The following is a 57671-nucleotide window of genomic DNA, read 5'->3' as shown; positions in this document are numbered from 1 at the left end:
CTTCCTATTTCTGGAAACGGATGATTTCGAACGGGATTACGACCGCTACCTCGCTGCAGGCGTCGAATTCCGCGAACAGCCCCGAAAAGAGCCTTACGGCCGTGTCGCGGTTTTCGCGGACCTCTATGGAAACTTGTGGGACCTTATCGAACCCGGAGCGCCGGGGCCGGATACGCTGGCCCGCTGCACCCATCCGCTCAGGCGCTGTCGATCGCCAGGCAATCCGCGGGTGTCCGGGCGTTGATATGCTTGCTGTCGGTATGGCCGTGCATGGCGATGAGCGCGAGGTCGTCGCCTGCCCGGATCGGCCGCGTCCACCACCCGTCCTTGAGCATCCAGCCGGATGCCATGACGGCCTCGACATCACGGCTATCGGGCCGCAGCTGTGCGCTTTCGTGAACGATCTGCGCTTCCGGTGAGCGTCTCGCCAATTGCGCCCGCCCTTCGGCCAGCGCCAGTTCCTTGTCGCCAGCCATGATCAGCCGGTGGTAATAATGCCGTGTCCGGCGATATCGAGTGAGGTAAGCAATACGGATCTGATACGCGGGCATGGCGGCCTTCCCCTTACGCTGCCGAAAAATGAATCCAATGCCGTTTCAACAAAACTATGCGCTGTGTGACGAAATTGCCGCAAGAGAAAAATAAATAGATTCACAAGTTCAATAGAAATATTACGATATTTTTAAGATTTAATACTTGTCAGTATTCTGTAATCCGAACCGTTCAGCGATGCGACGTTTCAGTTGCTCGCGCACATCACGGTAAGCATCGAGTATTTGCTCGCGCGTGCCCTGCACAAGCGTCGGGTCCGGCATCGGCCAATATTCCACGTCAACGGAAAAGCCGCGCATCCGTTCCAGAACGGTATGATGGGCGAGCGGGGTGAGCGTAATCACAAGGTCGAAATAGCCATCGCCCAGCTCTTCCAGTTCCCTGGGGCGGCGCTCATCGAGCGAAAGCCCTTCCTCCGCCAGCACCGCAGCGACGAACAAGTCAGGCTCGCCGCGATTGACGCCCGCCGAAGCGAGATAGACATTCGGGCCCAGCATATGCCGGGCGAGACACTCGGCCATAGGCGAGCGGATCGCATTCATTCCGCAGACGAACAGGATGGAGGATGGCATGCGCTTCGCCGGCACTATACCGGGCGGCGTATCATCCGCTTTTTCCCCCTCAGCCGCCAAGCTCACCCCCGCCAATGCAGCACGCAGACCAGCGTGAACAGGCGGCGCGCCGTGTCGAAATCCACTTCGATCTTGCCGCGCAGTCGCTCCTTCAGCGTTTGCGACCCTTCATTGTGAAGCGCTCGTCGCCCCATGTCGATGGCTTCGATCCGGCTCGGCGTCGCAGAGCGGATCGCCTCGTAATAGCTCTCGCAGACCAGGAAATAGTCCTTCACCACGCGGCGGAAAGGCGCGAGCGCCAGGATATGCGTCGCAACCTCCTCGCCGGTTTCGCGCAGGATCGCGAAGATCAGCCGCGATTCGAGCAGCGAGAGTTTCAGCCGGTAAGGCCCGCCGATGGGATCGCCAATAGGATAGAAGCTGTTTTCCTCGATGAGATCGAAGATGGCAACGGCGCGCTCATGCTCGACATCAGGGGTGGAACGTCCGATGGATTCGTCCAGCTCGACGTCGATCAGTCTTGCTTGTCTGCCGCCGCCGGATGTCATGCCTGCCCTATAGGTTCAACCTGATCGCCACCGACCGGCCATGAGCGCCGAGCCCCTCGGCACGCGCCAGCTCGATGGCCGCCGGCCCGAGTGCGCGCAGTTGCTCCGGTCCGAGCTTCAAGAGCGAGGTACGCTTCATATAGTCGAGCACCGACAGGCCGGAAGAGAAACGCGCCGAACGCGCGGTCGGAAGCACATGGTTCGACCCGCCGACATAGTCGCCGATGACTTCGGGCGTGTATTTGCCCAGAAAAATCGCGCCTGCATTGCTGATGCCGGGCAGAAGCGCTTCCGGATCGGCCACCGCTAGTTCCAAATGCTCCGCCGCGATGCGGTTGATGAGCGGCAGCGCCGTCTCGAAATCATCGACCAACAGCACCGCGCCGAAATCGCGCCAGCTGGCCGAGGCCGTTTCAGCTCGCGGCAGCGTCTTTAGCTGCCGCTCGACGGCTTCCTCCACGGCGTGCGCGAAGGCGTCATCATTAGTCATCAGGATCGACTGGGCGGCGGCGTCGTGTTCCGCCTGCGCCAGAAGATCCGCGGCGATCCAGTCCGGGTCATTGTCGCCATCCGCCACCACCAGCACCTCAGAGGGACCGGCGATCATGTCGATACCGACCGTGCCGAAGACCAGCCGCTTCGCCGCGGCGACATAGGCATTGCCAGGGCCGACGATCTTGACGACGGGCGCAATCGTTTCCGTGCCATAGGCCAGCGCTGCAATCGCCTGCGCCCCGCCGATCCGGTAAATCTCGGAAACGCCCGCCAGCCGCGCTGCGACCAGCACCAGCGGGTTCAGCACGCCATCGGGCGCGGGCACGACCATGACGATGCGCTCTACCCCCGCGACCTTCGCCGGCACCGCGTTCATCAGCACCGAGCTTGGATAGCTGGCCGTGCCGCCCGGCACGTAAAGACCAACGGATTCCACCGCCGTCCAGCGCGAGCCGAGCTCTACGCCGAGCGGGTCGGTGTAGCGGTCATCCGCAGGCAATTGGCGGCTGTGATGGGCACGGATACGGTCGCGCGCCAATTCCAGCGCCTCGACGGTCTCGCGCGGCGCGCCGGCAATGGCCGCGTCGATCTCGGCTTCGGTGACGGCGATGCCGGTCTTTTCCAGATCGATCCGGTCGAAGCGGCGCGAATAGTCGATCAGCGCCTTGTCGCCGTCACGGCGGACTGCGGCGATGATTTCGCGGGCCGCGCGGTCGACATCCTCAGAAGCCTCGCGCTTGCCAGCTAGAAAGGCGGCAAACTTCGGCTCGAAATCGGAATCACTTTGTCTGAGCGTCAATACCACGCGTCAATCCTCAATATGCCTGTTCACGCCTAAAGCGCGTTGCGTTTAATCGCATTCCGTGCAACGCGCTTTAGGCTTTTGTTTTTTAGCATGTCTTTGCCCAAAACCGGTTCCCACTTTTGGGAGACATGCTTTAATGCTCCGGCTTGGCGCGGGTTTCCCATGCGGGGCCGAGATCGGTAAGCTTGGCCTCCACGCATTCCACATCCAGCCGGATGGCGGCATTGCCCGAGAAGATGAACTCCACGACGCCCTCCGGCGCTTCGCCGGGCAGGAAGCGGACCGCCAGCAGGGAAAGCACGTCATCCTTGCGGCTGCGGTCGATGCCGTTCGCCTTGACGGCCGTGACGCAGCCGAAATGCAGCACGGCCCGGCGCCGCTCGAAAGTGCGCTTGCCGAAAAGGCCCGATGCGGCGCGCTCCCAGACGAAGCGGTTGGCCGCCACGACGAAGCACTTTTCCTGCGGCAGATAGTCGAGATCGCCCACCTTCAGCACGGCATCCTGCAGATGGGCCGAGATAATCTGCAGATCCTGATCGTCGAGCGCCACGAGCTTGAGCATTTCCATCGGCGTTTCCATGCGAATAGCTGACGTCCCCGGCGCAGGATGCCATCTGATGGACACCCCGCTCTAAGTGTTTGTTTTAGCGCATGATCCCGAAAAGTCTGCAAACTTTTCAGGATCACGCCCTAATTAAGACGTCCGTGGGTTTGGCGCAACAGGAAGAAGGATGGTCAGGCGCTGATGCGCTCGACGATTGCGCCGCAGCCGGAGAGCTTCTCTTCCAGCCGCTCGAAACCGCGGTCGAGGTGATAGACGCGGTTGACATAGGTTTCCCCTTCCGCCGCAAGGCCAGCGATGACCAGCGACACGGAAGCGCGCAGATCGGTCGCCATCACTTGCGCGCCCTGCAGCCGCTCGACGCCCTCGACGGTCGCCACCTGGCCGGAGAGCGAAATCTTCGCACCGAGGCGCGCCAGTTCCTGCACATGCATGAAGCGGTTTTCGAAGATCGTCTCGGTGATGCGCGAGGTGCCCTTGGCCTTGGTCATCAGCCCCATGAACTGGGCCTGAAGGTCGGTCGGGAAACCGGGGAACGGGTCGGTCGTCACATCCACGGGATGGATGCCATGGCCATTGCGCGCTACGCGAATGCCCGTATTGGTCTCGGTGATCTCGGCACCCGCCTGACGGAGCGTCTCGAGCGCGGAGGTGAGCAGATTCGCCTGCGCGCCTTCCAGAAACACGTTGCCGCCCGCCATCGCAACGGCCATGGCATAGGTGCCGGTCTCGATACGGTCGGGAATCACGCGGACGCGCGCGCCGGAGAGGCTGTCGACGCCCTCGATGCGAATCGTGCTGGTGCCCGCGCCGGTGACATTGGCGCCCATGGCATTGAGGCAATCGGCGAGGTTGACGACCTCAGGCTCGCGCGCGGCGTTGGAAATGACGGTTTCGCCCTTTGCGAGGGTCGCCGCCATCATCAGCACATGGGTCGCGCCGACGGAAATCTTGGGAAAGGTGTAATGCGTGCCGGTGAGGCCCTTCTTTGCGGTCGCCTTGACATAGCCGTTCTCAATGTCGATTTCCGCACCGAGCGCGGCGAGGCTTTCGAGGAAGAGGTCCACGGGACGGGTGCCGATGGCGCAGCCCCCCGGCAGCGAGACATTGGCCGTGCCCATGCGCGCCAGAAGCGGCCCGATCACCCAGAAGCTCGCCCGCATCTTGGAGACCAGCTCATAGGGCGCGGTGGTATCGACGATGTTGCGCGCGGTAAAATGGATCGTGCGGGAATAGGCGCCGTCCTGGCGCTCGCGGCGGCCGTTGACGGAATAGTCCACGCCATGATTGCCGAGGATGCGGATCAATTGCTCGACATCGGCCAGATGGGGCACGTTTTCGAGCGTCAGCGTATCGTCGGTAAGAAGCGATGCGATCATCAGGGGGAGCGCGGCGTTCTTGGCGCCGGAGATGGGAATGACACCATTGAGCTGGTTGCCGCCGACGATTTTGATGCGATCCATGTCTGTCCACTTTCACGGGGATCAAGAGCCCCGTTTATCCAGGTTGTTTTTCCGCACACGACCCAGCCGCAAAGCCTGGCGGCCTTCCGGGTTGTGGCACCGGATGAGCAGCGCCGGGGAAAGCCCCGAACGCTATTCATTGCACACACATTACTGACGCGTGTGCATTATCCCACATCGGTCCTTGACGGTTTATTGACGGAATCCGAAACAATCTCGATGCCTTCATTCCTGTCATCCGCATCGCCGGCGCGGCGTGCGCGCGCCTGCGCCTTGCGGCGTGCGAGATTCGCCCGCAATTGCTCGGAAAGCCGCTGCTTGCGGTCTCCGCCCTTGCGGCCCCCGGAATCAGGATCGGACTGTCTGGAACTCTCCGTCATTCCGCTAGCTATTACTATAGGATTGGCCAGAGGGAAAGCGGCCCCGGCGCTGCCTGTGGAGAAGTTGCGCGCGACACGAAAATAATCTCGATTGCTTGCTTGCGGTTTGCGGAATGTTGTGGCAAAAGCCGCCGCATTCGCTGTGAGTTTTATCTCACGCAAGCCCGGACGGAGCGGAGCGGGAATAACAATCAGTCCAGTGGACTGATTGCCCCACTGAGGCGCTTCGTTTTTCCCGGACTTGCCCAGATGCTGCGGTAGCTCAGTGGTAGAGCACTCCCTTGGTAAGGGAGAGGTCGAGAGTTCAATCCTCTCTCGCAGCACCAGTTTTCTCTATAAACTCAATTGTTTGTCGCCACTCGCTCCAGTTGGGATTTGCAGGTTGCTCTATGCACTTTCTGCATAATGGCTCAATTCCAGTCCGTTACGCCATCATAGAATCACTGAATTTCCATCGTTCGGACTGCTTTGAGGGGGAAGTTAACGACCGCCCCCTCTGGTAGGGATGGCAATGGAGGAAAAAATGATCTCATCAACATTCAACAAGCACTTGGCAGAAAACATCGTTGGCCGTCGCCTGCGTCTTGCGAGAACGAAGACTGCTGACACAATAGGAACGGCTTGCGAGACGTACCGAGGATGTATGAACGAATTCCCTGTCTAGGGCGAAGTATGCATCCATCTACCCATCCTCATTAGGTCAGCATGGATTGCTGGTCCCAGCCTGTATGCATCCTTGCTGACCATTTTTTTAGAGAAATTCTATACTTAGCGTCCTATATTCAAGCAGCGAATGAACGAGCCCATTGCGCAGGCAAGTCTGGGGGATATTTGCCGAATCGACTGATACGCGGCTAGAATGCGGGCCCATCTATAGAGACGAGCCCCTCCCATGACGACGACGCCCGAAGAGATACGCACGACGCTTGCCATGCAGCCGCATCCGGAAGGCGGGTGGTTTGTGGAGACTTTCCGCGACAACGCCGCCACCGGCGGGCGCGGCCATTCGACCGCCATCTATTTCCTGCTCGAGGCCGGGCAGGTTTCCGCCTGGCACCGGGTGAAGGACGCGGCGGAGGTTTGGCATTGGTATGGCGGCAGTCCGCTCGAACTGACGATATCGGATGGCAGCGACAGGCAGACGCTCCATCTTGGCCTCGACCTTAAAAAAGGCGAGCGCCCGCAGGGCGTGGTTCCGGCGGGCTGGTGGCAGACAGCCAGAAGCCTTGGCGCGTGGACGCTCGTCGGCTGCACCGTCGCTCCCGGCTTCGATTTCGCCCAGTTCGAGATGAGCGAACCGAGGCCCGCATAAAATATGCCGTTCTACATCTGAACCAGATGGCCGCCGGTTACTTCCGCATATTGCCTGACAGGAGCGACAAAGTCGGGCGGGCGCACCGGGCTTTTGATTTCGTCATTGGAGACCGGGCGCTTCAAGCCGCGGCGGGAAGGGTCGGGCACTGGAACCGCGGACAGCAGCTTCTTCGTATAGGGATGTTGCGGATTCTCGAAGATCGCCGCGCGCGGCCCGATTTCGACGATCTCGCCCAGATACATGACCGCAACCCGGTGGCTGACCCGCTCCACCACGGCAATATCATGCGAAATGAAGAGATAGGCGAGGTTGAGGCTTGCCTGCAGGTCGAGCAGCAGGTTGATGACCTGCGCCTTGATCGACACATCGAGCGCGGAAACCGATTCGTCCGCCACGATGATTTTCGGATCGAGCGCCAGCGCCCGCGCGATGCAGATGCGCTGGCGCTGTCCGCCGGAGAATTCATGCGGATAGCGGCTGGCCATATCCGCCGTGAGCCCGACGCGCTCCAGAAGCTCGGCGACACGCGAGCTCGCCTGAGCGCGGGTGCCCAGCTTATGTTCGAGATAGGGCTCTGCAATCGCCGCGCCAACCGTCATGCGCGGATTGAGACTGGCGAACGGGTCCTGAAAGATCATCTGCATGGTGCGACGCATGTCGCGCAGCTCATGCTTGTCCATGGCCAGCACGTTCCGGCCATTCAGCAGAACCTCGCCCTGCTGCGCCTTGACCAGCCCCATGATGGAGCGTCCGGTCGTGGATTTGCCGCAGCCGGATTCGCCGACGAGCGACAGGGTCTCGCCCGGCTGGAGGGTGAAGGAGAGGTTTTCGACCGCGTGGACGCGCCCCTCAAGCTGGCCGAACATTCCTGAATGTATATCGAAGCGCGTGGTGAGATTGCGCACTTCGAGGAGCGGCCGTTTGTCCGTCTGCACTGTATCGGCAGCTTCCTTGGGCGTGTCTGATGTGCCCGTGGCACGGTCGACAACCGGAAAGCGCAGGGGCCGCGCATGGCCCTGCATCGAGCCCAGTACCGGAACGGCTGATAGCAGGGAGCGGGTATAGGGGTGGCGCGGCCGCGCGAAGATATCTTCCGTCGCGCCGGTCTCCACCGCCTCGCCATTATACATCACCACCGTCCGGTCGGCGATTTCGGCGACGACGCCCATGTCATGGGTGATAAAGAGAACGGATGTCCCCTCTTCCTCCTGAAGAACCTTGATGAGATCGAGGATCTGGCCCTGGATGGTCACATCGAGCGCAGTTGTCGGCTCGTCGGCGATCAGCAGCTTCGGCTTGCTCGCCAGCGCCATCGCGATCATCACCCGCTGGCGCATGCCGCCTGAAAAGCGGTGCGGATATTCATCGAACCGCGCTCTGGCTTCCGGAATGCGCACCTTTTCCAGAAGCCGGATGGTTTCGGCCCTCGCCTCCGCCCGCGAAATAGTCTGGTGACACAGTAGCGCCTCGCTGATCTGCTGCCCCACGGTGAACAGCGGGTTGAGGCTGGTTATCGGCTCCTGGAAGATCATGGCGACATCATTGCCGCGCACATGGCGCATCTGCCTGTCCGGCAGGGCGAGAATATCCTTGCCATCAAGCATGATCCTGCCCTCGATGCGGCTCTTATCTCTAGGCAAAAGCCGCATGATCGAGAGCGAGGTCACGCTCTTGCCGGACCCGGATTCACCGACAACAGCCACGGTTTCGCCGGGTCCGACGTCGAACGAGACATTGCGCACGACCGGCCGCCACCGCCCATCGGCGAGGAAGGATGTGGTCAGGTTCGAAACCGACAGGACAGGAGCGGCGGCCTTTTCCATTGATCTCTCCTCAATCCGGCCAGCGCATCAGGCCGGCGATGCGGCGCGCATAGCGTTCCTCGAGTGGCGAGGCGATGATCTCGTTGGAGGCGCGGGCCTTGGAGAGCTCTTCCTCAAGGCGGCGCGCCACGATTCTCTCCTCACCCGGATGCAGATTGCAGGGGTCCATGTAGAAATAGCCATGTTCCGCCTCGTGGTCGCGCACGATGACCGGCGGCACGCCCCGCGCCAGCGCATCGGCGAGGTCCCATGCGGTAATGTGAGCCTCCTGCGGGTTTATCGTCACCCTCAGGCGATCGAGGGGATTGTGAGTGGGGTCCGGCTCGATCTGGACGGTGACACCCGGTCTATCCGCCAGCGTCTCTTTCCATAGATTGAGGTAGCCGGTTTCCTTCTCGCGAATGGCGGCATGGTCGCGTTTTTCCCAGGCTTCCAGCGCCGCGATGGTGCCGAGGATGCTTTCCTTGCCGACCTTCATGCCGCGGCCAATGCCCATATTCTGCAGGAAAGCGCTGCGAACCAGATCCTTGCGCCCGGCAACGATGCCCCCGGTCGGGCCGCCGAGGAATTTGTGCGACGAATAGAGCGCAAGGTCGGCGCCGTCAGCGAGGAAGGTCTTCAGGTCATATTCCGACGCAGCATCGACGATGACAGGCACGCCCCGCGCATGGCAGATTTCGGCAAATGCCTTCAGCGCAATGAGGCCATACTGCACCGTATGGTGCGAGACAACGAAGACCGCCGCCGCCGTCCGCTCATTGATCGCCCCGTCGAGATGATAGGGATAGCAGGAGGTGGCCTGGCCGATAAGCACCGCCTTGGCGCCCGCCAGACGGATCGCCTGATCCACCGGCGCGCCATAACTGACGACATGGCCGGTCTGGACGATGACTTCGTTCTTCAGCCCCGTCGCATCCGGCAGCCGTTCGATGGCGAAGAGATCGTCGCCTGTCATCGTCCCCGCGACGGCAAGCGTGATGCCCGCCGAGCAGGAGGCGGTAACGAAACCCGCCTCGCCGCCGGTCAGTCTCGCGATGACCGGGCTTGCCTTCTTGTGCAGATCGTTGATCTCCACGAATTGCGGCAGAATGGCGCTCATGGCGGCGATAGCCTCCGGCACCACGATGGATGCGCCGAGCGCGGTCATCGTGCCCGATACGTTGATGACGGGCCGCAGGCCGCGCTCTGCGCGTATGTCGAAAGGGGGAAGTGAATCGGCCATGTTATTCTCCTCGTGAGGTTCCAGTTTATTGGCCTATGTGCCATTATAATGTAATAGGGAATCGAAAGACCTTACCGGCATTGCAGGAGCCCGAAAGTGGACGCGAAGACATCGGACATGGATCAGCCACGCGCGGCGATTGCGAAACGCTCGCGCGTCAGCGGCATGGACCGCGCCCTTCAGGTGCTCGACTATCTCTATGAAACGGGAAATCCCGCTGGCGCCTATGCCATCGCCAAGGCGATCGAAGCGCCGCTTTCCACCGTCTATGTGATTATCGACGATCTCGTGGAGAAGAACCTTCTGTCGCGCAACAATAGCGACGGCACGGTCTGGCTCGGCGCCCGGCTTTATCACTATGGCCTTGCCTATGCCCGCTCGCTGGACTTTCTCAACGTCGCCACGCATGAGATGCATAATCTCAGCCGCATTTCGGGCGAGACGGTGCAGGTGTGCGGGCGCGAGGGCGACCATATGATCGTGCTCGCCATGGCCGATGGTCCCGGTCATTTCCAGGTGACATCGCGCGTCGGCACGCGCGTTCCCCTCAACTGGACGGCGTCGGGACGCCTTCTCGCCGGTCATCTGCCGGAGCATGAAAGGCTGGCCCTGTTCGAGCATTGCGCCAGATCCTCGCCGACCGGCCGGGCGGTGGTCGATCCGGCCGCCCTCTCCGCCTCGGCGAAAGAAGCGCTCGAGGCGCGCATTTCCATCCAGGCCGGCGAATCCGATTATGCCGTTGCCTGTGTCGCCTCGCCCATTTGCGACGACAAGGGCGCGTGCATCGCCACGATCTCCATCGTCCTTCCGGAGCAGAAGATCACAGACAATCCCGGCCGCTATGCGGATGAGGTCAAAGCCGCCGCGGAGCGGATCGAAACCGTGATGGGCTGGCGCGGCCATTCCTGATCTCAATCCTTCACTGCGATGATCGCTTCGATTTCGACGGTGATGTTGCCCGGCAGCGAACCGAAACCGACGGCGGAGCGGGCGTGGTTGCCGATTTCGCCGAACACGTCGATGAGCAGGTCGGAGCAGCCGTTGATGACCTGCGGATGGTCGGTGAAGTCAGGCACGGCATTGACCATGCCGAGGAGCTTTACCACCCGTTTCACCCTTCTCAGATCACCCAAAGCGGCCTGCATCACCGCAAGCAGATTGATGCCGGTGAGACGAGCGTGCCTATAAGCATCTTCGACGCTGACGGCGCCGCCGACCTTGCCGGTATGCATGAAGCCGTCGTCCTCGCGTGGCCCCTGCCCTGACAAATAGAGCATTTTGCCTTCCTGTATATGGGTCACGAAATTGGCGATCGGGCTCGGTGCGGGCGGCAGGACGATGTTCAGCGCCTTGAGGCGGTCATAGGGAGAAGAAGCGGCTTCGAGCGCCGGGCTTGAAAGATGGCTCAAGGCTTGGTCCTCAGCGATAGGAATAAGACGCGATGGCGCCTGAGGTTTCGGGCTTTTCCGGCTGGTAGCGGCTGGCGGCGACGGGTTCGTTGCCGAGGATCGCCCAGCGCGGCTCGAACAATTTGTCGAGCGTCGCCTCGTAGCCCATGGAGTCGATAACCTTGAGATCGGCATCGCCAAGCTCGAAAATGGTGAAGTCAGCGCGCGTCCCAACGGCGAGCAGATTGTCCGTGGGCAGGCCGATGGCCGAGGCGGGAGAGAGCGTCACCGCTTCCACCACTTTCTCAAACGGCATGCCGACGCTCAGCAGCTTCGACATGGTTGTGGCGAGGTCCCAGACGGCGAAGTTCAGGCTGCGCAGATGAATGTCCGTCGAGATCGAAAAGGGCAGCAGGCCCCGCGCGATCGCCACTTCCGCGACGCGGAAGGAGAATGACGCGCCGCCATGGCCGATATCGAGCCGTATCCCCTCGCCCGCGCAGCGCGCGGCCAGTTCGAAGAGATCGTCATCCTCGATGATGCTGCTGCCGGTCTTGCCATTGAAACAGTGAGTGATGATGTCGCCGGGGCCGAGGATTTCCAGCACCTCGTCATAGAGCGCCGGCGGCTCGCCGACATGAACCATCATCGGTATCTTCAGGATCTTGGCGATCTTCTTGCCGACCTTGACGGGCGTGACGCCCCAGGATCCCGTGATGACGTGGCTTGCCCGCACTTTGAGTCCGACGATATGGTCGCGGTTCTCATTGACGCAGGCGACGGTGCGGTCGATGTCGATGGAGCGGATGTCGCTGAGTTCACTGACGCGGTTGCAGGCGACAAGACCGATGGAGCCCAGATTGAGAAACGCCTTGATGCGTTCACGCGCGGGGTCGATGATATATTCGCGAAAGCCGTGGAAATTGGCTTCGCCGGCGGAACCTGCATCGACAATGGTGGTCACGCCGCGTTCCGCCCCGCACATTTGCGGGCGCACCGAGATGTCCGTGCCGCCATGCCAGATATGGGTGTGCAGATCGACCCAGCCGGGCGAAATCCACGCGCCCTTGCCGTCGACCCTGATGATATCCCCTTCCACATGGAGCGACGGCCCGAAATCCGCGATGTTGCCGTCGGCATCGATGAGGATATCGATAGCGGATTCAGGGGTGCCGGGGCCGAACGAAACCGGCTTGACGTTGGTGATGAGCAAGCGCCCTTGGGAGGAGGCAGGCATGATCAAAGGTCCTTTCTGAGGCGGGGATCGAGAAGGTCGCGGAAACCGTCGCCGACCATCTGCAGGGAAAGCACGGCAAGCACGATGGCGATGCCGGGAAAGAGGGTCATCCAGTCAGCCGTACCGATATATTGGCGGCCGGAGGCAATCATCGTTCCCCAGGTCGGCACTTCAGGGCTGACGCCGAGGCCGAGGAAGGACAGTCCCGCTTCCGCCAGCATGGCATTGGCGAAAAGGAACGTTCCCTGCACCAGGATGGGCGAGAGCAGATTGCGCAATATGTGCCTGGTGATGATGTGCGGCGTGGAGATGCCGAGCGAGGTCGCGGCCTCAACATAGGGAAGCTCGCGGACGACGAGCGTCGAGGCGCGAACGACACGTGCGAGCCTGGGTGCATAGACGATGCTGAGCGCGACGATGACCGTGGTGAGCGAAGGACCGAGCGCCGCAACGAGCGCGATGGCGAGCAGGATATCGGGAAAGGCCATCATCGCGTCGATGAGCCGGGTTATCGGCGCATCGAGCTTCTGGAAAAAGCCGGCGAGGATGCCGAGCGTCACGCCAATCACCGACGCAAGCACCACGACCGCGAAGCCGACAAGCAGCGACAGGCGCGCCGCATAGATGGTGCGCGAGAACACATCGCGCCCGAATTCGTCCGTGCCGAAGAACCATGTTATGCCGGGCGGCTTCAGCCGGTTGACGACCGAGAGCTTGCCCGGCGCATAAGGCGTGATCAGGGGCGCCAAGACAGCAAGGGCAATAAAGACTGTGAGCACGATGAGTCCGAACAGCACGGTCTTGCGCCGGATCAGCACGCGCAGGAATTTGGAACGCTCGCTGATCGGTGCGGGAATATTGGCCGTAACTTCGGTCATCAGTAACGCACCCTTGGATCTACGGCGAGATAAAGCATGTCGATGGCGAAATTGATGAGCACGTAGAGCGCCGCGATGATGAGCAGCGCGCCCTGGATAACGGGATAATCGCGCCGCAACACCGCCGAGACGACAAGGCTCCCGACGCCGGGAAGGCCAAACACCGTCTCGGTCACGACAGCGCCGGAGATGAGCACCGCCGCCGTCAGGCCGAGCACGGTGAGGATCGGGATCAGCGCATTCTTGAAGGCGTGTTTCAGGACGACGCGGCGCTCATCGACGCCCTTTGCCCGGGCGGTGCGGACGTAATCGTCGCCGAGCACATCCAGCATCGAGGCGCGGGTAAACCGCATGATCAGCGCCGAGGAGACGATGCCGAGCGCGAAGGCGGGCAGGACCAGATAGCCGAGACGCTCCATCAGTGACGTGCCCGGCCCGCCATAGCCGGAGACGGGGAACAGTCCGAACCGCACGGCGAAGATCTGCATGAGGATCAGGCCGAGCCAGAAACTCGGAATGCTCGCCGCCAGCATCGCCACCGCCGTTGCCGCCTGATCAAAGACCGACCCGCGCCGATACGCGGCATAGACGCCGATGGGGATAGCAATGACGCTGGCGATGAGGAGCGAGAAAATCGTGAGGAAGAAGGTCGGTTCCGCGCGCTGCGCCAGCGCCTCAAGGACCGGCTGGTTCAGAAAGATGGACTGTCCCAGATCGCCCCGCAGCAGGTTGCCGATGTAGTAGACATATTGCAGCAGGATGGACTGATCGAGCCCCAGCTGTGCGCGCAGGGCCGCGATATCCGCAGCGGTCGCCTCCGGCCCGAGCATCACCGCTGCCGGATCGCCCGGCGTGACGCGGACGATGACGAACACGATCGTCACCACCAGGAACATCACGACGATCATGCCAATGAAACGTTGAAGGATATAGCGGAGCATCTAAATGGAATCGTTCCGGTTATCGGGAAATGGACGCGGACAAAAATCCGCCCGCGTCCGAACGGTCCAGACCATCACTGTTTCAGCGATACGTTCCAGAAATAGGGCCACGGCGCGGGCGTGAACCCTTCGAGCTTCGGCGACTTGGCCGAGAGCGCGTTGAAGTCGCCGATCTTGATGATGGGAACTTCGGCGTACATGACCTTCTGCACCTCGGCCCAAAGGGCGACGCGTTTCTTCGGGTCCACTTCGGCGTTGAAGGCGTCGACTGCCGCCTTGCGGGCAGGCGTGTCCCAATTGCCGGGAGCGCTCGTCGACATCGCGCCGATCAGCGCGGGCTCCGGCAGGAAGGGGCTGTGGCTGATATAGATATCCCACAGCTTCGGGTCGGCGCGGCGCTGGGTGAGCGTTGCCCAGTCCACCACCTGCATATCCACCTTGAAGCCCGCGGCCTTCAGATATTCCGCCGCAACTTGTGCCATTTTGTAGTGGAATTCGTATTGGCGGCTGGTGAGGATGCGGATCGGCTCGCCATTGTAGCCGGCTTTCTTTGCCCGCTCGGCGGCTTTTTCGGGGTCCGCGACATTATAGGCGCCTTCGGTGCCTGCGTCCGTCTTCCAGATATAGCCGTCAGGATACATCGACGGGTCGAGCGAATAGAAATCCGGACTGCCGAATGCCGCCGCCATCATGTCTTCCATGCTGAGCGCATCGCGGATCGCCAGCCGGATCTCCTGGTTCCCGGTGATCCCCATGGCCATGTTCATCACGAAGACCGGCCAGCCGAACGGCTTCAGCATGACCGGCTCTGTCGCCTTCTGGTCTTTCAACCGCCCAAGCGCTTCCACCGGCAGGCTGTCCACATAATCGAACTGGCCTGAAATGGCGCCCTCGACGCGGGTGTTGGGATCGGGCACTGGGACGAAACGGATTTCGTCCAGATATTGGTGCCGCGCCCCGCCATAACCGTTCTCCTTGCCCTCGGGCGATTTGTAGCCATCGTAGCGCACCAGCTGGATATATTGATCCGCCTTGCGCTCCTTCAGCTTATAGGGGCCGGTGCCGACCGGCTCGGTCATCGGATTCTGCTGCTTCTCGCTTGGCAGGATGATCGCGGCGGCATTGTTGAAGGCGAGCAGCGAAACGAGCGGCGCGTAGGGCGCGTTGAGCGTGATCTTGACCGTCGCCGGATCGACCGCTTCGATGGAGGTAATCATCGACGCCGTCTGCTTGCCGCGCGAGGCGACCTCCGTCCAGCGCTTCAGCGAAGCCACCACATCGGCGGCATCCATATCCGTTCCGTCATGGAATTTGACGCCGGTGCGCAGCTTGATCGTGTAGGTTTTTCCGTCAGGCGTGATTTCCGGCAGGCTGGCGGCGAGCAGCGGCGTTACATTCCAGCTCTTGTCGAACGTATAGAGCGTCTCGAAAATATGCTGCGAGACGATACCGACCAGATCGGCCGTCGAAGCCATGGCGTCGAGCGTCGGCGGCTCGCCGATCGTCGCGACATTGATGACCCCGCCTTTCGTTTGGGCGAAGGCAGTGGGACTTAAGGCAACCAATGCAGAACCGAGAAGCAGCGCGACCTTCAGTGATTTCATGACAGTTCCCCTTTTATTACATAATAACGGAATATTATGTTTTATAGTGGAATAAGAACAAATGCCGGGGAGCCTGTCAATTCCAAAAACGCCCAAGCGCGAAAGACCCGGCGCCTAATGGCGCCAGGAGGCGGCGTTATCGGAAACGACGAAGCAGGCAGTCGGCGGGCGTTGGCCCTCTCAGGCTTTCACCGCGCCGGCGGTCAGGCCCGCGATGATGTGCTTCTGGGCGATGAAGAAGACGATGACGGTCGGCAGGATCGTCAGCGTGATGAAGGCAAGGACGAGCTGCCACTGCGTACCGAACTCGCCGCGATAGACCATGATGCCGAGCGGCCAGGGATATTTCGACTCCGAGTTCAGCATGATCAGCGGCACGATGTAGCTGTTCCAGCTGTTGACGAAGGAAATGATGCCGACCGTGGCGATGATCGGACGCGAAAGCGGCAGCGAGACGTGCCAGAAAAAGCGGATATAGCCGCAGCCGTCGACGAAAGCCGCTTCGAACAATTCTCCCGGCAGATTGCGGAAATAATTGCGGAAAAGCAGGATGCTCATGCCGAGACCGAAGGCGACCTGCGGCAGGATCACGCCCCAATAGGTATCGAGAAGGCCAAGGTCGCGGATACGGATGAAGAGCGGCAGAATGGCTGTCGCCGCTGGAAACATCAGCCCGATCAGAAAATAATTGAGCAGAAAATTGGCCCCGAAGAACCGCACATGCGCCAGGGTGAAGGCGGTCATGGATGAGACCACGACGGTCAGGAACACGGTCATGACCGCGATGAACAGCGAGTTGACCATCTGCCGCCAGTAGCGGTCGCCGAACAATATATCGAGATAGTTCGACCAGATCCATTCCCGCGGCAGGCCGAAGGGATTGACGCGCAGTTCCCCCAGCGACTTGAACCCGCCGAGCGCGGTGGAGATGAGGGGAACGAGCACCAGCGCGGCGACCAGCGACAGCGAGACATAAAGATAAAGGCGTGTGGCCGCACTCATGCGGAGCGATGTGCTTTCATCAGTCATGGCGCATGAAAACCCGTTTGTAGCCGAAGGCGAGCGTGACGCAGATGACGAAAAGGACGACGCCGACCGCACTGCCCAGCCCCACCTGCATGCGCATCACGCCATAAGTGTAGAGGAAGGTGACCATGGTCTGCGTCGCATCGAGCGGGCCGCCGCCGGTCAGCGGCATGACGAGGTCGAATAGCTGGAGGGAGCCGATGATGGCGAAGAAGACCGAAATCCGCACTGTGGACCCCAGCATCGGCAGCGTCACATAGCGGAACTTCTGCCAGCCCGTCGCCCCGTCGATTTCAGCAGCCTCCAGCACGCTCCTGTCCACCGACTGCAGCCCGGCGATGAAAAGCATCATGTGGAAGCCGAAATATTTCCAGATCACCACCGCGAGCACCGCATAGATCGCGAGGTCCTTGTCGGCGAGCACATAGGGGGTAGCGACTCCGAAAAATCCCGCGATGGCAGCGAAGAGACCGTAATCCCCGTCATAGACGAAGCGCCAGATAAGCCCCGCGGCAACATCCGCCAGCACATAGGGCAGGAAGAAAATGAGCCGGAAGGTGACGACGCCCTTGATCCTGTGTGCCAGCATCATGGCAAGCCAGATCGCCAGCGGTATCTGCAATAGCAGCGAGGCGAGGATGATGAGGCCGTTATTGATCAGCGCGCGGGAAAACGCCGCATTGTTGAACAGCACTTCGAAATTGCGCAAGCCGATGAATTGCTGCGGCGAGCCATAGCCGTTCCAGCGGTAAAGACTATACCATGCCGCCTCCCCCATCGGCAGGATGACGAAGAGCGTGAACAGCAGCAATGCCGGCGGCAGGAAGAGAATCAGCACCGGCAGGCGCCCCTGCACCATGGGGTTCTTGTGGTGCGTTCGTCCCGTGGCCGGGGTGGCTGATGCCCTCATCGTGGCGGTTGCGTCGGTCATGTGGGGCGTCTCCTTTGCGGGCGCCCTCCTTCCGCCTTGCGGGGAAGGTGCCCGCGTTAGCGGGCGGATGGGGGTGGTGACGCTTTGCCACTGCTGGCGACCTCGCGCAAACGCCACCACCCCCACCCGACCCTATCGGGCCACCCTCCCCGCAAGGGGGAGGGAGGGCGTTGCGACTACTCCAACTCCACCGCGTCCTGGATCATCTTCGCGCCCTCTTCCGGCGACATCTGTCCGGTGAGGATCGCCACGGAGACGTCGTTGACGACACGTCCCACCGCAGGCCCCAGATCCTGGTCGAAGAAGTTCTGGTGCCAGGTCGAGGCGGCGAGCTGGTCTGCCGATGCGCGCATCAGCGGGTTGGTGATTGCGTCCTCCGCGCCCTTGGCCACGGGAATGATCTGGCCCGCCGCCGCCTGAAGCCGCTCATTTTCCTCATTCGTCAGGAAACGAAGAAAATCAACCGCTTGCGGCGGCGCTTTCTTGGTGACGGCCCAGCCATTGAGGCCGCCCAGCGTGTCGGTCGCCTTGCCCTTGCCGCCCTCGACAACAGGAAAAGCGAAGCGGCCGAGATTTTCCGGCGCGAGCCCCTTGCCATCGCCGGCTTGCGCCCGCTGGTCGCCCTCGGTTTGCTCAAATGCCAGGATCATTGCCGCCTTGCCGTCGCCGAAAACCCCCAGGGTCTGCGGCCATGTCGCCCCGAGATATCCGCCTTGGAAGGGCTCCAGCTTGCCAAGCTCCGTAAGCTGCTCGCCAGCCTTGATGATGGCGGGATCGAGGAAGCCCTCGCCCTCTTTGTTCTTGGCCGCCTCGAACACCTGCTGCCCGCCATTCCTCATGACGAGATAGCTCCAGTAGAAATGCAGCGGCCACTTGTCGCCGCCGCCGCCGGCAATCGGCGTGATCCCCGCCGCCTTCAGCTTCTTCACGGCATCGAGGAAATTATCCCAGGTCTTGATATCCTCGGCTTTCACCCCCGCTTTTTCGAAAAGCGCCTTGTTATAGAAAAAGCTGACCGTTCCCATTTTGAAGGGAACTGCATAAATTCTGTTGTCGAAGGTAAAGCCCTTCACCGCGGCGGGATTGTAGCTGTTCACCCAGGCGCCATTGTCGGCGTTCATCGCGTCCGTCAGGTCCATCAGCGCCCCGGTCTGGGACTGCTGTTTCAGGACGCCTCCGCCCCAGGAATAAAAGAAATCCGGCGCATCATTGGATTGCAGCAGGGTCGGCAGCTTGGCCTTGAAGGCCTCGTTTTCAAGAAATTGCAGCTGGATATCTACGTCCGGGTGCGCTGCTTCGTATTTCTTTGCGATCTCCTCCCACATCTGGACCCGCGCTGGCACGACTTCGAGATGCAGCCATTTGACCACCGTCTGCGCCGCGCTGGCGCTGGCAATCGAGAAGAGAAAAGCCATGCCGGTCGCACCGGCAAGGCCACACCAATTCCTGGCGCGAAGGGGCGCCTCCCCATTTCCATGGTTCATTGCGATTTCCTCCCAGGGGGAAATTCCTCAACCAATTTTTCCCCACTGCGGATTAATTCACCTGACAGTTTCGCAAGAGTCAACGGTACTTTCCGAAATTCTCGCCAATCCGCTTGACAGAAGAGCATTCTTATCGGCTATTTAATTCGCACCCCTGCTTAAAAAGGGAGTAGGGCAGTAAGGGAATAAGGGAGTAAATCATCCCTACTCACTTACTCCCCTATTTCCCCCACTCCCTTAATCAGCCGATGAAGACAGCCGACCCCGAACTCATGCGCGCGATCAATCGCTTCAACGTGCTGGATACGATCCGCCGGCACGGGCCGATCTCGCGTGTCGAGATCAGCGAGCGCTCGGAGCTTTCCACGACGACGGTTTCAGCGATAACGGGCGCGCTGCTCGACGACGGGTTGATCCTGACGCGGCATGAGGGCGATTTACGCAATGCGGCGGCGCGCGGACGCCCGCGTGTGATGCTGGAACTGAACCCGGATGCCGCGCGCGTGGTGGGCGCCAAGATCGCTGCCCATTCCATGGTTTTCGTCGTCACCGATTTTTGCGGCGAAGTGCTGTCGCAGCTGACGCTGCCCATCCGCGTCGTCAGGCAGTCGATTTCCGTCATCGCCGACCTCATCGAGGATGGCGTGAGGCGTTGCGTCGTCGATGCCGGGCTCGCGCTCGGCAACATCGATTCCATCTGCATCGGCCTGCCGGGCGTCATCGAGCACCGCTCCGGAATTGTCCGTTCCAGCCCGATCTTCCGTGAGGCCGATGTGGATTTCGCCTGGGAGATGACGAGCCGCCTGAACGTGCCCACTATTGTGGAAAGCGACGCCCACGCCATTGCGCTGGCGCACCATTGGTTCGGCAAGGCGCGCGACCTCGATGACATGGTGCTGGTCTCGCTGGAGCAGACGCTGGGCCTCGGCGTCCTCCATCACGGCCAGCTTTTCCGCGGCGCGGAGGGGCTCAGCCACAATCTCGGGGATCTCGTGCTGGGGATAGGCCCTGAGGATATCGTGCGGCTCTCGGAACTTGCGGGCGAAAGCGCCATTCTCTGCAACCAGCCGGACAGTGGCGGCCGCTTGGCCGAAGCGATGCGGCTGGGGCGCGGCATGGCGATGGCGCAGACATTGATCGCGGCGGATGACAACACGCTCATAACAGCCGCCACCCGCGCGGGCGAGGCGGTGGGGCTGGCGGTCGCCAATATCGTCACGCTGTTCGGGCCGCCGCGCGTCATCCTCGTCGGGTCCAGCCTGTCGCTGGGGCAAGTGTTTCTCGATAGCCTGCGTGACGCCTACCGCCGCGCGATTCCCCCATCGATCCGGACGGTCGCCGAGCTCGTCTTCGATGAATCCGCCGATGAGACATGGGCGCAAGGCGCGGCAGTGGTGGCGCTCTGCGAACTCTATGAGTCACCCTGGGGCACGACCGGGCCGGCCCCGGCGATTTGAGCAGAGATGAATGAAACCGTTGGTTCTAGGTCCCGCCGGCGCTTCTATTTTAAACTTCCCAGTGGAGGAGACTGATGGAAAAACTAGGCATAGGCATTATCGGCTGCGGCAATATCTCGTCGGCCTATCTGAAGGCGATGGGGTCCTTTCCCATTCTGGATATCAGGGGCATCGCAGATCTGAACCGTAGCCTGGCTGAACAGCGTGCGGCGGAGTTCAACGTGCCCGCCCGCGAGGTGAGCGAGCTTCTCGCCGATCCTGAAATCGAACTCATCGTCAATCTGACCGTGCCGAAGGCCCATGTGGCGGTGGCGATGCAGGCGCTGGAGGCAGGCAAGCATACCTATTCGGAAAAGCCGCTCGGCATTAATTTCGCGGAAGGCAAGAAGCTCGCCGATTTCGCCGCCGCGCGCAATTTGCGCATCGGCGCGGCGCCCGACACCTTCCTCGGCGGCTCGCATCAGACCGCGCGCGCCATCGTCGATTCCGGCGCGCTGGGCATTCCCGTGGGTGGCACCGCCACCTTCATGTGCCCCGGACACGAGCGCTGGCACCCGAACCCGGATTTCTACTACGAAATCGGCGGCGGTCCGATGCTCGACATGGGGCCTTATTACATCACCGATCTCGTCAACCTGCTGGGACCTGTCGCGCAGGTCGCAGGCTTTGCGACCACGCCGCGCCAGGAGCGCGTCATCACCAGCCAGCCCCGCAATGGCGAGCGCATCCCTGTGCATGTGCCGACCCACGTGGCAGGTGTCATGGCGTTCCAGAACGGCGCGGTGGTGCAGATCGGGATGAGCTTCGACGTGGCGGGCCACAAGCATGTGCCCCTTGAAATCTACGGCACCGAGGGAACGTTGATCGTTCCGGACCCGAACTATTTCGGCGGTGAAATCCAATTGCTCAAGAAAGGCGGCGCATTCGAGCCGCAGGAGACGAGCGAGCCCTATGCCGACGGCAATTACCGCTCGCTCGGCGTCGCCGACATGGCCCATGCCATCCGCGCGGGCCGTCCGCATCGGGCAAATGGCAGCCTTGCCCTGCATGTGCTGGAGGTGATGGAAGCGTTTCACAAGGCGGCGGAGGCGGGAACAACGATCCGTATCACCACCGAAACGGAACGACCGGCGCCGCTGGCGGAGTCGCTGGTCGATGGCCGCATCGGTCGTTAATTCAGGAGGAGGGAAACCATGCGTGAAGCACTTATCGTCTGGGGCGGCTGGAGCGGGCACGAGCCGCAGGAATGCGCCCACATCATCCGCGACATGCTCGAAGAGGATGGCTTCAAGGTCTATCTCGAGCACTCGACCGAGGCCTTCGCCGACCCGTCGATCCATGATCTCTCGCTCATCGTGCCGATCATGACCATGTCGAAGATCGAGAAGGAGGAGGTGAAAAACCTCTCCGAGGCCGTGCAAAACGGCGTCGGCATCGCCGGCTATCACGGCGGCGCGGGCGACGCGTTCCGCGAGAGCGTGGAGTATCAGTTTATCATCGGCGGCCAATGGGTCGCCCATCCCGGCAACATCATCGACTATACGGTCAATATCACGAAGCCTGACGATCCGCTGATGGCGGGGATCACCGATTTCTCCTACCATTCGGAGCAATATTACATGCATGTCGACCCGTCGAACGAGGTGCTGGCAACCACCACCTTCAACGGCGATCATGCCTGGTGGATCGACGGCGTGACGATGCCTGTCGTCTGGAAGCGGAAGCACGGCAAGGGCCGCGTCTTCTATTCCTCGCTCGGTCATGTGGCGAGCGAGTTCGATGTGCCGCAGATGCGCACCATCTTCCGCCGCGGGGCCAACTGGGCGGCGCGGTAAGGCGTATTCTGGACGGCCGGCTTTCCGCGCCAGGCCGTCCGGAGCGAAACGGTCAGTAATTCATTCGGCATACAAGCATTCGTCAGAATTATAAATTCGGAAGTTCATTAACTATATTGTTTTAGAAGTAATAAACTATAAAATAGCCGAATTTACTTCTTGTAAACTATTTTCAAATGTGTTTACTTAAAATTGTTTCAATTCGGGAATGGGGACATCATGTCTGGAGAAGAAAGACTGAAACGCAGGCGCGGGCGTCCGTCCAACGCTTCCATCAGGATGAAGAATCTGAATGCCGAGCAGCAGAATACACTGCGGCTCGAGCAGCAAGCGCTCGATACACTGGAGAGTATGGCAGTGGCGATTGCCGTGATCGATTATAACCTCAAGAATCTGGTGAAAAACCTTACGAAGAATCAGGCTTCTTCGTAAGAACCACAATAATCCTGTCTGGATGGCGGCATCGCGGGCGCGGGAATTTTTGTCCGTGCCGAGAATGTCCATGTCGACAAACTGCCCACAATTATCTATCCACCTGTGACATCAGCGCCGAGCGCGCCGCAGGAGGATCAGATGACCGTTACCCCGCCCCGCATTACCGATGAGGAAAGACTCGAACGGCTTTCGCGCCTGCGGGCCATGATCGATGCAGCGGGCCTCGGCGGGGTGCTGCTGGGCTCCACGGAATCCTTGCGCTATTTCACCGGCCTCGTCTGGCATCAAAGCGAGCGCCTGCTCGGGGCCTTGGTGACCCCGACGGCGCTCTATTACATCGTGCCGGGCTTCGAGCGCACCCGCGTCGAGACGCTGCCGCATCTGCCGGGCGAAATCCGCGTCTGGCAGGAGGAAGAGGACGGCGCCGCGCTCGTCGCATCGCTGCTCGGCCCGAACGGGCGGCTTGCCGTCGATGATGGCGTTGCGCTCTTCGTCTACCATGCGCTTGCCCGCGTGCTGGGGCCGGAGTGGCTTGCCGATGGCGGGCCGATCATCCGGCGGCTTCGCCTGCAAAAATCGCCCGCCGAAATCGCCATCATCAAATATGCGATGGCTGAGACGCTGGAGGTGCATAAGCTTGTCCATGGCATGATCGAGCCGGGCATCCGCGCTTCCGAAGTGGTGCGCTTCATCGATGACGAGCACCGGGCGCGCGGCGGCGCGTCCACCTTCTGCATCGTCTCCTTCGGTGAGGCGACCTCCCTTCCCCATGGCGCGGATGGCGATCAAACCTATAAACCCGGCGATGTGGTGCTGGTCGATACCGGCTTCCGCGTCGACGGCTATCATTCCGACCTGACGCGCACCTATGTGCTGGACGAGCCGACGCCGGAATTCGCCCGTATCTGGGCGATCGAGCGCGAGGCGCAGCAGGCGGTCTTCGACGCGGCTGAGATCGGCGTTCCCTGCGAGGCGCTAGACGATGCCGCTCGGGCGGTTCTGGTGCGCCACGGCCTCGGGCCCGACTATAAACTTCCGGGCCTGCCGCACCGCGCCGGCCATGGCCTCGGCCTCGAAATCCACGAGGAGCCCTATATCGTCCGCGGCAACAAGACGCCGCTCGCCGAGGGCATGTGCTTCTCCAACGAGCCGATGATCGTCGTGCCCGGCCAATTCGGCATCCGGCTGGAAGACCACATTTACATGACTGCTTCCGGCCCGCAGTGGTTCACCAAACCGGCGAAGGGGCCTACGGAGCCGTTCGGCGAATAGCCGGCCTGCGATTATCCTTGGGAAGAAACTTATCCGCCATTGAGAAGCCTGAATTATTCTCATGGCTTGAGTTGTCGCCGTTTGCCCATTCCTGAAGGACAATCCCGCCATGAAAAATCTCCGCTCCGTGATCTTCGGCTTCGTCGCCGCCGCATCCTTGTTCTCAGGCGCATATGCCCATGCCGCCGATAATGACAGCGCGCTTCGCCAGGCCGTTGACGAAGCGATAAAGCCGGTGATGGAAAAGAACGATGTGCCTGGTATGGCTGTGGCGGTGACGGTAGACGGCAAGCATTATTTCTTCAATTACGGCCTTGCCTCGAAGAAAGACGGCCGGAAAGTCACCGAAAACACGATTTTCGAGATCGGCTCGATCAGCAAAACGTTCAACGCCACGCTCGGTGGCTATGCAGAGGCGGAAGGAAAGATTTCCCTCTCCGACAAGGCGAGCCAATATTGGCCGGCGCTGAAGGGCACGAGCTTCGACAAGATCAGCCTGCTCGAGCTTGCCACCTATACGGCGGGCGGCCTGCCATTGCAGTTTCCGGACGGTGTGACGACCGACGCTAAGATGGAAGCCTATTACAAGAACTGGAAGCCCGCCTATGCGCCCGGCACCCACCGCCAATATTCGAACCCGAGCATCGGCCTCTTCGGCGATCTGACCGCGCGCGGCCTGGGCGGCGTTTATGACAGCCTCCTGCAAAAGAACGTCCTCGCCCCGCTCGGCCTCACCAATACCTTTACGAAAGTACCCGAAGCCCGCATGGGCGACTATGCCTATGGCTATTCGAAGGCGGGCAAGCCGATCCGCGTCAATCCGGGCCTGTTCGATTCGGCCATGTACGGCGTGAAGACCACCTCCTCCGACCTCATCAAATTCGTCGATGCCAATATCGACCCTTCGAAACTCGACCCCGCCTTGCAGAAAGCAATCGCCGCCACCCATACCGGCTATTTCAAGATCGGCCCGATGACGCAGGGGCTCGGCTGGGAGCTCTATCCCTACCCCGTCACGCTCGACCGGCTTCTCGACGGCAATTCCAACGACATGGCGCGCAAAGCCAACAAGGCGGAGCGTCTTAACCCGCCGCAGGAACCAACGAAGGATCTCTTCATCAACAAGACTGGCTCCACCAACGGCTTCGGCGCCTACGCTGCCTTCGTTCCGGCAAAGCGCATCGGCGTCGTCATCCTCGCGAACAAGGCCTATCCCAATGCGGACCGTGTGAAGGCCGGATACCGGATATTGCAGGCGGCCGAGAACCAGAGATAGCTCCGGCACCGGTCGCGGGCATCGACCCGCGACCGTCATTCTTGTCGGTCAATGTGCAGCCTGGTACTGGATGAGCCCATTATTGAGGAAACACATCTTGTCGAACAGCTTCACATCCAGCGGGTTCGGCAACCGGATATCCTCGGCATCGGGACATGGCTTCTTTGACGGATCATATGACCGGTCGATCTGGGAGATGAAAACGAGGATCAGCCCTCGCCTGCGCGCAAACGACCGCAGCGCCTGCACCTGATCCGGCAATGGCGGATTTTCCCGTCTCTGATCGAGCAATTGCAGATAGTCGATGACGACAAGCGTTCCGCGCGGGACCGATGTCAGCTTGCCGATGATGTAATCCGCATGGATGGCATCGGAGCAATCGGCTTCGAACAATCCGGCAAATCGCGCCCAGTCCACGCCGATGGCGCGGAAACGGTCCAGAACGTCCTTTTCAGTATATTCCAGCGTGAAGAACACGCCCCGATGGCCGGATTTCATGGCTTCCACCGCAAGCTCAAGGCTCATCAGGGTTTTGCCGTGCCCCGGCCGCGCGCCCAGCAATATCAGATCGCCCTGGTTTAACAGGGAGAACAATTGACCGGCGGCCGGGAGCGCGGATGCCTGGCTCACAAGCAGGCTCCATCCGCGGTACCCTTCCTGAAGGGCGATGCGGTCGAGCGCTTCATGCAGGGGAATGCCGGACTGGCGGGATAATTGCCTGGCCTTGCGCTTTAATTGGTAAATAGGCGCGGACAGCTTCATCGATAAACCTCCTATTGCGAGCAGGTTCCGCAATCCCTCCTTATGCTGGCGCTCGAACAGTCGGTTCGATGATCGGATAGCCCGGCATGTCATATGCTTCCCCGGACGGAGGGAGGAGGCGTGGGCTGCGCCTGAATCACAGAATAGCGCAATTTTGCCCGAACAGAAAAGCGTCAACGCGCACTCCCTCCCGGAAATGCGCGTTGATTAGAGGCAGCGGCCTATAGAAAATTGTGTTTTGACGGAAACGCTGTTCACCCCCCTCTGCCCTGCCGGGCATCTCCCCCTCAAGGGGGGAGATTACGCCTTCATCGACGTTCGGCACCAATCGCAGGCGTCGCAGAATGGAAAGCGGAGGATAGCGTCAGCCAATCTCCCCCCTTGAGGGGGAGATGCCCGGCAGGGCAGAGGGGGGTACTGTCCCGCCGATGCTTCCGTTTAAACAAATGCTCCAGATATTTAATCTGGCAGCGCGTAGGCGACGACCTGATCGCTGACGCGGGGCGTCAGGATGGAATTGCCGCCGGCGACGAAGACCACATATTGCTTGCCTTTATACATATAGACGGCAGGCAAGGCGACCGCGGGTGCGTCAACCATGTCCTTCCACAAAACGTCGCCGGTCTTGACATCGATGGCCCGGACCTTGTGATCCATGGAGGCGCCGATGAAAACCAGGCCGCCCTTGGTGATGACAGGCCCGCCCAATGTCACCGAGCCCCAGGAGTCAGGCATATAGAAGCCCCATTGCTGGACGGCGCCAAAGGGCTTGCGCCATAGGAGATCGCCGGTTTTCAGATCATAGGCAGACATTTGGCCATAGGGCGGTTTCCAGCAGGGCATTCCCAGCGGATTGAGGAAAAAGTTCAGACGAAGCCCATAAGGACTGCCCCGCTGGGGAAAATAACCGCCTGCGGCTTCCGATCCGGGGGCAGCCGTGAGCTTCTCATATTCGGCGCGCGGAACGAGCTGGTTGATCGACACCACCTGGGAATGGTTGACGATGAGGGTCTGGCTTTCGGGGTCCACCGCGCCGCCACCCCATTCCACCCCGCTGACAGTGGTCGGCGACGTAATCGTTCCCTTGAGGCTGGGAGGCGTGAAGCGGCCCTCGTCGCGCAATTCCTTGGCCATCCGGCTGCAATAACCGAAGCTCAGCGCGTCGGCGAGCCAGAACACGCCAGGCCATCTGTCTCCTATGACGGGCTCGGGCCGCGCCACATAGGGCTGCGTGGGAGACGCCTTTTCACCCGGCACATCGGAGGCCGGGACCGGGCGCTCTTCTATCGGATAGACCGGCTCGCCCGTATAGCGATTGAGCACATAGAGGAAGCCCTGTTTGGAGGTCTGGACGAGCGCGGGGATCTTTTTCCCATCCTTCTCGATATCGATCAGCGTCGGCGCCGAGTTGGTGTCGTAATCCCAGATATCGTGATGGACGAGCTGCCGGCTCCAGATGACCTTGCCGCTGTCGGCATCGACCGCCGTCACGGATGTGGCAAGCGGGATAGGATCGAGCCGATCCCCGCCATAGAAATTCGGGCTGGGCGAGGAGACCGGCAGATAGACGATGTTCAGGTCCGGATCAACAGACATACTGGCCCAGACATTGGATGTACCGGTCTTGGACTGCATATTTTTCGGGATTGGATCGAAGCTCCATATGAGCTTGCCTGTCCTGGCATCGAGGGCGAAGACCACGCCCGGAGGATCGACGCTGTCCGACCAGTCACGGCCGGCCCAGCCGAGGAAGAGCTTATCCTTATAGACCGTGGGCGGCTGGAACAGCGAAAACGGGAATATGGCGTTGACGGTATTCCATTTATTGACATCGAGAATGCCGTTGTCGCCGAAGTCAGCGCATAGCTTGCCCGTGTCGGCATCCACCGCATGGAGCTTGGCGTCCATCGTGCCGATATAGATGCGCTTTTGGCAGGGCTGGCCGGCAACGGGATTATCCGCCTCCCAATAGGCGACGCCACGGCCCTTCATGTCGGACTGGGTAAGCGCCTTCAGGGGCGCTTTGCTCTCATATTTCCATTTCACTTTGCCCGTGTCGGGCTCGATGGCAAAGATGTTATAGAAGGGCGTTCCGACATAGACCGTGTCGTTGACGAAGAGAGGCGTCGCCGACCAGACCGACATGGGGATATTACCGCTGCCATCAGACACGTCGCCGGTGTGGACTTCCCAAACCTTCCGCAACTTGGCTACATTCTCGGGCGTGATCTGGTCCGCGGGGGAATATTTCTGCGCCTTCAGATCGCCGTTGAAGGTGGACCAGGTGGTGTCCTGCGCCATGGCGGGAGCGAAACCGAGAGCGGCGGCAAGGGCGATGCCTGAGCAGAGGGAAAGAGTGCGCTTCATCGGGATGCCTTCCTTTTCGCCGTCGTCTTTGTCTTTGTTCTGGTCGTGTTGCTGGTGACCCTGGCGGCTGCTGTTCTATGCGTGACGCGCGTGGGACGGGACGGCGTGTTGCGCCTGATAGTGGTGGCGATGAGCCAGCCGATGAGGCTGAGCGCCATGGCAAGCACGAGCGGAAGACTGTCGAGCATGTAACCGGCAAAAGCCGTGCCCAGAATTCCGAGGATCAGCAGGAAATACAGCAGCCCCGTCCACCAGCTCCGCCGCGTCGCCCAGATGGTCAGCGCCAGGGCGGCCAGCAGGATCGCCGTGCATGAAAGAATGACCAGGAGCGCGCCCCCGGAGCCGTCGATTCCGCTGGATCGGGACGTATAGGCCATAAGGGATATGATCAGGCCCGCCGCACCCCCAAGGGCGATCAGGCCGGTAGCGCTTGTTGCCCGCCTCATATGTCGTCACTCCATTGTCTTTGGAAGTTCAAGAATTCACCGCCCGGCATGGTTTTCTCTTCAATTTCTGACAACGCGCGGCGCGCGCCTGCGTCGGCCCCGCCAATCAATATCTGACCGTATAGTAAAGGGAGATCATGAAGAAATACTTATGTCAATACTAGAATGTTAACCATGATCTCCATGATTATACTAAATATAATATATCTGCGGGCTGTATTAAAAATATACCGATTTCTGCCGCGGTGTGGCCCATGCACCCTCCCCTCGGCTGACCGGAACTCGCATTCTGATCGACCAAGGTGTGCAAGAATTGATTCGAAAAAACGGGCGTTTTTCTTCATTAATTCGAATGTTTTCGGAATATTTTTTGAAAGCGATTTCACAAATTTACATGCGCTATCGCTATTACAAAATGTCATAATCTGCTGTTAGGGTTGAACGCTGCGGGATTCAATGAAATGCTGGCAGACGGCGATTCAATAAGCGCCGTTTGCCGGACCATGTTTTCCAAGCTTTCTTGAATGTAGGATATACATGGTGTATGGCGCAGGCCACCGTGTTGTCCATTGCGGCAAACAGGCTGGAGCCGGGGGAGCGGGAGGCGATCGTGCTGCAATGTCCATTCGCGTAATCTGTATTGGGGCCGGTGGCCATGCCGCCGTCGTGGTCGACTTGTTGCAGCGGCTTTCCGAGCGAAGCGAGATAAGCTTGGCCGGCCTGGTGACACCAGATGGTTCAGGCGCGCCGGTGCTGGGTGTTGACGTCATCGGCGCCGATGGCGATCTGGGCCGCCTGATTGCGCAACATGATCTCACGCATTTTATCGTCGCGGTGGGAAGCACGCGCGGCGGACAAAATATACGAGCGAGTCTTTATCGCCTGGCTGCAGAAAAAGGCCTCGCGCCACTGACTGCGGTTCACCCGGATGCCGTGGTTGCGCCGTCAGCCCGCCTGGGCGAAGGAACCGTGATCATGGCCGGGGCCGTCGTGCAGGCGCGAACCGTTATCGGCAACAACGTGATTATCAATACGAGGGCGAGCATCGATCACGACTGTGAGGTGGGCGCCAATGTTCACATCGCGCCGGGCGCCGTTCTGAGCGGGGGCGTTCGTCTGGGCGACGATGTGCATATCGGCACCGGGGCGGTCATTATCGAAAATGTGCGAGTAGGCGCCGGCACCACCGTTGCAGCCGGCGCTACCGTCGTTAGGAATTGCGGGGAACGGCAGCTACTGGTCGGCACACCGGCCCGGGTTATATGATTTGACGGCTCCCCGATGTGGCAAGTGTAGAGATTAAACCCATGATTACAAACCATCAATTGGCCAAGATATCCTTATCTCCTGACCGCCCTTTGGCGGATGCAATTGCCTGTATAGATGCCAGCGGCGGCCAGATAGCGCTTGTCGTGGACGAGCGTGGCGTGCTGATCGGCACGATCACCGACGGCGATGTGCGCCGGGCGATATTGCGCGGCGCCACTCTGGATTCAACCGCCGGGGAGGTCATGCACAAGACCCCCCGCACGGTTCCGATAGGAACCTCCCTGGAGGAAATCGCAGCCACACTGCGCAGCCACCAAATCGCGCAAATGCCCGTGGTCGACTCCGAGGGCAGAGTGGTCTCGCTTCACCTCGCCGAGGACACACGCATGCCGGATCCGGCATCGCATCGTGTGGTGATCATGGTGGGTGGATTGGGAACAAGGCTGCGTCCCATCACCGAAACAGTCCCCAAGCCGATGATCGAGATCGGAGGCAAGCCGATCCTGGAGAGAATTCTGGAGCGCTTCCGCACCCAGGGATTCCGGCGCATCACCCTCTGCGTCAATCATCTGGCGGAGATTATCGAGCAGCATTTCGCAGATGGCGCGAAATTCGGGCTGGAAATCGATTATGTGCGGGAAACCAAGCGCATGGGAACCGCGGGTGCCCTTTCGCTCCTGCAAGAACGCCCCGAATATCCGTTGATCGTGATGAATGGCGACGTTCTGACTTCGGTCAACTTCCTGCAGCTGATTGCCTTCCACTATGAGAACGACGCCATCGCGACCATGGGATTGAATCGATATCAATACCAGATCCCGTATGGGGTCGTTGAGGTGGTGAACCAGCATATCGCAGGGTTTTCAGAGAAGCCCGTGTTCGATTTTCTCGTGAATGCAGGCATTTATGTCATCAGCCCGGCTGCGCTTGATTTGATTCCGCAGAACCATTTCTTCGATATGCCCGCGCTGTTCGAGCGTATCCGTCCGGAGAAGCGCGCCGCCTTCCCCTTGCATGAATACTGGCTGGACGTCGGCCGGCCAGACGATCTCGAAAAAGCGATGGATGAATTGCGCCAGGGCGAGCTCGTCAATTCCTGACGTTTGCCTGGATATTCAGCTTGCACGCGGTGCGGACCGGCCGGCCAGGGCATCGTCGATGAGCTGTTTCATCGTGGCGATGAATTTGCCGCGCGAAAAATCCTTGGCGCGTGCCTCGCATGCATAGCGCATCGCCTCGGCTTTGGCAGGTGTCATCGACCGGACTGCCGCGATGAGATCGGCTTGCGTGAATTGCGGCGGCAGCAGGACGCCGGTTTCGTCAGGCAGAACCGTTTCCAGCAATCCGCCCTCGGCGACGCCGATCACCGGCTTGCCCGCGGCCATGGATTCGACTGGAGACATGCCGAAATCCTCATCGACAGGCAGATAGATCGTGGCGATGGCGTTGCCGACGAGGTCGAGAAGTTCGGTATCGTTCACCCAGCCGCGAAATTCGATGTTGGGCGCATTGGCGGCAAGCCGCTTGAGGCGCTCCAATTCCTCTCCGCCCGACGTGACGATCAGACGTTTGTCCGGCATGGCGAGAAATGCCTCGACGATGCGGTCGACCCGCTTCAAGGGCGTCAACCTCGCGGTCGACAGATAATAATCGCCCTGTCCGCGCCAGGAAAAACGATCCGTTTCGACAGGCGGGTGGACGACGATGCTCTCGCGCCCGAGATAATGGCGGATACGCGCGCGCGTGTTTTGCGAATTGGTGACGATAATGTCCATGCGCGCGACAGCGCGGCGGTACTGGCATTCGAAGGCATAGGCGGCGAGCCGCTTCAGCACCGATTTGCCGCGGAGATAATAGGCTGCCTGATCGTAGAGAAAGCGCGGGGGCGTATGACAATAAAAGACATTGATGCCCCGCTTGCTCTTTCGCGGCGCAGCAAAGAGGCCGGCAACGCCGGAAAAAAGGCGCACGGCATATCGCCGCGCATCGTATCTCTGCAAGGTAAAGACCGCCGCCAACGACAAGGGGCGCAGGCCCGGCCGGCGCAGCAGCGAAGGAAAATTCAGGCTCCGCGTCCGCTTGGGAAAATCCGCTTCATCATATGTCTCATGCGTTCGATAGCCATGAACGAGCGTTGCGTCGAGCGCATGCGCCAGCGTCAAAACCAGCCGCTCCCCTCCCCCGCGAATGGCGAAGTAATCATGGAAGAGCACGGCGGGCGACCGCACGATTCCATGAGTACTTTCATTGATGATGGAATCAAACTCTAAATACATTTTTATGATCCACAGCAAGTAGATCAAATAGTAATTATAATAATGATATTATCAATATTACAAAAAACATTTACGCAGATTTATTGATTAAAAATGAATATAGTTCCCGATTCAGGTAGATATGTGCAGTTACCGCCTGTTCACTTGCCATGATGGTTCCCGAGCGCAGATCTGAAGGGGGCTTTGTCTTGATGTGTCGCTATTACCGCTCGATGCGGCGCAGTATCTGCGCGTGATCAGCTACCGCCCAGGACGCAGTCACAGGGAAATCCCGCCGCCATGAACGGCGAGATAAGCCAAGGCTATCGTTCCCTTAGGAGATCAAACCGTGCTTGCTATATTGCTTCACGTCGCGCCTCCGATATACTGGCCTCCATGAAGTGTTATTCCGGCTATCGTACCCGGCAAATAATCTTCTCCTTGGTGTGTTACTATTACCCCATTGGATGAACACATATAACGTTGGCCTGTGGCGCTTCCAAATATTGAGTTCATTCCTACGGTTATAGTTGCGCAGGAATTTGCCGTCGCACACGCAGCACTATAGAGCGCGTTTTCAACCGTGACAGGTCCGTCGATGACCATCTGCCCGTTGTTTACTGCCCAGAACGCACCAGATGCTGTGCCGCGCACTACGCAGTTGGCCCCGATTTCCATCGAACCGCCGAACCTTGCAGCACACATGAAGGTGACATAAGTGTTATTGGGGATTGTCTCAAAAATTGTATTGAAGCATCTGACAATGCCATTAAAATTTTGGCCCATAACCATGTAAACAGATGTGCTATCAAGCGTATTTTTCAGCCGGACGTTTCGAGTAATCACCGTTCCAGCAGAAACAATCAATATTCCGGGCCAGCCAGCGCTGGAGGATGTATTGGCGTCATTGACAATCAGATACCCTTCCGGGTCAGCGGCATCGCCGACAATGCTGATCGTCCCGTTGACGGACACCTCACCGGGCGCGGCATAAGTTCCCGCTACGCCGAGCTGAATGATGCCGCCTTCGAGAGGCAGAACATAGTTGTTGAGCCTGTCGATCGCGGCGGCGATGGTTTGAAGGGCTTCGCCGGGCGTGTTGGCCGTGCCTGAATTAGCATCATTGCCATCCGGCCGGACGTAGATGACCGGCGGCGTCGCCGGGCGGAGGGCGCCGCTCACCGCCTCCCATGCCGTTCCGTCAAAAATAAGCACGGCCACCGTGCCTTTGACCAGGCTGCCCGGCAATAGATCGTTTCCGTCCTGGCCAATAATGCTCTTTGCGCCGAGCCCGTTGACATTGAGGGTGACCGCTCCCGTATTCGTCGCGGTGAGTTTGAGAACGATCATCATGCCGGCGGCAAGAGCGGCCGGCGGCGGCGTCAGGCTTGCCGTGAGCGCGTTTGCCGTGCCGCCCGCCAGCGCATAGGTCCATGTGCCCGACTGCACGTCGAGTGCGATCTTTTCAATATAAGCGCCGCCGATGCGCTCATATACCCTTCCATCCGGCAGGCTAATGCCATGGCCGTCCACCGGGATGCTGAAGCTCCATTCATTATTGTGCCATTGGGCGAGCTGGCCGGTGTAATCCTGCCACCAACCCGTGGCGCTATCAGGCACAAGATAGGTGTCGCCCTCAGCGGGGCTGGAGGGCGGAGACGCAAGCGTCATGGATTTCACAGGCACCCAGGGCGCAAGCACCAACTGCTCCAGCGGCACCTTGGTATAGTCCGCCCCAATGCCTTCCGGGCTGGCCTTACGATCTGCCGGGTTTGAAGAGTAAGTTTGCGTCATGGTAAAATCCTTAATTAGATGATATTGGGATATCGTCAGGTGCGTTGAGAAGGACTTCCCATCCCACTGCAGCAAATGCAAAATCGATATCTCTCATCGAGTTTCACATACAATTAAGAATTGTCAATACCTACGAATCACTCCTTTAGGATGCAATGGATAAGCCCCGTTGACGAGGGACGTGACTGGCGGAATACGGGGCGTTGGACCGCACGGCGAATGCACAAGCCAGCCGATCCCTACCTGCGAATTAGGTGTAGGATACGCAAGACGTCTCCAAGCAGCGTGCAAGTTGAATGGGACGCCGTCATTGTTCCCAAGTTTGCCCCTTCATTCGTTGAAGGCAAATACCTCCAATTTTTCCAACACAAGGCCTGAGGGCTCCTTGCCCGTTCCATTGCGGATTAACAGATGGTCGGCTCCGCTATCGGTCTGCGGGGTAATGATAAACTCCAATGTCTGTTTATTGGCTTGCGGTATCGCTGAAACTTCCTGAATGATGGTGTTGGTGTCCTCGCAAAATAGAGACAACATTGGCTGGCCCACACTGTCGCGGAGATTCACGCGCACAAGCAGATGCTTATCATGATGCTGAAGATCTTCGGCATCGCTTCCCAAGGGCACCTTGGCCGCATAGCTCCAAGGCATGCCCGGTGTGCAGATCCGGACCCCATCAGGGCCGAGCTCTTCCAAACGGGCGCCATTTCGTATCCAACCTGGTTCGGACATGACTTTGCCGAGCGGGATTATGGCCAAATGTCTGGCCCGGTGCGCGTCCGGCCTATCGTGTCTCGGCCAGTTGCTCTTCAGAAAAATACTCGGATCGCGAGAAAAAAGTGCAATATAATCCGCGTAACTCTTCTTCCAATTGGGTGAAGCGGTGAGTACGAGCTGGTCGAGAGCTGCGTCGAGAGCGATGCCTTCCGGCTGCAAATTATGCTCACGCATCGCCAATATGGTAGCAACAGCCAAATCGGGATAACCGAATGCGGCCTGTAACAACACAAGTTTCACAAGCTTGGATGTATCCGTCTGCAAACGATGCATTGTCGCTCCGTCCATTGACGGATCAAGCATATAAAGGGTATCGGCGAAAAAAACCTGTCCGGTTTCTGTCTGAGCATAAATATCGTATTGGAATTTCCCCGGCAAACAGGCGCGGGTATAAGTCCACGTATCGAGATCAACGAGCCTGTAACCGGCTTGGCGCATGAAATGATCGATATCGGCAAAACACGGCCACCCCGGACGAAGCTCATGCATCATGCATTCGCACTCGACCATCAATACCTGGCCTTCGGTCAATAATGCCGTCGCCCCCTCCAAAACAAAATAATCAAAACCGTCCGTATCGATCTTTAATACGTCGACGGCTTTACGTTTTTCTTCGTTCACAAATTGATCAAGTGCCACATGACGCTCGGAGTATTCAATCATCTGACCGCCATTGAAAAGGGTCTGAGCATAATTTAGGTTAACGATCTTGGCAGCCTCAACCGCGCTACTGCGGCTAAAGAGATACCAGTCATCATCAAGGGAACGTTGCTCTTGCCCGTTTCCGACCCATGCTGACTCATAGTATACGCGCGGATTTTCTTCCGCGGCATTCAGCCGTTCGATTTCTCTCAGCAGAGGGTCAAAACCAACCGCGGTCAGATGGGGTTCAAACTGCCGCCAGAAGGCGTCGATCCCACCGCTCGCTCCGACATCGACAAGCCACAAATCACTGCCGTTGAGCCAGCCTTGTGCCAAGGCCCAGCGTACGAAGCCGGAATTATATTGTTTGCGTTGCATTGGACGCCTTTACAAAGGGAGGCCGTTTGGCATGCAAGCCGAGCGCCGTTTAAACGACAGCTTCCGGGACCGGATATCCGAGTTTCGCGTAGATGGCCCACGCCTCCTTTTTGACCACCCGGCCGAGCATGGTCATTGTCCAGTCATCAAGCTCCACCGGGGTCGGGCCATGTACATTAGGACGCGGCCTATTAAGAACAGTCTCGACCCAACTGGAATCGCAGGCAATTTTGCCCTTGGTGATTTCAGTGACCAGATCGGTGAAGGCTGATGGATCGCGGGTTATGTCCTCCATGCGGAAAATGCGCGCTCCCGTCGCTTCCTCCTCGATGATGGCGTTTAGCATGTTGATGCCATGTAAGCGGTCCAGTTGTTTGGTCGTCAGTGCCTGAGGATCGAGATCGGCGGCAGCAGCGAGGCTATCAACATAGTCTGAGTTATTTGCCCCCCCCTGATATGAGAATCGGGCTAACTGGCTGCGCACACGCGCCAAAGGTTCACGGACGAGTATGGCGCATCCAAAATCATCGCCCAGCGTTTCACGTAGAGCATTTATCTCATGCCGGGCGATGCCATGGACGTCACCGACAGCCTTATAGGAGTGCTTGTCGATAAGGAGGAGACGTAGATATTCCAGACCGTCAAGAGGACGAGATATTATGTCCAGCCCGGTCATCAAGGGATTCACATGATGTTCGCAAAAAATGTCTGGATGCGCGTTCAGTGCCCAAGCAAGCCAGTGTGTTGCTGCGCACCCCCAACTCACCACGGCAAATGCGTGTCCAGCAAAGGGCGCGGCACTCAGAAAATTCGTCTGCGTATCATTTAGGGAAGGCTTCCAGAATTTTGCCGCTAGGGGATATGGAGACTGAAATGGTGCTTCGGAATTGTGATGGCCGTTACCAGAGGAGTTTGCTCGCGTATCATCTTCCACATCAAGCTCGATACGCGGAACGTCAACGCGAACTGTCGTCGGTTGGGCAATTGACGGCCCCTTGCGGATAACGAGCGCTGCGGCTTTCTCCATCGCCGGCACGAGCACACGCGGAGTCTGTCCAGCGCCGGGCTGCACGAAGATTTCCGGCGCAACGGGATTGCTGAGCGTTTCATCCACGCAGAGCAGACCGATATCCCCGCCCTCGACTTGGACTTCAAGCGAAATGACGGCGGGTCCTTCGCCACTCTCGTTCAAGCGCCAGAACGCGCCATATTCCCAAGCCTTGGCTGGAAGGCGCACGGCTCCGGTTTCGTCGATTTCTCCGGAGCCCGCAGGTATGGGCGCTGCGGAAATGAACAATTGTTCGGAGTGAACCGCCGTGACGTCTGTTCCCTCGGCCTTGATCGATAAATTCATTTTCTTATCCCTATAAGCAGCCAGCTCGGTCGCAGCCAGTACAAGCGGTCCAGCTTCGGGCGCCAGCGGTCGTAATTGGCGTTCCAGGCGCGCACCACGCCGTTTACGGAAGTGCTGGTTTTAAACGTTTCCGGCTCGGGGCAGAAATCGTGCCACATGATCAGACCGCCACTTCTGGCCAGGTTCAGCGCTTTATCTGTGTCGCTCGCCACAACGTCCGGCTCATGGCCGCCATCGATCAGGATACTGTCAAAAAAACCTTCGCCAAATTCAGAAACCGGGAGATCGCGGCTGTCCATCAGCAACTGATGCACGCGATCACTGAAGCCCGCCTCCCGGTAACGCCAGCCGATCCAATGGCCCGCATCCTTGATATCGCCGCCAGGGTCCGAATAAAGCGGGGCACCCGACGCACCGCGTTCACCTCCGGGCAGATTGACGGTCCAGATTTCGGCATCGCAGGACTCGGCGCACAAGACGACACCAACTCCCTCTCGTGTACCGAATTCCAAATGGCGGCTGGGCTGAAATTGACGATAAAAAAAGCGATAAATGTCAGCCACTTCCGAGTTAAGCTCCATCGGCGCATAGCGATAAAGCATTTTTTTCGGAACATAGGGCGCGGCAAATCCCAGCGCTGCACCGAGTTCCGATACCGGCAGAATAGAAATGTCCCGCGCCGGTGTCGCTAACGTAGACGGATCGGCCACTTGATCAAGATTGAAATGCCGGATGCCGGCACGCAGAAGCGGCGCCATGGCAGTCGTTGCGGGAATAGCTTGCGCGGCGGACAGGCTATGGACGCGCACCAGGCTTTCGCGACCTTCACTCTCATTGCTGCGCAGTATGACATGCCGCACCTCAGCGCCATCGAACGCAGTAACCCGCGCGGTCTGCAAGCCGGGAGCCATTGAAACGGCCACTTCCTTGCCGAGATAGGTTGTCATATCAGCAAGGCAGCCGATGCCCACCGTGCCCGAGAGAACTTCAAGCGTCACGTCTATGACGAGTGGCCCCAATGGCGGCGGAGCCGTGACCGGCCAGGACGCTGCATAGGACCAATTCGGGCCGGGCACCCGCAACACCCCGTCGTCCCGAAATCCGGCGCCGTTGCACATGGCTGGCGCCTCTTTCAGCAGGTCAGGCAATGGGTTCCCCGGTGCGAAGGCCGCTGGCATCAGGATCGGATCGCGGTCGAAGGTAAGGCTCAGCGTTCCCGGCGTGCCGCCCTCGCCGCGCTTCAGAAGAAAGTTGTCCTGATCTAGAACCAGCGCCGAGGTATAGCCCTGACCGGCGAGCCATAGCAGCGCCTCGCTGACAGATTGACCGCGCGTGGCAAGGGCATGATTGATCTCGACCAGCAGCCATGGATTGAACCGTCGCAATGTCTGGGCAGCACCTTTCAACACCTCCAGGTCAAATCCATCGACATCGATCTTGATGCAATCCAGACGGTTAATCCCGTGTGCTGCGACGAAAGCATCGAGTGTGATGAAGTCGTAGACCTGCTTTTCCGGCGCGCTTCCCCATAGGCGATAAATCGGCTCTTCGCGTGCTCCCTCCACTGCGCCCAGCGCAACCTGGTGAACGAAGACGTTCTCGCACCCTGCTGCCTCGATATTGCGGCGCAAGAGCTCCGCTGTCTGTGTCGGTTCAAAAGCATGAACGCGGCCCTCGGGCGCGAGGCGGGAAAACAGCAGCGTATACATGCCAACATTGGCGCCGATATCGGCAATGATCCAATCGCGACTGGCATGCTCGACAAACCAGCGCTTCGTTTGCAGTTCCGCTTCGGGATAATAATCAGCAAAAGACGGATAATAAGCGGTGAGGGAAATAGGTTCTCCGCTTGGTACCAGGCTATGAATGACCGGCAGATGAAGAAAGGCAGAGAGATCGGCCGTCTTGTGCATTTGCTGGTCGAGCATAACTCAGTTCTCCACAAATACAATTACTCGCGCCGCGCCGGTAATCCACAGCGGCAGAACGTCTTCACATTACCCCTGCATCGGACAGGACAGGCAGTTTGCATAAAGCGGCCCGTCCCGCAGCCTGCGGCGAAGATTGACGAAGGCGATGGAATTCCAATAGTCCATGAACGGGCGTGTGCCGTCAAAGACCACCTTTTCATGGCCCGGCACATGCGTCATGTAGCAACATGGCGAGGCACGAAAGGTCAGTTCGCTTGTTCTGAACTGCTGATAAATAAACTGACAGCTGAACGGCGCAGAACGTCCAAATGGATCGTAATACCCACTTTCAACTTCAGGCACGTAACGGCCATAGCCTTTGGTCTGTTCATAGTCACTTTTAAATGTATTGCGGATATCCCTGTCTTTCAGCGCCTGCTCTCTGGTGACGAAAGGAATACGCCCGGCCGCCGCATCAGCCCGGATCTGTTTCGGGAGAGCGTCGACATGCCATGTCTCCGGCTGCATTTCGATGTGCACTTTCGACTCCGCCGCGACCGCCAATGCCTCGGCTTTCAGTTTCTCGAAATCCGGATGCAGAATAGGCGGCAAGAGATGGTAATTCAGGCCGGCTTTCAAATGCTGGGCTGGAATGAGGGTTCGCAGATAGACCCAATCGACGCCGAGATCATTAGCCAGCCGAATAAAATCGGCGGTCTCATGGAAATTATCCCGCGTCAGCACCATGGAAACGGTAACCAGGATCCGCGGATCCCGCTCACGCTGGCGCACGATCTCGCGCACAGCATCAAGGACCGTATCGAGCGCATCCTCACCCAATCCCATAACCTTATGATGGGTCTCGTTGGATGCTGCATTCAAGCTGAAATTATACGTGGTAATCCTGGCATCCAGCAAAGCCTGCAGCCGGCGCTTCAGGAACATGCCATTGGAAATAATGTAGGATTGCGCCCTGCTGTCCGTCAATTCCGCGACGCGCTTCAATATCGTATCGATATGGGGGTTGGCCAGCGGCTCTCCATGCCCTTCAATACCGATCTCATGTGCATAGGGAAGAATCTCGGCATAGCGTTCCAGCTGGGCCGGTGTCAGCACATTGCGTCCGTCAAGCCACGAATTGCAAAAGGTGCAGCGCGCATTGCAAAGATCCGCAATCGGCAGCATCAGCTTCCAGGGACGAGAAGACAACACGTCGCTCCGGTGATAATATTCCCACCAGTTGAGAGCATAATTTTGCTGCCAAAGATCGTCTGGAAGGGCAGCAATGATGTCCTCTCTGCTAACGGCGGCAACGATATCTTTTATCTGCGTTTCAAGGTAAATTTGTGTATCCAGGTTGCGATATTTTATTTCCTCGCGAAGATCAGAGGGATTGTCGAATTTATAGCGGGATGATGGAGTTGCGAGTGACGGATTTTCCACTCGCAAGTCGGTTTTTTTCACCAGCGTCGGTCTGCCGGGGCGCACCTTGGTGGGTTTCTCGTCTCCGGGCCCCTTCCGCAGGACCAGGGCCTTGACCTTCTCGATCGCGGGAACGTTGATTTCTACCCGCCGCGCCTTGTCAGACCGCACAAAGACTTCTTCTGATACGGCTATGCTCAATGTTTCATCGACGCACATCAAGCCGATATGGCCGCCATCCCCTTCTTCAAGCTCAAGCATGATGGTCATTGGGCCGGATTTGGCCGTATGAACAGGCCATAAAGCCGCATAAGACCAGATTTCAGACGGCACGTGGATAAGGCCAGTATTATCGATCCGGCCGCCCCCCGCCTCTTTCAGCGCCCCGAACACATTGGTTGCTTCGATAAGCATTTCGCCTTCTCCCGCTGATTGCGAACAAAGAATATCAATAAATATTTACTCTTCTTTTCTTGGTTTTTCCATTACTAAAATCGAAAAGTATGGCCAGCCGAGAATGCCATGACGTTCAACGAATGAATAACCAGCGATGACGACGCCAGGAAACCATTTCGTATAAGTAAATGGCTCGGAAGGGATGATATCGGATTTATGATAAAATCAATGTCGACTTCCCCTTCTGTTTCCCATAAAGAAATTTCCTCATAGATAGTATTCGATTCCAAATCAATTAGAGCAACGCTGCCATTATTTTTTACATCCGAAATACGGACTCGCAGGAATAAATCTATGTGACTTTTTAGTATGACTGGTGAAATATAAAATTTTATGGCGGCACTGTATTCCCACGGAGCGGACGTTCCCCTTATTTCAAGTTGATCGCCTGAATATGCGCAATGGGCCCCCGCGGCAGCCCATTCCGGACGCACCATGAAATTATTCAGCGGCATCGTGGCCACTTTTTTCACAAGTAAATTCGTCGTATTTTGCATCGTCATCTCTTCACCGGCACTCACAAGGGATCTACGCGTCTGGCGGCTTCTAATTTTACATTAGGAGGGGGAGATTATGTTCGCGCATTATACAAACCCTCCCAATCCTCCTCGAAACGCGTTCTAAGTTCCTGGTAGGTTAAGTTGTTCCAGCCTGCCTCTACCACAAGCTGGTCAAGCGCTTGTGTAATATCGACGAGACTAGAGAGACGATCTCTGAATTTCACAAGAATGGCTGCTGCCGAGTCAGGATTATGCGCCATAGAAAACAGAATAGCCAGCTTCAACAACTTATCAGCAGAATAACTCTCCGCAAGTTTTTCCATTTCAGGCGCAGTTAAATCGCGAAGGTAAACAGCGTCTCCCTGAAGCGGACGCCCTTTAATGCTATCAGAGGGATGAGCACGACAATATCGTATGGGCAGCGCCGCCATGGAATAAGTGAGCGTCTCGTGACCAAATAAATCAAAACCGCATTTGCGTAGAAAGCAATCCGTATTGTGAAACGAATGTTCATTTGGATTGCCGGAACCAATCCAATTGACCTCCATACGAACTCCAAGCACTCGATAATCGGAGAAAGCTGCTTTCATCGATTTCAGAATTTCGAAGTCATGACCATCCACATCGATCTTGATGAAATCAACGTCGTTGAAAGAATTTTCCCGCAAAAAGGTAGGCAAATGGATTTTATCGGATGAAAGAGCCGCAAGGGACCAATCGCCAGAGGTCGCCTTGTCGACATCCGCCGCTGCTTCGCGCCGCTTAAGTCTTATTTGGCGCGTTTCACAAATCGCCAAATTATTCCATGGATTGCGGCCGGGCATACTGTCTTGCGCGGGATCATCACCAATGACAAAGCCGGAATGATAATGAACGAGAGGGGATTTTTCCGACCCGCGCAATAGTTCGATGCTCTCTATACTCGGGTCGAATCCATGACATTCCAGCTTGCTATCGAACACACGCCAGTATTCCCCAATGCCGCCGGAGCAGCCAATATCGAGAAGTGTAAACCGTTCGACCATCGGCGCCGCATAGTTTGCAAAGCCAGTTCGTTCGATTAAGGCCATGCTGAAAGTCCCTACTCTTTGAATACTGTCTGCTTCAGATACTGACTGCTTCTCGATATTGCCGGACATCCTGCTTATCTGGCGGAAGGTCATCCTGCTGTTCAGTGGGCAGAGCGGCCATGCGCTTAATATTGATACCGGTAACGGAGAACGTTCCATGGCCGTTTGTTCTGATGGAAAAAAGAATATTCGACATCTTCCCGTTTGGTGGGGCCTCGACGTCGAAATCAAGGATGTGAGGAGAATTCAAAATCTCCGACCCGATCACGCGGGCGCGGGCCAGTTGTCTGTCTCCGGCAGAAATATCCATCTCGATGATCGCGAACGGCAGCTGCGACGGCTGGATCCGCGGGGGCCACACTTGCCGCATTAGAAAAGCTTTGAATTCCCCCGCCAGCTTTCGTCCCAACAGTCGTTTTCCTGTGCGCCGAACGCGCCGTTCGAGACGCGGACCGAGAAGACGGCGAGTTTGCATTATGATTTTATAAAGCCGCGGCTGAAGCCAATTTTGCTTTTGCTCCAGCGGGCGGACAGCAGCGGTTTCTACCTCAATTCTGTATTGCCCTGACGGCAATGAAAAAGGACCGGAACGTGCGAGCAGGCCGACAGCACCCACAGGTTGAAGTGCGCCACCCTCCTGGAGAAGGCCGGCTTCGGCCGGCTGAAGCCTGATGCCCTCAGCGATTGGATCGACAGATATCTGTGCTCCGAAGTCATGCCGTTTGTCATAAGGAAAACGGGCCAGAACACCCGGCAATGGGATAGTCTCTCTTGGTTGCGCCCCGAACTCCGTCTTGAAAAGGAAGCCGTGCCGGATCCGGACACTGAACGGGGTTTTGGCGCAGTTGACCTGCTCGCTCCACAAACCCTCAAATGCATTGTGAATCGCGTTGATCCCAACAAATCGCCGGGGCGCGGCCCCCTCACCCAACCGGCTTTTCTCCGCGTCGATCAGAATCTGAAAGGCTTCGGTCAAGAAGCGGGAGAGAAGCCGCCCCTGAATAGACGATAAAGCAAGCGGCGCGCCATCGCCCTGAGAAATATCGAAGATGAAGACATCGGCCTGCGAGGCGATATCATCGAATGTGGAAGGCGTGACCAAATCGGCCAGGTGGCTTGGCAAGTCCTTTGCCACGCTTGCATGCACCCATACCGGCGCAGCAAAGCCATGCGTGCGCAATCCCTCGACGAATAAGGACAACATCTTGCCCGGCGCGCCCAGCCATGCGACTTTCCAATGGCGCGGCACCGAAGTAAAGAGATCAAGCAGAAAGGGCAGTACATGCTCCGGCACATAGCCGCTCGAATTATAGGTATCGCTCGCGTAAGCGCTTTGCAATGGAACATTAAGCGGCGACTGGCGCAGCGTCCCCAACGCAAAATGGTAGCTGCTCTTTTCCAGCGATGAAATCTGAACTTCTTCGATCTCATCGCCGACGCAACCCCAGTTTTCTGCTTGTTCCGGTAGATGCGGTTGTTTTACCAAATAAAAAAAGCGATCGTAGTCGTTTTGGGCGGCATTGCTTCTGTGCATCGGTGTGACTTGCCGCGTATGGTCACAGTGATAACCGAACACCTGGTCCGATAAAACGCCTATATCGCCACGGATCATGCTTATTCGTCTGGCGATGTTGGCATCGACATGCCAGCCCAGCAGCATGTTCTCGTCAAAACCATGAATAGAGAATAAATCCGAGCGCATCATGAGCTGGAAATCGCCTGGCCCGTCAAATAGGAACGGCTTCATGGTTGTGACGATTTCGTTGAGGTGCAGTTCCCAACCCCAACGCCCCACACTCTCAATCACAGCTGCGGGATCGCGCCTGTCCAGCATCTCCCAAAGGGTTTCGGGCACTTCAAAGCGAGGAATGCCGTAATAGCCTTCGGGCAGATCGCGCACGATATCGGTCAGAGTCTGTTCCCGGCGCGGCACGAAGATCATGTCCGTGTTGGTGGAGAGAATCCAGCGATTGGCCGGATTGGAGCGCCGCACAGCGACATTGCGCGCTACAGGCTCCAGCGCTTTCAGCTGCGTGCGCGCCGCAAAACGTTCATGCACGGAGGGACGCACCCGGAGGATGCGCAAGTGCTGCTTTGCCTTTTCCGTCAGCGTATCGGCGATCGCCTCGGGAAAAGTGGGGAAGTCGTCGGGTGTGTTGTAATCTACAAACAGAATCTCATCGTCCGGATCGGAGAGGATCTGCGCCATACAATTGAGACTCAACGCCGCGCGCTTATGCAGGTTGTATCCGTAGTTGTCGTTGCGGCCATAAAGTACGATGGACAGCACGCTGAATTTCCTTCTTACGCTTCGTTACGCTGTTCGGCGCGTTCTGTGCGGTAGGGCGGCTCATTGTCCGCGGTATGCCAATCGCCAGTGCCGAGACGGATCAGGCGTATTCCCGCCGTCTTCATGACGATGCCCCAGGGATCGATGACCGTGCGCTGCGCCTCTGTCGGCAGCCCCGCGGTCCAGACGATCTCCTTGAATTGCGGCCAGGGTGTCATGATGATTGCCGCCTCGCTCGCCATGAGCGCCTCTTCCGGCGTCCCGGCCATCGTAACGGCTCCGTTCAGCACCGCATGCGCTGCCGACATGGCGAGCGGATCATGAACGGCCACACGGAAACCGGCTTTGGATAACCGCGCGGCCAGCATCACGCCTTGGCTTTCCTCAATGACGCCCGTATGAGGCTTATAGGACAGCCCCAGAATGGCGACGCGCCCGGCGGGCTCGACGGATGCCTCCACCGCGCGCATCAAGCGTTGGAGTTGATGTTCGTTGATGTGGTCGGTAGCCTCGGCCAGCATACAATCGACGCCAAGCTTGCGCCCCAGCGCGGCAAAAGCCTTGTTGTCACGCGGGAAGCACGGTCCGCCATAGCCGATCGCCGGTTTCAGATATTTGCGGCCGATACGGCTGTCCGCCCCCACTGCGCGCGTCACCACATCGGCATCGGCGCCGGGCAAATGATCGCACATGTCGGCGATCATATTAGCATAGGAAATCTTCGTGGTGACGAAGGTATTGACCGAAATCTTGCACAGTTCCGCATTGACGAAATTCATGCGATGAAATTCGGGCTTGCTCTGAACCGAACGGCGATAAATAGCCTCCAGCATCGCACCGGCGCGCTCGTCCGATTCTCCGATCAGCAGCATGTCGGGATTGAGCATGTCGCGCACGACCGAGCCGAGCGCAATGAACTCCGGACTATAACATAAACCCAGATCCTGCCCGACCGTGCGCCCCGAGGCACGCTCCAGCGCCTGACGGATCGGACCGCCGGTGGAGCCCGGCATCACAGTGCTGGTGACGACGACCAGATGATAGCCCTGCTTATGGCGCAGGGCGCTGCCGATCTGCTCAACCGCTTCGATGACATAACGGTTGGAAAACAGACGATCACTTCCTGAAGGGGTGGGCACGATGATAAAGCTTGCGTCGCTTTCCTGTATCGCCTTGCCAATATCGAGCGTTGCCCGCACCCGGCCCTGCGCCCGGTCGAGATACTCCTGTAGTTCCGGCTCTTCTACCGGCGCTCGCCCTTCATTGATGGCGTTGACGAACGACTCGTTCAAATCGACCCCGATGACCTCAAATCCCTTGGCGCCGAACACGGCTGCCATGGGCGCGCCCAGCTTGCCAAGGCCGATGACAGAAAGACGCGGATTTTGACCTTCTTGCATGATAACCCTCTCGTAAAATTTGAAGTCAATTCAGGTGCGGACGAAAAACATAGATGGAAGGCAGTGGGACATCTCGCCCGGCAGAGATCAGTTCCACTGGGGTAAGGGTGATACCAGCCTCCTTGAAGCGGGCTTGCAATCGTTCCACCGTTTTGCTTTGCGGGCCGGCGACGGCAGCAATCAATAAGTCGTTTGCGCTGTACTTCTCGCGTAGCATGTTCAGCGGCAAATCTTCCATTTGATCAAACGGCGGCCCCCAGCGTTCCGGCGATCCAAGTTTTGTCCACCCAGCCATGAGAAAACTGTGAGCAACTGTCACAACTTTCCCCTCCCACCTTCCTTTTGTGAGGATAGCACAGGGACCTTCTATCTCCGGCATCTTCTCATTTTGGTCTACTGTGACGAGGATTTTGTTTGGGCGATCTACCTGTCGCATGAGGCTTTGCTGGGATTCAACTAGAAGATTGGTGAAATCCCGATACAAGGTGCACTGTGTTGGTCTATATTGCGAGGGTGTTGCGGTCATAGTCATAGCCGCCACCAGCACAAGTATAGATAAGAAGAGGGAAAGCGGATTTCGCTTGCCCAGAAATCGCGGGAGGAGCCATACAGCTAGAGCAAAAACCAAGAAAGCCACGGCTGTGTTAATGGCCGGCGACCCAAGGAATTTCATAGGTCTTTCTTGCAGCGTACCTGCATTAGGAAGCGCGAGGAGAATGGCTACCGCCGCAAAAAGAGCAAGTACCAAAAGGCTTGCACGCGATTCCAAACGCGGTAGATGGCTATCCATCAAAGCTGCTATGGAAAGGATAGCCGGCACGTAGAGTGGGTAGGTATAATAGCTGGGGATTAAGGCTGTCTGTCCCTCTAAATGCCAGAATATCCAGGAGAGTAACTGCATTACATAGCCGAAATGAAGCGCAAGTTTGAGCCGCTCTGATGTCCGCCATGCTCCGGCGCGCCAAAGGCGCAACCCTTCTAGCAATGCCGGTGCGACCCAAGCGAATAGAAACCCTAGATTGGCATGTTGCCGGAACAACTCCCAAGTTAATGGCTGATGCCAAATCTCACCCTCTGAAGTGGTGATAAAACGGAATGCGATTTCAAATCCTGGGTAAATAAAGAAGGGATTTCGCCCGGCCAAAGCAGCAAAACACATACCACACAAAAAGAATATTCCGACGCCAACCGCCCCCCACAGTATTGCATAGCGAAAATTTACTTGAAACGCGCCAGGTCGCATAGAAACGACAGCAGCAGCGAACAGAAAATAATAAGGAAGCATCTGGAGATTGACTGTGTAATTTACCACCAATGCGCCCAGCAGAGCCCCAACCAAAGCTGGACTCCAGTAATCTCCGATGCCACGCCATCCAGCACAAAGCGCCAATGCTAGCAAGAAAATTGAACTATTCATTACAACGGGATAATCAGACCCGCCGTTCCACCATGACGAAGTAGTAAGCGGAAAGGCCGCCAGTAGCAAAACGATTGCCAATGCCGCAGGTCGATGAAAGGACAGACGACGCCAAAGCAACAATCCTGCTGCAAGATTTGCCCCAATCCACCCAAAGCTCCATACCAACTGAGCCACAACCGGGCGGAACATGAAATGCAGTCCCCATTCTACAAAAATCAGCGGCAAACGCGAAATCTTATAGTGCCAATCCCAGAAATCCGGGAAAATGAAATAATATAAGCCGGTTGAAACCGACATAATGGTGTCCATCCAGCCAATAGGGGAATATAGCCAGTTGGAGTTGATCTGATAAAGAAATATAGGTACGGCAAATGCGATGCCGAATAACAAGCGTTCCGCGGTGATAACTCGCGACGCCCAAGAAAGAAATCTACCTTCTGCTTGCGAGTTAAAGACCCATGTGGAAGATAAGATATACCCGCTGGCCGTGTAAAATACCGCGGCAATTAGCTGCGCCGAAACGGGGGAAAGGCCAATTCGCAGACTGATATGCAACACGGCTAAATTGGCAGCGTAGGCTAGCGCTGCAGCGATAACAAATCGCCCAAATGTATCTTTGTTTCCGTTTTCTTCGTGTGAGGGGTCGGAAGTGTTCAGCGTGCCTTCCTGGTTACTGAAAACCCAGTTCTTCTGTAGAATAAATGAGAGGATAAAGCCTACGGCATAACCCAGTGCGTTACTCCAATAAGGGGAAAGCCCAGCGCCCATGGCTGCGAAAATAACGGCAAAGCCAACAATAGTTACGGCCAGACCAGTGGTGAGAAAGCGCGGGAGCGTTCCTGCATTTTGGCGTAAGTTCACTGTGGTTTCAATGGGCGACGACATAATACTGCCCTCCTAGAGGTAACCAGCGCATCCAATTTTCAAGAGGGCGCAACGCCTTGATAAAACCAGGGAAAAAGAGGGAATATCCGGCTGTGAAATGCCGGAATCCTGCATCATGCAATGCGCGTTTCAGCGCGGGAAGAGAAACCAGGACCGCATCGGTATCGAAAGGGCAGTCCGCTACCATTCGTTGCGTAACCGGATTCCAAGGGTTGTGCTCAAAAATGCACAGTTGCCCACCTGGCTTCAACAGTTGACGGAGACGCTGAAATAGCGCTGGGCGCTCCGGCGGAGCTACGTGATGAATAACAGTCGCTACATAAATAAGATCGAAGCGATATGCCTCCAACGCACCATTCGTCAGCGCATGCACCGCAGGATTGCGCCTGGTGACTTCCAATACACTCTTTTCCGAAATATCGCTGGCGTATATTGTGCTTCCAGCAAACGTTCTCTGCAATTCAGGCAACGAGAGACCAATTCCGCAGCCGAAATCAAGAATTGAAGCCGGTTTTTTCTGCATAAGTCTGGCGCATAACTCTATTTTGTATGATGAAAAATAATCTCTTTCTTTTTCAAAAAAAGATAACTGGTTGGAAAGTAGCTGTTCGTATTTTTCGACGTAATCATCAAAATCCACTTTTTCTTCTATACTATTCATTCCATCCCTCCTGGTCATCAATAATATAACGCGGACGCTTTTTTACTTCCAAGTATATTTTCCCCGTATATTCACCTACCACGCCAAGGCTGAGCAGGATCAATCCCCCTATGGCGTAGAGTGGTATGGTGGTAGACGCCCAACCAGGCACCGTAGACCCGGCCAATGTTACAAGGAGGGCATGGAGCATGAGCACACAGGAAATGAGAAAAATGGCGACGCCCATTCCAGCAATTATGCGCAAGGGAGCGATGGAAAAGGAGGTAACGCCGTTCCATGCCAAAGAGAACATCTTACGTAAGGAATACTGACTTCTTCCCGCTGCTCTCGGCAGACGATTATAGTGGACAAGGGCAACCTTGTGGTGCAACCGCTTTTGCAAACCGCGCAAAAAGAGGTGGTATTCTGGAAACAAGGCCAAGTTGGATAGTGCCTTACGTGACATAAGGCGGTAATCGGCATGCTGGGCGACGAGATCGACGCCCAGCCAACGCATTCCTGCATAGAACAACGCTGCGGTGTTCCGTTTGAAGAAAGTATCCGTTTCACGATTGCGCCGTACGCCCAGTACAAGTTCCGCACCACTCGCATAGGCCGGCAGCATACCATCAAGCGCGGCCAAATCATCTTGCAGATCAGCGTCGATGCTCACGGCGGCGTCACAATGTTCCGCCACTTTCAACAAACCGGCCAACAACGCAGCCTGATGGCCAGCATTCACGCCAAGACGCAGACCCCGCACCGGAACGCCTTCCGCTGAGGCAGACGCGGCGACAATCAACTCCCATGTGCTGTCCAGGGAACCATCATCGACGAATAGCAGAAAACTGCCTAATTGACATTTGTTTGCTTTCACCAGATCGCTCAGTTTTGAACGCAACGCACTTATCGTCTGAGGCAGAACCGCCGCTTCATTGTAACAGGGAACTACAATCGCCAGCCGCGGACAGTCCCTAGCCGGTGCGGCTTGTACTTTGGCCGAATCGGAAAACCAGGTTTGGTCTTTGTTTTTAAGCAAGTCTGGATGGAAAAGCGTTTTATGCTTTCCCTGATGTTGCTCTAAAGCTACTTCTCCGGGCATGAACTTTACTCCGCCGCCAGAAGAGTGTTGCGCCCGCGCTTGCTAGCAACCTGCGTCTCGATCCAGGCATAGGTGCGCGTCAAACCTTCGATGAGCGCCTCATCGGGAGCCCAGCCCAGTTTCTCGCGAATGAGGGCATTATGCGAGTTACGTCCGCGTACGCCTTGCGGGCCCCAGACGTGGCGAAGGCTAAGTGGCTTCCCGGATATCCCGATCACCATCTCAGCAAGTCTGTTGATCGTGACCATTTCTTCCGAGCCGATATTGACAGGACCCTCGAAGGCGGAGCGCGTCAGCATTAGGGTTGCCTTGACGCACTGGTCGATGTAAAGGAAGGAGCGGGTTTGCCTTCCATCGCCCCATATCTCTATTTCGTCGCCGGAATTCGCCTCGGCCACCTTGCGGCATAGCGCTGCCGGCGCCTTTTCCTTGCCGCCTTCCCAAGTCCCTTCAGGGCCGAAAATATTGTGGTACCGCGCGACACGGCATTCCATGCCATAATTGCGGTTGTAAGCCAGATAAAGCCGCTCCGAGAACAGTTTCTCCCAGCCATATTCCGAATCCGGCGCGGCCGGATAAGCGGAGGATTCCTTACAGTTCGGATTATCTGGATCTTCTTGATTGTAGGCCGGGTACATGCAGGCCGAAGAAGAATAAAAGATACGCTTTACATTTCTTTTATAGCAGGCATCCAGCATATTGAGATTGATGGTCGCCGAATTATGCATGATATCGGCGTCGTTCTCACCGGTGAATATATAACCGGCCCCCCCCATATCCGCGGCGAGCTGATAGACTTCATCGAAGCGGCGGTCCACCGCCTGACTGCACGTATATGGATCGCGAAGGTCCGCGATTATGAAGTCATCTGCAGCGGTTGCGCTGAATGGAGGATATTTAAGGTCGACGCCGCGCACCCAAAACCCTTCATTCTTGAGAGTTTTCACAAGATGAGATCCAATGAATCCCCCTGCACCGCAGACCAATGCTGTCTTCATCTACCCTCTCCATATGATTAAAATTTTACTACTATTTAGATGTTATTGAATATTTTTCTTCTGCTCAAGAGTTAAATTTCAATTTTCGGATATTAATTGTTCACATTGGTAGTTTTACTTAACTCAATAATGCGCCCATGTTCAAACCGTATTACCCGGTTACAATATAGTTCAATCATTTCCTGCGAGTGAGACGCCAGTACAAAGATTTTGGCGGATTTAATGACGCTTTCCAGCCGGGCCTTCGCTTTTTTCTGAAACCCGGAATCGCCGGCGCCCAGAACTTCATCAATCAGAAGAATTTCCGGATTGGTGGCTGTGGCGACTGCAAAAGCGAGACGCGTCAACATGCCTGCTGAATAGGTATAAGCGGGGACATTCAGGAAATCGCCAAGCTCGGTAAAGGCCTCCACATCGGGAATGAAGCTTTGCGCCTGCGCCTTCGTCGCTCCCAGAAACATGCCCATGCGCACGATGTTCTCATAGCCGGTAAGTTCGCTATCGAGACCCGCACCCAGATTGAAGATCGTAGAGACCCTGCCGTCGACTCTCACGGCTCCTGAAGTAGGGGTGTAAATGCCCGCAAGCGTGCGCAGAAGCGTGGATTTTCCAGCCCCGTTGTGGCCGACCAGACCAACGCGATCTCCGTCGCGCAAGTGAAACGACACGTTGTCGAGCGCTTTGACCGTCAGAATGTCGCGCACCCCGCGCGAAATCGTCCCGCCCGTGCCGACGGAAACGAGCGTGTTGCGGAGGGACATGCTGCCACCGCGATAAAGCGGATATTCCACCGTGGCGTTGAGGACATCGATAGCAGCCATTTAGTTCACCCAATAGGCAAGACGTTGCCGTTTCAAAGCGGTCAAGATCAGCGCGAGGGACCACCCGGCGATGGTCATGGCGATAACGATCAGCCATGTCGTTGCAGGAGGGACCACCCCCATCAGGGGATCGCGAATAAGGGAGAGCCAGTATGTGAACGGATTGAATTCCGTGATGAAGGCTCGCGCGCCCAGTTGACTGGGGAGAAAGAGGACGGGAGTAATGAAAAACAAAGGCTGCATAATTGCCGCAATCAGCGGCGCCAGGTCTCGATAACGCGCGCCTATATAGCCGACCAATTGTATGATGCACAGCAGGTTCAGGCCGACAAGAACCAATCCCGGCAACATCCAGATGGCCGCAAATGAGAGATGCTGGGGGTATATCGCCAGGACGATAACCACGACGACGAAGTTATGGGCGAAATTGATCAACTGTCGAAACAGAAGCAGCGTCGAGACAAAAAGCGAAGACACCGGTATGTTCAGGAGAAGGTCGCGGTTCATATAGAAGACGGATGCCGCTTCCACAAAGCACGCGCTCAGGAGATACCAGCTTACAAGCCCGATGCTGAGCGTCGGGATAAAGATATCTCTCTGCACATCGAACAGCGCTCCCCAAACGAACCCGAGTCCTCCCACACCGATCAGCGTGCCAAGCACCAGCCAGAACGGCCCGAGCACGGAACGGCGATAGCGTGCGCGCGTATCGCTCCAGGCAAGATGGATCGCGAGGTCCAGCCGCTTGAGCATTCCGTTGATTTCGCGGCCCAGAAGCGTCCGCCAATCGTCACGCCGGATCCCATGCGCCGGCCAGGCGGATACCGTTTCGCTGACGTCGTGCTTCAGCAGCGCCGCCGCATTCTCATACCCGTCCATATATATCCTCCCAGCGCACGATATCGTCTTCCCCCAGATAGTCTCCGCTCTGCACCTCGATCAGCACGAGTGGCAGAACACCGGGATTCTCCAGCCTGTGCCGGTGGCCGCAGGGAATGTAGGTGGATTGGTTGGTCGCCAGCAGAAGTTCCGTCTCGCCATTGACGACCCGCGCGGTGCCGGAAACCACGACCCAATGTTCGGAGCGGTGATGATGCGCCTGAAGCGACAGCCGTCCGCCGGGCTTCACGACAATTCGCTTGATCTTGAAGCGCTCGCCTTCTTCAAGCACGGTGTAAGTGCCCCACGGGCGATGCACTGTGCGATGCAATTGCGCGGCGTCATGGCCTGCGGCCTTGAGCCGGTTATAAATGATCTGGACGTCCTGCGCCTTGTCCTTATGGGCGACAAGCAGGGCATCCTGCGTATCGATGACCAGGAGATCTTCCACTCCAACTAGACCAGCGAGGCGGTCTTTCGAGTGGACGAAACAGTTGCGCGCGCCATCAAGCACCACATCACCGATGGCGCGGTTGCCCTCGCCGTCCGCATCGACCAGCTCTGAAACCGCGATCAAGGAGCCGATGTCCGACCATCTGCAAGATAGGGTTACGCAGGCCATGTTGCCTGCCTTTTCCGTCACCGCATGCTCGATCGAGACTGCGGGCATGGCAGCGAACGGTTCGCGGGCGATTTCCAAAGTCCCATGCCCGCCATGCATACCAGCTTGTGCCGCTTGCAGCGCCGCGCGCGCAGCGTCCAGAATTTGCGGGCAATGCCGCGACATGGCTTCCAGCATGTTTCCAGCCTTGAAAAGAAGCATGCCCGAATTCCAGCAATGACGCCCGCTCGCCATGTAGGCAGCTGTCGTTTCCTGATCCGGCTTCTTGACAATGCGTATGACCTTCTCACCATCCGTTTCGAGATAATCGAAATCCATATCGGGGCGATCCGGCGCAACTCCCAATGTGACGATATGGCCATCCTGCGCCAGGTCGCGTGCTCGCGCTACGCTTTGCGCGAAGACCGCTTCGTCGTGAAGCAGATGATCTGCTGGCAGAACAAGCAGGATGGCCTCAGGCCCGGCCGTTTGGGCCGCGTGGAGTGCGGCGAGCGCGACCGCCCCCGCAGTACCACGCTCTAACGGCTTGAGAAGAAAGGTATTTTCCCTCGCCGCCCTCTCCTTGGCCTCAGCATAGGCGTCTACAGCGCGAAACAGGAACTCCCGGTTCGTTACAGTGAGAATCCGGGCCACGCCGTCAAGCCGGGCCGCACGAGCATAGGTTCGGCCAATGAGCGTGCCCCCATTGGGCAGTTCGATGTAGGGCTTGGGATGAACCTCGCGCGACAGGGGCCATAGGCGCGCTTCTGCCTCGCTTCCGCAGATAATAACTGGAATAAACACATTCCCTCACTTTGACTCATTCACGCGAATTCAAGCTTCTGCTCGTCGAATCATTGTTCTGCTCGGCACACGGCTCTTTTGTTGCGCGGTCAGCTCCCTATAGACGCGGTGATAGGCGGCCCCCATGTCCGATGCCTGGAACAGGCGCTCGTAGCGTGCGCGTGCCTTGGCGCCCAGCCGCGCCGCCAGTTCTTCGTCCTCGGCGAGGATCCGCATCGCCTCGGCGAGCGCGCCCGAGTCGCATGGTGGGACGACAAGTCCGGTTTCGCCATTGTTGTTGACGTAGCTCGTGCCCGTACCGATTTCGCAGGTGATCATGGGCTTTCCGGCGCGCGCGGCTTCAAGCAGTGCAACACCGAAGGCTTCCGAACGCTGATGTGAGGGGAAGACGAAGCCGCGGCATAAGGACAGCAGTGCTATCTTGTCTTCCTCAGAAACTTGGCCAAGGAAAGTGACGTTGTCGGGGGCATCGTCCGGCTTGCAGGGGCCATCGCCGGCAATAACCACCGGCAAACCAGTCGCACGCGCGGCGTCGATCAAGAAGGGGAGTCCCTTATAATAACGCAGCGCCCCGACAAACAGGAAGAATTTATCTCCAAGCCGCGCCCGCCATTTTGCCACCGTCTGGGATCGGGGTGTTTGTTCGTCGCCAATGCCGATTGAAATCACGGATGTTTTGTCCGCATGACGTCGGAGTATCGGACTGGAGGCAGCGTAATGCGGCGATGTCGCGATGATGCGATCGACCGTTCCGAGGAAGCAAGTTTGCAGGGGCGCATAGAGACGCTTGAGGAACCGCTGCTTTACGACGTCGGAATGATAGGTAACGACGCTTGGAATACGTCTGTTCGTAAGATGGAGCAGATCCGCCATCGGCCAGGGACAATGATAATGAACGACATCAACCGTATTCAGCAGTGAATGGAACTTGCCGAATAAGGCTAATGACAAGCTGGTCGATGCGATGAAAAGATCCTGCCGGACCTGATGCGTCACATGATGGCCGGTGGTTATGGGGGAAGCCGCCGGCATCTCCGACAGGCACAAGACATGGCTTTCTACCCCTTGGTTCGCCAGCGCTTCGGCTATCCCCCATATAACGCGAGCAACGCCCGTGAAATCGTCGGGAAGGTATGTCTTATAGACATGTAGAACCCTCAGCGCGCGAAATGCATCTCCAACGTCGAAAGCAGTCAATTTGGCCTCCTGCAACCTATCGACGCAAATACAATGGTGTATTCCAGCGCTCATTAATCAGACGAACTATCGATAAACGAACGTGAAATACACACCCTCCCATATTTTGCGCATTGAAGCATTATCATTATTGGCTTGCATAATTTTGTGAGGATTACGCAGTTACATGATAAGCTTATATACTGAATATATACTAGAAATAATTGGAGGCAAAGAGGGATAATGAAGAATTAAATATAATGTATAAGGAAAAAATGGTCGGCCAGTAATTAAATATTAGCTACCGGCTTGTAACGTCAGTAAAGAAGCTTGCACTGAAAGATGGCTCAACGCGAAATTTCTGCCGAAGCGGATGAGGAAGCGCACCAGGCCCTAGTCTCAGCCGGCATATTCGTCACTGGCATTCATTAGGCGGAGGGGGCAAAGAGCGGGAGCACAGCGGAACGCCACGACGGACCATTCACCGTGTCCGCATCATAGCGCTCCGCCCCTTGAACAGCCCCCCGGACTGGCCCGGCGAAACTGCGCCGAGCCAGCCCCTTAAACTTTATCCCTATGCCGGTTCGTAACAGGATAACGCCTATCGCGTCCGAAATTCTTCTTCGTGATCTTCACCCCCGGCGCCGATTGCCGCCGCTTGTATTCGGCAAGAAACAGCAGATGCTCGATACGCCGCACCAAATCGGGCTCGTAGCCCCGCGCCGCAATGTCTGCCACGCCCATCTCGTTCTCGACAAGGCATTCGAGGATGTCGTCGAGTACCGGATAGGGCGGCAGCGAATCCTGGTCCGTCTGGTTCTCCCGCAGTTCCGCCGAAGGGGCCTTGTCGATGATATTCTGCGGAATGACAATGCCGGACGGCCCAAGCGCCGTGGGCGGCACATTTTCATTGCGCCACCGGGCCAAGGCATAGACCTGCATCTTGTAGAGGTCCTTGATCGGGTTGAAGCCGCCATTCATATCGCCATAAAGCGTGGCATAGCCCACCGACATCTCGGATTTGTTGCCCGTCGTCACTACCATCGAGCCGAACTTGTTGGAGATCGCCATCAGGATGGTGCCCCGAGCCCGGCTCTGAAGGTTCTCCTCGGTCGTGTCCTCTTTGGTGCCCGCGAACAAAGGCTCGAGCGCCTGCATGAACCCTTCCACCGGCGCATGGATCGGCACGATGTCATAGCGGGTGCCGATCGCGCGGGCGCAATCCTCGGCATCCTCAAGCGAATCCTTCGACGTATAGCGGTATGGCAGCATCACCGCATGGACCCGCTCCTCGCCCAGCGCATCGACGGCAAGCGCCGCGCACAGCGCCGAGTCGATGCCGCCCGAAAGACCAAGCACGACATTCTTGAAGCCGTTCTTGTTGACATAATCGCGCAGGCCCAGCATGCAGGCGAGATAATCGGCCTCTTCCTTCTCAGGGATTTTCGACATCGGCCCGTCGATGCAAACCCAGCCGCCCTCCTCCCGCTTCCATGTGGTGACGGCGAGCTGTTCCTCGAACTCCGACATCTGGAAGGCCAGCGACTTGTCGGCATCGATGCCGAAGGACGCGCCGTCGAAGACGAGCTCGTCCTGCCCGCCCACTTGGTTGGCGAAGACGAGCGGCAGCCCGGTTTCGATCACCTGCCTGATCGCCGTCTGATGGCGCACCTCCACCTTGCCGCGATAATAGGGCGAGCCATTGGGCACGAGCAGGATTTCCGCCCCGCTTTCGGCGAGCGTCTCGCAGACGCC

General features: G+C 57.8%; 49 protein-coding genes, 1 tRNA gene and 1 pseudogene (1 of these 51 running past the window's edge). 11 read left to right on the top strand and 40 right to left on the bottom strand.

The features are described from left to right. Positions 1-154 (top strand): annotated as a pseudogene (locus ACOWVG_RS16200) (VOC family protein) (its annotated part extends 245 nt beyond the left edge of the window); the annotation flags it as partial. Positions 155-197: 43 nt separating this feature from the next. Here ACOWVG_RS16200 and ACOWVG_RS16195 read toward each other — a convergent pair. The 7 genes from ACOWVG_RS16195 to ACOWVG_RS16165 all read right to left on the bottom strand — a co-directional run bounded on the left by ACOWVG_RS16195 (position 198) and on the right by ACOWVG_RS16165 (position 5377). Beyond that, entirely contained in the window at positions 198-551 is a 354-nt protein-coding gene (locus ACOWVG_RS16195) for a hypothetical protein (RefSeq protein ID WP_420963356.1), read from the bottom strand. 138 nt (positions 552-689) lie between these two features. Continuing rightward, a complete protein-coding gene (locus tag ACOWVG_RS16190) occupies positions 690-1124 on the bottom strand; it encodes a low molecular weight phosphatase family protein (RefSeq protein ID WP_420963355.1) in 435 nt (144 codons plus the stop codon). A gap of 62 nt (positions 1125-1186) precedes the next feature. After that, complete coding sequence (locus ACOWVG_RS16185) at positions 1187-1672, bottom strand: UPF0262 family protein (RefSeq protein ID WP_420963354.1); 486 nt, start codon at positions 1670-1672, stop codon at positions 1187-1189. Positions 1673-1679: 7 nt separating this feature from the next. Next, positions 1680-2972, bottom strand: coding sequence for a histidinol dehydrogenase (gene hisD, locus ACOWVG_RS16180; RefSeq protein ID WP_420963353.1), 1293 nt, complete (start codon positions 2970-2972; stop codon positions 1680-1682). Between the two features lie 133 nt (positions 2973-3105). Further along, positions 3106-3540 (bottom strand): DUF2948 family protein, encoded by a 435-nt coding sequence (locus tag ACOWVG_RS16175; protein WP_420963352.1) that lies wholly within the window; start codon positions 3538-3540, stop codon positions 3106-3108. 167 nt (positions 3541-3707) lie between these two features. Then, entirely contained in the window at positions 3708-4997 is a 1290-nt protein-coding gene (gene murA / locus ACOWVG_RS16170; RefSeq protein ID WP_420963351.1) for a UDP-N-acetylglucosamine 1-carboxyvinyltransferase, read from the bottom strand. Between the two features lie 167 nt (positions 4998-5164). Next, positions 5165-5377: a hypothetical protein gene (locus tag ACOWVG_RS16165; RefSeq protein ID WP_420963350.1), complete on the bottom strand. Its 213-nt coding sequence runs from the start codon at positions 5375-5377 to the stop codon at positions 5165-5167. A 251-nt stretch (positions 5378-5628) separates the two neighbouring features. Between ACOWVG_RS16165 and ACOWVG_RS16160 the strand changes: the two genes are divergently transcribed. Both ACOWVG_RS16160 and ACOWVG_RS16155 read left to right on the top strand, forming a co-directional pair. Continuing rightward, a tRNA-Thr gene (locus tag ACOWVG_RS16160) sits at positions 5629-5703 on the top strand. A gap of 566 nt (positions 5704-6269) precedes the next feature. Then, positions 6270-6689: a cupin domain-containing protein gene (locus tag ACOWVG_RS16155; protein ID WP_420963349.1), complete on the top strand. Its 420-nt coding sequence runs from the start codon at positions 6270-6272 to the stop codon at positions 6687-6689. Between the two features lie 11 nt (positions 6690-6700). On the opposite strand, the gene ACOWVG_RS16150 is transcribed toward ACOWVG_RS16155, so the two are convergent. Both ACOWVG_RS16150 and ACOWVG_RS16145 read right to left on the bottom strand, forming a co-directional pair. Next, on the bottom strand, positions 6701-8515 hold the full coding sequence (locus ACOWVG_RS16150; RefSeq protein WP_420963348.1) for an ABC transporter ATP-binding protein: 1815 nt from the start codon (positions 8513-8515) through the stop codon (positions 6701-6703). Between the two features lie 10 nt (positions 8516-8525). Continuing rightward, positions 8526-9737, bottom strand: coding sequence for an aminotransferase class V-fold PLP-dependent enzyme (locus ACOWVG_RS16145; RefSeq protein WP_420963347.1), 1212 nt, complete (start codon positions 9735-9737; stop codon positions 8526-8528). A gap of 117 nt (positions 9738-9854) precedes the next feature. Between ACOWVG_RS16145 and ACOWVG_RS16140 the strand changes: the two genes are divergently transcribed. Next, positions 9855-10646 (top strand): IclR family transcriptional regulator, encoded by a 792-nt coding sequence (locus ACOWVG_RS16140; RefSeq protein ID WP_420963441.1) that lies wholly within the window; start codon positions 9855-9857, stop codon positions 10644-10646. A gap of 2 nt (positions 10647-10648) precedes the next feature. On the opposite strand, the gene ACOWVG_RS16135 is transcribed toward ACOWVG_RS16140, so the two are convergent. The 8 genes from ACOWVG_RS16135 to ACOWVG_RS16100 form a co-directional block, all read right to left on the bottom strand. Then, positions 10649-11146 (bottom strand): RidA family protein, encoded by a 498-nt coding sequence (locus ACOWVG_RS16135; RefSeq protein WP_420963346.1) that lies wholly within the window; start codon positions 11144-11146, stop codon positions 10649-10651. 10 nt (positions 11147-11156) lie between these two features. Continuing rightward, entirely contained in the window at positions 11157-12362 is a 1206-nt protein-coding gene (locus ACOWVG_RS16130) for an amidohydrolase/deacetylase family metallohydrolase (protein ID WP_420963345.1), read from the bottom strand. Between the two features lie 2 nt (positions 12363-12364). Continuing rightward, positions 12365-13240 (bottom strand): ABC transporter permease, encoded by an 876-nt coding sequence (locus ACOWVG_RS16125; protein ID WP_420963344.1) that lies wholly within the window; start codon positions 13238-13240, stop codon positions 12365-12367. Next, positions 13240-14181 (bottom strand): ABC transporter permease, encoded by a 942-nt coding sequence (locus tag ACOWVG_RS16120; protein ID WP_420963343.1) that lies wholly within the window; start codon positions 14179-14181, stop codon positions 13240-13242. Before ACOWVG_RS16120 ends, ACOWVG_RS16125 begins: the two co-directional genes overlap by 1 nt. Before the next feature lie 74 nt (positions 14182-14255). Then, a complete protein-coding gene (locus ACOWVG_RS16115; RefSeq protein WP_420963342.1) occupies positions 14256-15785 on the bottom strand; it encodes an ABC transporter substrate-binding protein in 1530 nt (509 codons plus the stop codon). Between the two features lie 180 nt (positions 15786-15965). Continuing rightward, positions 15966-16814, bottom strand: coding sequence for a carbohydrate ABC transporter permease (locus tag ACOWVG_RS16110; RefSeq protein WP_420963341.1), 849 nt, complete (start codon positions 16812-16814; stop codon positions 15966-15968). Then, positions 16807-17742 (bottom strand): carbohydrate ABC transporter permease, encoded by a 936-nt coding sequence (locus tag ACOWVG_RS16105; RefSeq protein ID WP_420963340.1) that lies wholly within the window; start codon positions 17740-17742, stop codon positions 16807-16809. Before ACOWVG_RS16105 ends, ACOWVG_RS16110 begins: the two co-directional genes overlap by 8 nt. A 176-nt stretch (positions 17743-17918) precedes the next feature. After that, positions 17919-19226, bottom strand: a complete 1308-nt coding sequence (locus ACOWVG_RS16100; RefSeq protein ID WP_420963339.1) for an extracellular solute-binding protein — start codon at positions 19224-19226, stop codon at positions 17919-17921. Between the two features lie 248 nt (positions 19227-19474). Here ACOWVG_RS16100 and ACOWVG_RS16095 point away from each other — a divergent pair, with 248 nt between their 5' ends. The 3 genes from ACOWVG_RS16095 (at position 19475) to ACOWVG_RS16085 (ending at position 22518) form a co-directional block, all read left to right on the top strand. Beyond that, entirely contained in the window at positions 19475-20683 is a 1209-nt protein-coding gene (locus tag ACOWVG_RS16095; protein WP_420963338.1) for an ROK family protein, read from the top strand. A gap of 74 nt (positions 20684-20757) precedes the next feature. Then, positions 20758-21858 carry a Gfo/Idh/MocA family protein gene (locus tag ACOWVG_RS16090; protein ID WP_420963337.1) on the top strand — a complete coding sequence of 367 codons (1101 nt, stop codon included), beginning with the start codon at positions 20758-20760 and terminating at the stop codon, positions 21856-21858. Positions 21859-21876: 18 nt separating this feature from the next. Next, complete coding sequence (locus ACOWVG_RS16085) at positions 21877-22518, top strand: ThuA domain-containing protein (RefSeq protein ID WP_420963336.1); 642 nt, start codon at positions 21877-21879, stop codon at positions 22516-22518. A gap of 186 nt (positions 22519-22704) precedes the next feature. On the opposite strand, the gene ACOWVG_RS16080 is transcribed toward ACOWVG_RS16085, so the two are convergent. After that, a complete protein-coding gene (locus ACOWVG_RS16080; RefSeq protein WP_420963335.1) occupies positions 22705-23022 on the bottom strand; it encodes a hypothetical protein in 318 nt (105 codons plus the stop codon). Positions 23023-23091: 69 nt separating this feature from the next. On the opposite strand from ACOWVG_RS16080, the gene ACOWVG_RS16075 reads away from it, so the two are divergent. Further along, the gene (locus tag ACOWVG_RS16075; RefSeq protein ID WP_420963334.1) at positions 23092-24225 is read left to right on the top strand and encodes a M24 family metallopeptidase; all 1134 of its coding nucleotides are present in this window, start codon (positions 23092-23094) and stop codon (positions 24223-24225) included. Between the two features lie 109 nt (positions 24226-24334). Then, positions 24335-25501: a class C beta-lactamase gene (gene ampC / locus ACOWVG_RS16070; RefSeq protein ID WP_420963333.1), complete on the top strand. Its 1167-nt coding sequence runs from the start codon at positions 24335-24337 to the stop codon at positions 25499-25501. Between the two features lie 48 nt (positions 25502-25549). Here ampC and ACOWVG_RS16065 read toward each other — a convergent pair whose 3' ends face one another. From ACOWVG_RS16065 to ACOWVG_RS16055, 3 genes are all read right to left on the bottom strand, one after another. Then, complete coding sequence (locus tag ACOWVG_RS16065) at positions 25550-26263, bottom strand: DNA helicase (protein ID WP_420963332.1); 714 nt, start codon at positions 26261-26263, stop codon at positions 25550-25552. Between the two features lie 459 nt (positions 26264-26722). After that, on the bottom strand, positions 26723-28630 hold the full coding sequence (locus tag ACOWVG_RS16060; protein WP_420963331.1) for a pyrroloquinoline quinone-dependent dehydrogenase: 1908 nt from the start codon (positions 28628-28630) through the stop codon (positions 26723-26725). Further along, entirely contained in the window at positions 28627-29076 is a 450-nt protein-coding gene (locus ACOWVG_RS16055) for a hypothetical protein (RefSeq protein WP_420963330.1), read from the bottom strand. The genes ACOWVG_RS16060 and ACOWVG_RS16055 overlap by 4 nt, the downstream gene beginning before the upstream one ends. 618 nt (positions 29077-29694) lie before the next feature. On the opposite strand from ACOWVG_RS16055, the gene ACOWVG_RS16050 reads away from it, so the two are divergent. Then, positions 29695-30342, top strand: coding sequence for an acetyltransferase (locus ACOWVG_RS16050; RefSeq protein ID WP_420963329.1), 648 nt, complete (start codon positions 29695-29697; stop codon positions 30340-30342). Between the two features lie 59 nt (positions 30343-30401). After that, on the top strand, positions 30402-31445 hold the full coding sequence (locus ACOWVG_RS16045) for a nucleotidyltransferase family protein (RefSeq protein WP_420963328.1): 1044 nt from the start codon (positions 30402-30404) through the stop codon (positions 31443-31445). Positions 31446-31460: 15 nt separating this feature from the next. Here ACOWVG_RS16045 and ACOWVG_RS16040 read toward each other — a convergent pair whose 3' ends face one another. From ACOWVG_RS16040 to ACOWVG_RS15950, 19 genes are all read right to left on the bottom strand, one after another. Then, a complete protein-coding gene (locus ACOWVG_RS16040) occupies positions 31461-32621 on the bottom strand; it encodes a glycosyltransferase (protein ID WP_420963327.1) in 1161 nt (386 codons plus the stop codon). Positions 32622-32966: 345 nt separating this feature from the next. Continuing rightward, positions 32967-34394, bottom strand: coding sequence for a DUF2793 domain-containing protein (locus ACOWVG_RS16035; RefSeq protein ID WP_420963326.1), 1428 nt, complete (start codon positions 34392-34394; stop codon positions 32967-32969). 330 nt (positions 34395-34724) lie between these two features. Beyond that, a complete protein-coding gene (locus tag ACOWVG_RS16030) occupies positions 34725-36188 on the bottom strand; it encodes an FkbM family methyltransferase (RefSeq protein WP_420963325.1) in 1464 nt (487 codons plus the stop codon). 49 nt (positions 36189-36237) lie between these two features. After that, the gene (locus ACOWVG_RS16025; RefSeq protein WP_420963324.1) at positions 36238-37542 is read right to left on the bottom strand and encodes a hypothetical protein; all 1305 of its coding nucleotides are present in this window, start codon (positions 37540-37542) and stop codon (positions 36238-36240) included. Further along, positions 37539-39470 carry an FkbM family methyltransferase gene (locus tag ACOWVG_RS16020; RefSeq protein WP_420963323.1) on the bottom strand — a complete coding sequence of 644 codons (1932 nt, stop codon included), beginning with the start codon at positions 39468-39470 and terminating at the stop codon, positions 37539-37541. The genes ACOWVG_RS16025 and ACOWVG_RS16020 overlap by 4 nt, the downstream gene beginning before the upstream one ends. A 69-nt stretch (positions 39471-39539) precedes the next feature. Next, the gene (locus ACOWVG_RS16015; RefSeq protein ID WP_420963322.1) at positions 39540-41288 is read right to left on the bottom strand and encodes a radical SAM protein; all 1749 of its coding nucleotides are present in this window, start codon (positions 41286-41288) and stop codon (positions 39540-39542) included. Positions 41289-41362: 74 nt separating this feature from the next. Next, positions 41363-41827 carry a hypothetical protein gene (locus tag ACOWVG_RS16010; protein WP_420963321.1) on the bottom strand — a complete coding sequence of 155 codons (465 nt, stop codon included), beginning with the start codon at positions 41825-41827 and terminating at the stop codon, positions 41363-41365. Positions 41828-41901: 74 nt separating this feature from the next. Further along, positions 41902-42969 carry an FkbM family methyltransferase gene (locus ACOWVG_RS16005; protein ID WP_420963320.1) on the bottom strand — a complete coding sequence of 356 codons (1068 nt, stop codon included), beginning with the start codon at positions 42967-42969 and terminating at the stop codon, positions 41902-41904. After that, complete coding sequence (locus tag ACOWVG_RS16000; RefSeq protein WP_420963319.1) at positions 42935-45190, bottom strand: hypothetical protein; 2256 nt, start codon at positions 45188-45190, stop codon at positions 42935-42937. The genes ACOWVG_RS16005 and ACOWVG_RS16000 overlap by 35 nt, the downstream gene beginning before the upstream one ends. A 14-nt stretch (positions 45191-45204) precedes the next feature. Beyond that, positions 45205-46590, bottom strand: a complete 1386-nt coding sequence (locus ACOWVG_RS15995) for a UDP-glucose dehydrogenase family protein (RefSeq protein ID WP_420963318.1) — start codon at positions 46588-46590, stop codon at positions 45205-45207. A gap of 25 nt (positions 46591-46615) precedes the next feature. Continuing rightward, entirely contained in the window at positions 46616-48895 is a 2280-nt protein-coding gene (locus tag ACOWVG_RS15990) for a GtrA family protein (RefSeq protein ID WP_420963317.1), read from the bottom strand. After that, entirely contained in the window at positions 48879-49556 is a 678-nt protein-coding gene (locus ACOWVG_RS15985; RefSeq protein ID WP_420963316.1) for a methyltransferase domain-containing protein, read from the bottom strand. Before ACOWVG_RS15985 ends, ACOWVG_RS15990 begins: the two co-directional genes overlap by 17 nt. Beyond that, complete coding sequence (locus ACOWVG_RS15980) at positions 49549-50637, bottom strand: glycosyltransferase family 2 protein (RefSeq protein WP_420963315.1); 1089 nt, start codon at positions 50635-50637, stop codon at positions 49549-49551. The genes ACOWVG_RS15985 and ACOWVG_RS15980 overlap by 8 nt, the downstream gene beginning before the upstream one ends. 5 nt (positions 50638-50642) lie before the next feature. After that, positions 50643-51635, bottom strand: coding sequence for an NAD-dependent epimerase/dehydratase family protein (locus ACOWVG_RS15975; RefSeq protein ID WP_420963314.1), 993 nt, complete (start codon positions 51633-51635; stop codon positions 50643-50645). 92 nt (positions 51636-51727) lie between these two features. Beyond that, positions 51728-52456 carry an ABC transporter ATP-binding protein gene (locus ACOWVG_RS15970; RefSeq protein ID WP_420963313.1) on the bottom strand — a complete coding sequence of 243 codons (729 nt, stop codon included), beginning with the start codon at positions 52454-52456 and terminating at the stop codon, positions 51728-51730. Further along, entirely contained in the window at positions 52457-53335 is an 879-nt protein-coding gene (locus ACOWVG_RS15965) for an ABC transporter permease (protein ID WP_420963312.1), read from the bottom strand. Beyond that, positions 53322-54740 carry a mannose-1-phosphate guanylyltransferase/mannose-6-phosphate isomerase gene (locus ACOWVG_RS15960; RefSeq protein ID WP_420963311.1) on the bottom strand — a complete coding sequence of 473 codons (1419 nt, stop codon included), beginning with the start codon at positions 54738-54740 and terminating at the stop codon, positions 53322-53324. The genes ACOWVG_RS15965 and ACOWVG_RS15960 overlap by 14 nt, the downstream gene beginning before the upstream one ends. A 30-nt stretch (positions 54741-54770) precedes the next feature. Then, positions 54771-55901, bottom strand: a complete 1131-nt coding sequence (locus ACOWVG_RS15955) for a glycosyltransferase (RefSeq protein ID WP_420963440.1) — start codon at positions 55899-55901, stop codon at positions 54771-54773. A gap of 576 nt (positions 55902-56477) precedes the next feature. Then, positions 56478-57671, bottom strand: a 1194-nt coding sequence (locus tag ACOWVG_RS15950; protein WP_420963310.1) for an NAD+ synthase, incomplete at its 5' end; no start/stop codon positions are given.

The organism is Brucella sp. IR073 (assembly GCF_049065735.1).
Taxonomy (GTDB): domain Bacteria; phylum Pseudomonadota; class Alphaproteobacteria; order Rhizobiales; family Rhizobiaceae; genus Paramesorhizobium.
The sequence above is the reverse complement of the archived record's forward strand: the minus strand, read 5'-3'. Positions and strand labels throughout refer to the sequence as shown.

Bases quoted from the DNA above. Each gene is read 5' to 3' on its own strand.
- ACOWVG_RS16130 (WP_420963345.1), bottom strand. From the start codon at position 12,362: ATGCCTGCCTCCTCCCAAGGGCGCTTGCTCATCACCAACGTCAAGCCG.
- ACOWVG_RS16165 (WP_420963350.1), bottom strand. From the start codon at position 5,377: ATGACGGAGAGTTCCAGACAGTCCGATCCTGATTCCGGGGGCCGCAAG.
- ACOWVG_RS16040 (WP_420963327.1), bottom strand. From the start codon at position 32,621: ATGTATTTAGAGTTTGATTCCATCATCAATGAAAGTACTCATGGAATC.
- ACOWVG_RS16060 (WP_420963331.1), bottom strand. From the start codon at position 28,630: ATGAAGCGCACTCTTTCCCTCTGCTCAGGCATCGCCCTTGCCGCCGCT.
- ACOWVG_RS15995 (WP_420963318.1), bottom strand. From the start codon at position 46,590: ATGCAAGAAGGTCAAAATCCGCGTCTTTCTGTCATCGGCCTTGGCAAG.
- ACOWVG_RS16010 (WP_420963321.1), bottom strand. From the start codon at position 41,827: ATGCAAAATACGACGAATTTACTTGTGAAAAAAGTGGCCACGATGCCG.
- ACOWVG_RS16150 (WP_420963348.1), bottom strand. From the start codon at position 8,515: ATGGAAAAGGCCGCCGCTCCTGTCCTGTCGGTTTCGAACCTGACCACA.
- ACOWVG_RS16100 (WP_420963339.1), bottom strand. From the start codon at position 19,226: ATGAACCATGGAAATGGGGAGGCGCCCCTTCGCGCCAGGAATTGGTGT.
- ACOWVG_RS16140 (WP_420963441.1), top strand. From the start codon at position 9,855: ATGGATCAGCCACGCGCGGCGATTGCGAAACGCTCGCGCGTCAGCGGC.
- ACOWVG_RS16005 (WP_420963320.1), bottom strand. From the start codon at position 42,969: ATGTCCGGCAATATCGAGAAGCAGTCAGTATCTGAAGCAGACAGTATT.
- ACOWVG_RS15975 (WP_420963314.1), bottom strand. From the start codon at position 51,635: ATGAAGACAGCATTGGTCTGCGGTGCAGGGGGATTCATTGGATCTCAT.
- ACOWVG_RS15965 (WP_420963312.1), bottom strand. From the start codon at position 53,335: ATGGACGGGTATGAGAATGCGGCGGCGCTGCTGAAGCACGACGTCAGC.
- ACOWVG_RS16175 (WP_420963352.1), bottom strand. From the start codon at position 3,540: ATGGAAATGCTCAAGCTCGTGGCGCTCGACGATCAGGATCTGCAGATT.
- murA (WP_420963351.1), bottom strand. From the start codon at position 4,997: ATGGATCGCATCAAAATCGTCGGCGGCAACCAGCTCAATGGTGTCATT.
- ACOWVG_RS16125 (WP_420963344.1), bottom strand. From the start codon at position 13,240: ATGACCGAAGTTACGGCCAATATTCCCGCACCGATCAGCGAGCGTTCC.
- ACOWVG_RS16085 (WP_420963336.1), top strand. From the start codon at position 21,877: ATGCGTGAAGCACTTATCGTCTGGGGCGGCTGGAGCGGGCACGAGCCG.
- ACOWVG_RS16090 (WP_420963337.1), top strand. From the start codon at position 20,758: ATGGAAAAACTAGGCATAGGCATTATCGGCTGCGGCAATATCTCGTCG.
- ACOWVG_RS16155 (WP_420963349.1), top strand. From the start codon at position 6,270: ATGACGACGACGCCCGAAGAGATACGCACGACGCTTGCCATGCAGCCG.
- ACOWVG_RS16065 (WP_420963332.1), bottom strand. From the start codon at position 26,263: ATGAAGCTGTCCGCGCCTATTTACCAATTAAAGCGCAAGGCCAGGCAA.
- ACOWVG_RS16080 (WP_420963335.1), bottom strand. From the start codon at position 23,022: ATGGACATTCTCGGCACGGACAAAAATTCCCGCGCCCGCGATGCCGCC.
- ACOWVG_RS16145 (WP_420963347.1), bottom strand. From the start codon at position 9,737: ATGGCCGATTCACTTCCCCCTTTCGACATACGCGCAGAGCGCGGCCTG.
- ACOWVG_RS16055 (WP_420963330.1), bottom strand. From the start codon at position 29,076: ATGAGGCGGGCAACAAGCGCTACCGGCCTGATCGCCCTTGGGGGTGCG.
- ACOWVG_RS15990 (WP_420963317.1), bottom strand. From the start codon at position 48,895: ATGTCGTCGCCCATTGAAACCACAGTGAACTTACGCCAAAATGCAGGA.
- ACOWVG_RS16050 (WP_420963329.1), top strand. From the start codon at position 29,695: ATGTCCATTCGCGTAATCTGTATTGGGGCCGGTGGCCATGCCGCCGTC.
- ACOWVG_RS16110 (WP_420963341.1), bottom strand. From the start codon at position 16,814: ATGACTGATGAAAGCACATCGCTCCGCATGAGTGCGGCCACACGCCTT.
- ACOWVG_RS16020 (WP_420963323.1), bottom strand. From the start codon at position 39,470: ATGCTCGACCAGCAAATGCACAAGACGGCCGATCTCTCTGCCTTTCTT.
- ACOWVG_RS16095 (WP_420963338.1), top strand. From the start codon at position 19,475: ATGAAGACAGCCGACCCCGAACTCATGCGCGCGATCAATCGCTTCAAC.
- ampC (WP_420963333.1), top strand. From the start codon at position 24,335: ATGAAAAATCTCCGCTCCGTGATCTTCGGCTTCGTCGCCGCCGCATCC.
- ACOWVG_RS16035 (WP_420963326.1), bottom strand. From the start codon at position 34,394: ATGACGCAAACTTACTCTTCAAACCCGGCAGATCGTAAGGCCAGCCCG.
- ACOWVG_RS16120 (WP_420963343.1), bottom strand. From the start codon at position 14,181: ATGCTCCGCTATATCCTTCAACGTTTCATTGGCATGATCGTCGTGATG.
- ACOWVG_RS16190 (WP_420963355.1), bottom strand. From the start codon at position 1,124: ATGCCATCCTCCATCCTGTTCGTCTGCGGAATGAATGCGATCCGCTCG.
- ACOWVG_RS15980 (WP_420963315.1), bottom strand. From the start codon at position 50,637: ATGCCCGGAGAAGTAGCTTTAGAGCAACATCAGGGAAAGCATAAAACG.
- ACOWVG_RS16015 (WP_420963322.1), bottom strand. From the start codon at position 41,288: ATGCTTATCGAAGCAACCAATGTGTTCGGGGCGCTGAAAGAGGCGGGG.
- ACOWVG_RS16030 (WP_420963325.1), bottom strand. From the start codon at position 36,188: ATGCAACGCAAACAATATAATTCCGGCTTCGTACGCTGGGCCTTGGCA.
- ACOWVG_RS16025 (WP_420963324.1), bottom strand. From the start codon at position 37,542: ATGAATTTATCGATCAAGGCCGAGGGAACAGACGTCACGGCGGTTCAC.
- ACOWVG_RS16195 (WP_420963356.1), bottom strand. From the start codon at position 551: ATGCCCGCGTATCAGATCCGTATTGCTTACCTCACTCGATATCGCCGG.
- ACOWVG_RS16115 (WP_420963342.1), bottom strand. From the start codon at position 15,785: ATGAAATCACTGAAGGTCGCGCTGCTTCTCGGTTCTGCATTGGTTGCC.
- ACOWVG_RS15985 (WP_420963316.1), bottom strand. From the start codon at position 49,556: ATGAATAGTATAGAAGAAAAAGTGGATTTTGATGATTACGTCGAAAAA.
- ACOWVG_RS16185 (WP_420963354.1), bottom strand. From the start codon at position 1,672: ATGACATCCGGCGGCGGCAGACAAGCAAGACTGATCGACGTCGAGCTG.
- ACOWVG_RS15970 (WP_420963313.1), bottom strand. From the start codon at position 52,456: ATGGCTGCTATCGATGTCCTCAACGCCACGGTGGAATATCCGCTTTAT.
- ACOWVG_RS16075 (WP_420963334.1), top strand. From the start codon at position 23,092: ATGACCGTTACCCCGCCCCGCATTACCGATGAGGAAAGACTCGAACGG.
- ACOWVG_RS16105 (WP_420963340.1), bottom strand. From the start codon at position 17,742: ATGACCGACGCAACCGCCACGATGAGGGCATCAGCCACCCCGGCCACG.